This window comes from Telluria sp. ZT3P26 (assembly GCF_059686035.1).
The window spans coordinates 401515-458551 of the sequence record NZ_JCASII010000003.1 but is presented as its reverse complement, the minus strand read 5'-3'; the positions used below and the strand labels follow the sequence as shown (position 1 = coordinate 458551).

51 protein-coding genes (1 of these 51 cut by a window edge) are annotated in these 57037 nt (G+C 64.9%); 19 read left to right on the top strand and 32 right to left on the bottom strand.

The genetic code is table 11. The features are described 5' to 3' along the window. Positions 1 to 802, top strand: partial view of an MFS transporter gene (locus tag AC56LN_RS12780; RefSeq protein ID WP_499572173.1) — the 3' portion only. Its footprint begins 587 nt before the window's first position; 802 of the gene's 1389 nt are visible here — the last part of the coding sequence; its start codon lies off the left edge, out of view; it ends in the stop codon at positions 800 to 802. Between the two features lie 3 nt (positions 803 to 805). Then, positions 806 to 1702: an SMP-30/gluconolactonase/LRE family protein gene (locus tag AC56LN_RS12775; protein ID WP_499572171.1), complete on the top strand. Its 897-nt coding sequence runs from the start codon at positions 806 to 808 to the stop codon at positions 1700 to 1702. Between the two features lie 111 nt (positions 1703 to 1813). Here AC56LN_RS12775 and AC56LN_RS12770 read toward each other — a convergent pair whose 3' ends face one another. The 8 genes from AC56LN_RS12770 to AC56LN_RS12735 all read right to left on the bottom strand — a co-directional run bounded on the left by AC56LN_RS12770 (position 1814) and on the right by AC56LN_RS12735 (position 10151). Further along, positions 1814 to 2992: an acyl-CoA dehydrogenase gene (locus AC56LN_RS12770; RefSeq protein ID WP_499572169.1), complete on the bottom strand. Its 1179-nt coding sequence runs from the start codon at positions 2990 to 2992 to the stop codon at positions 1814 to 1816. A 26-nt stretch (positions 2993 to 3018) separates the two neighbouring features. Next, the gene (locus AC56LN_RS12765; RefSeq protein ID WP_499572167.1) at positions 3019 to 4683 is read right to left on the bottom strand and encodes an electron transfer flavoprotein-ubiquinone oxidoreductase; all 1665 of its coding nucleotides are present in this window, start codon (positions 4681 to 4683) and stop codon (positions 3019 to 3021) included. Further along, complete coding sequence (locus AC56LN_RS12760) at positions 4680 to 5399, bottom strand: ABC transporter ATP-binding protein (RefSeq protein WP_499572166.1); 720 nt, start codon at positions 5397 to 5399, stop codon at positions 4680 to 4682. Before AC56LN_RS12760 ends, AC56LN_RS12765 begins: the two co-directional genes overlap by 4 nt. Next, complete coding sequence (locus tag AC56LN_RS12755; protein ID WP_499572164.1) at positions 5392 to 6111, bottom strand: ABC transporter ATP-binding protein; 720 nt, start codon at positions 6109 to 6111, stop codon at positions 5392 to 5394. The genes AC56LN_RS12760 and AC56LN_RS12755 overlap by 8 nt, the downstream gene beginning before the upstream one ends. After that, positions 6098 to 7051 carry a branched-chain amino acid ABC transporter permease gene (locus AC56LN_RS12750; protein ID WP_482898901.1) on the bottom strand — a complete coding sequence of 318 codons (954 nt, stop codon included), beginning with the start codon at positions 7049 to 7051 and terminating at the stop codon, positions 6098 to 6100. Before AC56LN_RS12750 ends, AC56LN_RS12755 begins: the two co-directional genes overlap by 14 nt. Then, positions 7048 to 7920, bottom strand: coding sequence for a branched-chain amino acid ABC transporter permease (locus AC56LN_RS12745; RefSeq protein WP_482898900.1), 873 nt, complete (start codon positions 7918 to 7920; stop codon positions 7048 to 7050). Before AC56LN_RS12745 ends, AC56LN_RS12750 begins: the two co-directional genes overlap by 4 nt. 68 nt (positions 7921 to 7988) lie before the next feature. Continuing rightward, positions 7989 to 9158, bottom strand: coding sequence for an ABC transporter substrate-binding protein (locus tag AC56LN_RS12740; protein ID WP_499572163.1), 1170 nt, complete (start codon positions 9156 to 9158; stop codon positions 7989 to 7991). A gap of 108 nt (positions 9159 to 9266) precedes the next feature. Then, a complete protein-coding gene (locus AC56LN_RS12735; RefSeq protein WP_499572161.1) occupies positions 9267 to 10151 on the bottom strand; it encodes an IclR family transcriptional regulator in 885 nt (294 codons plus the stop codon). 312 nt (positions 10152 to 10463) lie between these two features. Here AC56LN_RS12735 and AC56LN_RS12730 point away from each other — a divergent pair, with 312 nt between their 5' ends. The 7 genes from AC56LN_RS12730 (at position 10464) to AC56LN_RS12700 (ending at position 19160) form a co-directional block, all read left to right on the top strand. Further along, a complete protein-coding gene (locus AC56LN_RS12730) occupies positions 10464 to 12581 on the top strand; it encodes a 3-hydroxyacyl-CoA dehydrogenase NAD-binding domain-containing protein (RefSeq protein ID WP_499572159.1) in 2118 nt (705 codons plus the stop codon). 34 nt (positions 12582 to 12615) lie between these two features. Next, positions 12616 to 13797, top strand: coding sequence for an acetyl-CoA C-acyltransferase (locus AC56LN_RS12725; RefSeq protein ID WP_499572157.1), 1182 nt, complete (start codon positions 12616 to 12618; stop codon positions 13795 to 13797). 9 nt (positions 13798 to 13806) lie between these two features. Continuing rightward, on the top strand, positions 13807 to 15015 hold the full coding sequence (locus tag AC56LN_RS12720) for an acyl-CoA dehydrogenase family protein (protein ID WP_499572155.1): 1209 nt from the start codon (positions 13807 to 13809) through the stop codon (positions 15013 to 15015). Between the two features lie 11 nt (positions 15016 to 15026). Then, positions 15027 to 16181: an acyl-CoA dehydrogenase family protein gene (locus tag AC56LN_RS12715; protein WP_499572153.1), complete on the top strand. Its 1155-nt coding sequence runs from the start codon at positions 15027 to 15029 to the stop codon at positions 16179 to 16181. Further along, complete coding sequence (locus AC56LN_RS12710) at positions 16178 to 16999, top strand: oxepin-CoA hydrolase, alternative type (RefSeq protein WP_499572151.1); 822 nt, start codon at positions 16178 to 16180, stop codon at positions 16997 to 16999. The genes AC56LN_RS12715 and AC56LN_RS12710 overlap by 4 nt, the downstream gene beginning before the upstream one ends. A gap of 42 nt (positions 17000 to 17041) precedes the next feature. Beyond that, positions 17042 to 18250 (top strand): CaiB/BaiF CoA transferase family protein, encoded by a 1209-nt coding sequence (locus tag AC56LN_RS12705; protein ID WP_499572149.1) that lies wholly within the window; start codon positions 17042 to 17044, stop codon positions 18248 to 18250. Positions 18251 to 18347: 97 nt separating this feature from the next. Continuing rightward, positions 18348 to 19160, top strand: a complete 813-nt coding sequence (locus AC56LN_RS12700; protein ID WP_499572147.1) for an IclR family transcriptional regulator — start codon at positions 18348 to 18350, stop codon at positions 19158 to 19160. Here AC56LN_RS12700 and AC56LN_RS12695 read toward each other — a convergent pair whose 3' ends face one another. The 6 genes from AC56LN_RS12695 to AC56LN_RS12670 form a co-directional block, all read right to left on the bottom strand. Further along, positions 19161 to 19559 (bottom strand): PaaI family thioesterase, encoded by a 399-nt coding sequence (locus AC56LN_RS12695; protein WP_499572145.1) that lies wholly within the window; start codon positions 19557 to 19559, stop codon positions 19161 to 19163. 80 nt (positions 19560 to 19639) lie between these two features. Beyond that, positions 19640 to 20734, bottom strand: coding sequence for a porin (locus tag AC56LN_RS12690; RefSeq protein WP_499572143.1), 1095 nt, complete (start codon positions 20732 to 20734; stop codon positions 19640 to 19642). Positions 20735 to 21092: 358 nt separating this feature from the next. Next, the gene (locus AC56LN_RS12685) at positions 21093 to 21512 is read right to left on the bottom strand and encodes a hypothetical protein (protein WP_183552687.1); all 420 of its coding nucleotides are present in this window, start codon (positions 21510 to 21512) and stop codon (positions 21093 to 21095) included. Positions 21513 to 21648: 136 nt separating this feature from the next. Further along, positions 21649 to 22353, bottom strand: a complete 705-nt coding sequence (locus AC56LN_RS12680; RefSeq protein ID WP_499572141.1) for an MOSC domain-containing protein — start codon at positions 22351 to 22353, stop codon at positions 21649 to 21651. A gap of 13 nt (positions 22354 to 22366) precedes the next feature. Beyond that, positions 22367 to 23827, bottom strand: coding sequence for a M28 family peptidase (locus AC56LN_RS12675; protein WP_499572139.1), 1461 nt, complete (start codon positions 23825 to 23827; stop codon positions 22367 to 22369). Between the two features lie 120 nt (positions 23828 to 23947). Beyond that, positions 23948 to 25081: an alkene reductase gene (locus tag AC56LN_RS12670; protein WP_499572137.1), complete on the bottom strand. Its 1134-nt coding sequence runs from the start codon at positions 25079 to 25081 to the stop codon at positions 23948 to 23950. A 211-nt stretch (positions 25082 to 25292) separates the two neighbouring features. Between AC56LN_RS12670 and AC56LN_RS12665 the strand changes: the two genes are divergently transcribed. The 4 genes from AC56LN_RS12665 to AC56LN_RS12650 all read left to right on the top strand — a co-directional run bounded on the left by AC56LN_RS12665 (position 25293) and on the right by AC56LN_RS12650 (position 30434). Beyond that, entirely contained in the window at positions 25293 to 26384 is a 1092-nt protein-coding gene (locus AC56LN_RS12665) for a sensor histidine kinase (protein WP_499572135.1), read from the top strand. Next, complete coding sequence (locus AC56LN_RS12660; RefSeq protein ID WP_499572133.1) at positions 26381 to 27166, top strand: LytR/AlgR family response regulator transcription factor; 786 nt, start codon at positions 26381 to 26383, stop codon at positions 27164 to 27166. Before AC56LN_RS12665 ends, AC56LN_RS12660 begins: the two co-directional genes overlap by 4 nt. Positions 27167 to 27232: 66 nt before the next feature. Further along, a complete protein-coding gene (locus AC56LN_RS12655; RefSeq protein WP_499572131.1) occupies positions 27233 to 28021 on the top strand; it encodes a ferritin-like domain-containing protein in 789 nt (262 codons plus the stop codon). A 1-nt stretch (position 28022) separates the two neighbouring features. Further along, complete coding sequence (locus AC56LN_RS12650) at positions 28023 to 30434, top strand: DNA polymerase II (protein ID WP_499572129.1); 2412 nt, start codon at positions 28023 to 28025, stop codon at positions 30432 to 30434. A 36-nt stretch (positions 30435 to 30470) separates the two neighbouring features. Here AC56LN_RS12650 and AC56LN_RS12645 read toward each other — a convergent pair whose 3' ends face one another. From AC56LN_RS12645 to AC56LN_RS12625, 5 genes are all read right to left on the bottom strand, one after another. After that, complete coding sequence (locus tag AC56LN_RS12645; protein ID WP_499572127.1) at positions 30471 to 30656, bottom strand: hypothetical protein; 186 nt, start codon at positions 30654 to 30656, stop codon at positions 30471 to 30473. 467 nt (positions 30657 to 31123) lie between these two features. Beyond that, positions 31124 to 31930, bottom strand: coding sequence for a hypothetical protein (locus tag AC56LN_RS12640; RefSeq protein ID WP_482898877.1), 807 nt, complete (start codon positions 31928 to 31930; stop codon positions 31124 to 31126). Between the two features lie 67 nt (positions 31931 to 31997). Then, positions 31998 to 34022, bottom strand: a complete 2025-nt coding sequence (locus AC56LN_RS12635) for a M13 family metallopeptidase (RefSeq protein ID WP_499572125.1) — start codon at positions 34020 to 34022, stop codon at positions 31998 to 32000. A 92-nt stretch (positions 34023 to 34114) separates the two neighbouring features. Next, on the bottom strand, positions 34115 to 34843 hold the full coding sequence (locus AC56LN_RS12630) for a hypothetical protein (RefSeq protein ID WP_499572123.1): 729 nt from the start codon (positions 34841 to 34843) through the stop codon (positions 34115 to 34117). Positions 34844 to 34863: 20 nt separating this feature from the next. Further along, a complete protein-coding gene (locus tag AC56LN_RS12625; RefSeq protein ID WP_499572122.1) occupies positions 34864 to 35172 on the bottom strand; it encodes a hypothetical protein in 309 nt (102 codons plus the stop codon). A 406-nt stretch (positions 35173 to 35578) separates the two neighbouring features. Here AC56LN_RS12625 and AC56LN_RS12620 point away from each other — a divergent pair, with 406 nt between their 5' ends. Beyond that, positions 35579 to 36538: a chemotaxis protein gene (locus AC56LN_RS12620; RefSeq protein WP_482898874.1), complete on the top strand. Its 960-nt coding sequence runs from the start codon at positions 35579 to 35581 to the stop codon at positions 36536 to 36538. Positions 36539 to 36656: 118 nt separating this feature from the next. Here AC56LN_RS12620 and AC56LN_RS12615 read toward each other — a convergent pair whose 3' ends face one another. The 3 genes from AC56LN_RS12615 to AC56LN_RS12605 form a co-directional block, all read right to left on the bottom strand. Beyond that, positions 36657 to 37121, bottom strand: coding sequence for a hypothetical protein (locus AC56LN_RS12615; RefSeq protein ID WP_499572121.1), 465 nt, complete (start codon positions 37119 to 37121; stop codon positions 36657 to 36659). Positions 37122 to 37240: 119 nt separating this feature from the next. Then, a complete protein-coding gene (locus AC56LN_RS12610; RefSeq protein WP_499572119.1) occupies positions 37241 to 37771 on the bottom strand; it encodes a cytochrome b in 531 nt (176 codons plus the stop codon). Further along, on the bottom strand, positions 37768 to 38835 hold the full coding sequence (locus tag AC56LN_RS12605; RefSeq protein ID WP_499572117.1) for a catalase family peroxidase: 1068 nt from the start codon (positions 38833 to 38835) through the stop codon (positions 37768 to 37770). Before AC56LN_RS12605 ends, AC56LN_RS12610 begins: the two co-directional genes overlap by 4 nt. A 285-nt stretch (positions 38836 to 39120) precedes the next feature. Here AC56LN_RS12605 and AC56LN_RS12600 point away from each other — a divergent pair, with 285 nt between their 5' ends. The 3 genes from AC56LN_RS12600 to AC56LN_RS12590 all read left to right on the top strand — a co-directional run bounded on the left by AC56LN_RS12600 (position 39121) and on the right by AC56LN_RS12590 (position 44596). After that, positions 39121 to 41622: a PAS domain-containing hybrid sensor histidine kinase/response regulator family protein gene (locus AC56LN_RS12600; protein WP_499572115.1), complete on the top strand. Its 2502-nt coding sequence runs from the start codon at positions 39121 to 39123 to the stop codon at positions 41620 to 41622. 31 nt (positions 41623 to 41653) lie between these two features. Further along, positions 41654 to 43099 (top strand): NAD-dependent succinate-semialdehyde dehydrogenase, encoded by a 1446-nt coding sequence (locus AC56LN_RS12595; RefSeq protein WP_499572114.1) that lies wholly within the window; start codon positions 41654 to 41656, stop codon positions 43097 to 43099. A 153-nt stretch (positions 43100 to 43252) separates the two neighbouring features. Then, entirely contained in the window at positions 43253 to 44596 is a 1344-nt protein-coding gene (locus AC56LN_RS12590) for an ATP-binding protein (protein WP_499572113.1), read from the top strand. Positions 44597 to 44894: 298 nt separating this feature from the next. On the opposite strand, the gene AC56LN_RS12585 is transcribed toward AC56LN_RS12590, so the two are convergent. The 7 genes from AC56LN_RS12585 to purU form a co-directional block, all read right to left on the bottom strand. Beyond that, the gene (locus tag AC56LN_RS12585) at positions 44895 to 46397 is read right to left on the bottom strand and encodes a tripartite tricarboxylate transporter permease (RefSeq protein WP_499572111.1); all 1503 of its coding nucleotides are present in this window, start codon (positions 46395 to 46397) and stop codon (positions 44895 to 44897) included. A gap of 5 nt (positions 46398 to 46402) precedes the next feature. Then, on the bottom strand, positions 46403 to 46867 hold the full coding sequence (locus tag AC56LN_RS12580) for a tripartite tricarboxylate transporter TctB family protein (protein ID WP_499572109.1): 465 nt from the start codon (positions 46865 to 46867) through the stop codon (positions 46403 to 46405). Positions 46868 to 47044: 177 nt separating this feature from the next. Further along, entirely contained in the window at positions 47045 to 48019 is a 975-nt protein-coding gene (locus AC56LN_RS12575) for a tripartite tricarboxylate transporter substrate binding protein BugD (RefSeq protein WP_482898865.1), read from the bottom strand. A 251-nt stretch (positions 48020 to 48270) separates the two neighbouring features. Further along, a complete protein-coding gene (locus AC56LN_RS12570; protein ID WP_499572108.1) occupies positions 48271 to 50583 on the bottom strand; it encodes a xanthine dehydrogenase family protein molybdopterin-binding subunit in 2313 nt (770 codons plus the stop codon). Next, a complete protein-coding gene (locus AC56LN_RS12565) occupies positions 50580 to 51605 on the bottom strand; it encodes an FAD binding domain-containing protein (protein ID WP_499572106.1) in 1026 nt (341 codons plus the stop codon). The genes AC56LN_RS12570 and AC56LN_RS12565 overlap by 4 nt, the downstream gene beginning before the upstream one ends. Then, positions 51602 to 52126 carry a (2Fe-2S)-binding protein gene (locus AC56LN_RS12560; protein WP_482898862.1) on the bottom strand — a complete coding sequence of 175 codons (525 nt, stop codon included), beginning with the start codon at positions 52124 to 52126 and terminating at the stop codon, positions 51602 to 51604. The genes AC56LN_RS12565 and AC56LN_RS12560 overlap by 4 nt, the downstream gene beginning before the upstream one ends. Before the next feature lie 105 nt (positions 52127 to 52231). Then, complete coding sequence (gene purU / locus AC56LN_RS12555) at positions 52232 to 53125, bottom strand: formyltetrahydrofolate deformylase (RefSeq protein ID WP_499572104.1); 894 nt, start codon at positions 53123 to 53125, stop codon at positions 52232 to 52234. Between the two features lie 111 nt (positions 53126 to 53236). Between purU and AC56LN_RS12550 the strand changes: the two genes are divergently transcribed. Then, complete coding sequence (locus tag AC56LN_RS12550; RefSeq protein WP_499572103.1) at positions 53237 to 53740, top strand: GNAT family N-acetyltransferase; 504 nt, start codon at positions 53237 to 53239, stop codon at positions 53738 to 53740. 3 nt (positions 53741 to 53743) lie between these two features. Here the strand turns inward: AC56LN_RS12550 and AC56LN_RS12545 are convergent, their stop codons facing one another. Further along, the gene (locus AC56LN_RS12545) at positions 53744 to 54202 is read right to left on the bottom strand and encodes a hypothetical protein (RefSeq protein WP_499572101.1); all 459 of its coding nucleotides are present in this window, start codon (positions 54200 to 54202) and stop codon (positions 53744 to 53746) included. Between the two features lie 272 nt (positions 54203 to 54474). Between AC56LN_RS12545 and AC56LN_RS12540 the strand changes: the two genes are divergently transcribed. Next, positions 54475 to 55113, top strand: coding sequence for a PEP-CTERM sorting domain-containing protein (locus AC56LN_RS12540; RefSeq protein WP_499572100.1), 639 nt, complete (start codon positions 54475 to 54477; stop codon positions 55111 to 55113). Positions 55114 to 55129: 16 nt separating this feature from the next. On the opposite strand, the gene AC56LN_RS12535 is transcribed toward AC56LN_RS12540, so the two are convergent. After that, positions 55130 to 55663 carry an ankyrin repeat domain-containing protein gene (locus AC56LN_RS12535; RefSeq protein WP_499572098.1) on the bottom strand — a complete coding sequence of 178 codons (534 nt, stop codon included), beginning with the start codon at positions 55661 to 55663 and terminating at the stop codon, positions 55130 to 55132. A gap of 58 nt (positions 55664 to 55721) precedes the next feature. Continuing rightward, positions 55722 to 56930 carry an MFS transporter gene (locus AC56LN_RS12530; RefSeq protein WP_499572097.1) on the bottom strand — a complete coding sequence of 403 codons (1209 nt, stop codon included), beginning with the start codon at positions 56928 to 56930 and terminating at the stop codon, positions 55722 to 55724. Positions 56931 to 57037 lie beyond the last annotated feature (107 nt).

The following is a 57037-nucleotide window of genomic DNA, read 5'->3' as shown; positions in this document are numbered from 1 at the left end:
GGCCTTCATCGTCATCGGCGGCATCGGCTTTTTGTGGATGGGTCTGTGGATCTGGCTGTACGATGCGCCGGAACAGCAGCCGCGCCTGAAGGCGGCCGAACTGGCGTACATCAACAGCGACGCCGGTGTCACGGTGGCGCCCACCGGCACGCCGGTCAAAGGCTCGTGGTTCAAGCTGCTCGGCTACCGCCAGACCTGGGCCTTCGCCTTCGGCAAATTCATGACCGACGGGGTCTGGTGGTTCTTCCTGTTCTGGCTCCCCAAATACATGTCGGCGCAATACGGTATGTCGGCCACCGACATGATCATCCCGCTCGCGGTGTTGTACAGCATGACGATGGTGGGGAGTATTGGCGGCGGCTGGCTGCCGACCTGGTTCCTGAACCGGGGCGCCGACATCTATCATGGCCGCATGAAGGCCATGCTCGTCATCGCCCTGTGCCCGCTGGTCGTGCTGCTGGCGCAACCGCTCGGCTACCTGGGCTTCTGGGTTCCCGTGATCCTGATCGGCATCGGCGCCTCGGCGCACCAGGCCTGGTCGGCGAACCTGTTCACCACGGTGTCGGACATGTTCCCGAAACACAGCGTCGGTTCGGTGGTCGGCATTGGCGGCATGGCCGGTGGCCTGGGCGGCGTGCTGCTCACCAAGCTCGGTGGCTGGCTGTTTGACCATTACGGCGCGCTGGGTCAGCTGCAGACCGGGTATATGATCATGTTCTCGATCTGCGCCGTGGCCTACCTGGTGGCGTGGACGGTCATGAAAATGCTGGTGCCGCAGCACCGTGAGATCAAGGGGTTGTAATCGATGGTTGCTGACGTTGAACGCATCGCGGGCGTGCACTGCGCCACCGGTGAAAGCCCGTTGTGGCACGCGGGTCAGGCTGCCTGGTACTGGGTCGACATCCCTGCGCGCCGCATCTGGCGCAGGGATCACGCCAGCGGCGTGCTCCAGCACTGGACGGCGCCCGAGATGGTGGCCTGCATCGCCGCGAGCAGCGACGGCAGCCTGATTGCGGGGATGGAAACAGGCGTGTTTCGCCTGGCGCTGGGAGCCGATGGCGCGCTCGACGCATCCCGGCTGGCTGCGCCGGCGGCGGCCGAACTGGGCGAGGGCATGCGTTTCAACGACGGGCGCTGCGACCGGCAGGGCCGGTTCTGGAGCGGCACCATGTTCATGGACATGGGGGCCGCGCGGCCCGTCGGCGGGCTGTATCGCTACAGCGCCGCCGGGGGGCTGCATGGGCCGGTCGTGCGCAACCTGCTGACGCAGAATGGCCTGGCCTGGTCGCCCGATGGGCGCACGATGTACCTGTCGGATTCGCATCCGCAGCGGCGCCTCGTGTGGGCCTACGATTACGATATCGATGCCGGGCTGCCGCACAATGAACGTGTGTTTCTGGACCTGACCGGGCAACCGGGTCGGCCGGACGGCGCGGCAGTCGATGCCGATGGTTGTTACTGGAGCTGTGCCAACGATGGTGGCGTGGTGCAGCGCTTCACGCCCGAAGGCAAGCTGGATCGGGAAATCGTGCTGCCGATGGCCAAGCCGTCGATGTGCGCGTTTGGCGGGCCTGATCTTGATCTGCTGCTCGTGACGTCGATCGATCCGGCGGGGGCGGCCAATGCCGACGGCGACGCCGGGTCAGTCGTCATCCTGCGGCCGGGTGTAAAAGGGATCGCTGAGACACCGTTCGCCGTTTAGCCACAGTAGGGTGGACGGCTATGCCGTCCACGCGTCCAGATGCATTCGATGATCGTTGAACGCGTGGACGGGGTACCCGTCCACCCTACGGTGACGCAATGCTCGCGACGGTCAGAACGCCGCAATGCCGGTCTGTGCGCGGCCAAGGATCAGCGCATGAATGTCATGCGTGCCCTCATAGGTATTCACTACCTCCAGATTGACCATGTGCCGGATGATGCCAAATTCATCCGAAATGCCATTCCCACCCAGCATATCGCGCGCCACGCGGGCGATGTCGAGCGACTTGCCGCACGAGTTGCGCTTCATGATCGACGTGATTTCCGGTGCTGCCGTGCCTTCGTCCTTCATGCGGCCCAGGCGCAGGCAGCCCTGCAGGCCGAGCGTGATTTCGGTCTGCATGTCGGCCAGCTTCTTTTGCACCAGCTGGTTCGCCGCTAGTGGCTTGCCGAACTGCTGGCGGTCCATCGTGTACTGGCGCGCCGTATGCCAGCAGTCTTCCGCCGCGCCCAGCGCGCCCCAGGCGATGCCGTAGCGGGCCGAGTTCAGGCAGGTGAACGGACCCTTCAGGCCGCGCACGTCGGGGAACGCGTTTTCTTCCGGGCAGAACACATTGTCCATGACGATTTCGCCGGTGACCGATGCGCGCAGGCCGAACTTGCCGTGGATCGCCGGGGCCGACAAACCCTTCCAGCCTTTTTCCAGCACGAAGCCGCGGATCGCGCCTTCGTCATCCTTCGCCCAGACAACGAACACGTCGGCCACAGGCGAGTTGGTGATCCACATCTTGGCGCCGGACAGGCTGTAGCCGCCCTCGACCTTGCGGGCGCGGGAAATCATCGAACCGGGATCCGAGCCGTGGTTCGGCTCGGTCAAGCCGAAGCAGCCGATCCATTCGCCGGTGGCCAATTTGGGCAGGTATTTCTGTTTGGTCGTTTCATTGCCGAATTCGAAGATCGGCACCATGACGAGCGACGACTGCACGCTCATCATCGAGCGGTAGCCCGAATCGACACGCTCGACTTCACGCGCGATCAGGCCGTAGGCGACGTAGTTCAGCGCCGGGCCACCGTATTGTTCGGGAATCGTCGGGCCGAGCAGGCCCAGTTCGCCCATCTCGCGGAAGATCGAGACATCCATCGACTCGTTACGGAATGCTTCGAGCACGCGCGGGCGCAGCTTGTCCTGGCAATAGGCAGCGCTGGCGTCGCGCACCATGCGCTCTTCGTCCGTCAGCTGGCTGTTGATCAGCAGTGGGTCATCCCAGTGGAAAGTGGCTTTGGTTGTCATGATGGTCTCGTTGTCTAAAATGGTCGTTACATATTCGGATAATTGGGGCCGCCGCCGCCTTCGGGCGTCACCCAGACGATGTTCTGGGTCGGGTCCTTGATGTCGCAGGTCTTGCAGTGCACGCAGTTCTGGGCATTGATCTGCAGGCGATCGCCGCCGTCTTCGCGCTTGACGTATTCGTACACCCCGGCCGGACAATAGCGCTGCTCGGGCCCGGCATATCTGGCCAGGTTCACTTCCACCGGCACGCTCGGGTCCTTCAGCGTCAGGTGAATCGGCTCGTCTTCGCGGTGGTTGGTGTTCGAGATGAACACCGACGACAGCTTGTCGAAGGTCAGCTTGCCATCCGGCTTCGGATAGACGATCGGCTTGAATTGCGCCGCTGGCTTCAGGCATTCGTGGTCGGCGTGCTTGTGGTGCAGCGTCCACGGCGCCTTGCCGCGGAAGACGATCTGGTCGATGCCCGTCATGATCGTGCCCAGTACCAGGCCCTTGCTCATCCACGGCTTGAAGTTGCGCGCGACGTGCAGCTCTTCGTGCAGCCACGATTGTTCGAACGCCGCCGGGAAACTGGACAGCTCGTCACTCGTGCGGCCTTCGCCCAGCGCGGCAAACGCCGCCTCGGCCGCCAGCATGCCGGTCTTGATCGCGGCGTGGCTGCCCTTGATGCGGCTGGTGTTCAGGAAGCCCGCATCGCAGCCGATCAGCGCGCCGCCCGGGAATACGGTCTTTGGCAAGGATTGCAGGCCGCCGGCCGTGATCGAACGCGCGCCATACGAAATGCGCTTGCCGCCTTCGAAGAAGCCACGGATCGCCGGGTGCGTTTTATAGCGCTGGAATTCTTCATACGGCGACAGATACGGATTCTGGTACGACAGCCCGACCACATAGCCGACTGCGACCTGGTTGTTTTCCAGGTGGTACAGGAACGAGCCGCCGTACGTATCGTTCGGCAGCGGCCAGCCGGCCGTGTGGATCACGAGGCCCGGCTGGTGCTTGGCCGGATCAATTTCCCACAGTTCCTTGATGCCGATACCATAGGTCTGCGGATCCTTGCCCTTGTTCAGCTCGTACCTGGTCATCAACTGGCGGCCAAGATGACCGCGTGAACCTTCGGCGAAGAACGTGTACTTGGCATGCAGTTCCATGCCGAGCTGGAATTCCGGACCCGGCTCGCCATCACGTTTCATGCCCATATTGCCGGTCGCCACGCCCTTGACCGAGCCGTCCTCGTTGTACAGGATTTCGGCGGCCGGGAAGCCGGGGAAGATCTCCACGCCCAGCGCTTCGGCCTGCTGGCCCAGCCAGCGCACCACATTGGCCAGCGAGATCACGTAATTGCCGTGATTCGCCAGTGCTGGCGGAATGGCGAACGCGGGCGTGGCGTACGATTTGGTCTCACTCAGGAACAACACACGGTCTTCGGTGACGGCCGTATTGAGCGGCGCGCCTTTTTCTTTCCAGTCGGGGATCAGCTCGTTGATCGCGCGCGGATCCATCACCGCGCCGGACAGGATATGTGCGCCCAGCTCGCCGCCTTTTTCAAGGACGCAGACCGTGACTTCCTGACCTTTCTCAGCAGCCAGCTGTTTCAGACGGATCGCCGCCGACAGACCGGCCGGGCCGCCGCCAACGACCACGACATCGTATTCCGTCGCTTCGCGCGGGCCGTATTGTTCGATCAGATTCATGCCGTGGCCCCGGTCTCGCGCGCAAAATACAGCCCGTGCAGATGCTCGAGGCTCACTTCGCTCGCTGCCTGCGACAGCACCACTTTACCGCTTTGCATCAGGTAGACGTGGTCGGCCACACCCACCGCGCGGTGCGTGTTCTGCTCGACCAGGATCATCGTGCGGCCATCGTCCTTGAGGCGCTTCAGAATCGCGAACAGTTCATTGACCATCACCGGCGCCAGGCCCAGCGACGGCTCATCGATGATCAGCACCTTCGGATCGCTCATCAGGCCGCGCGCCATGGCCAGCATCTGCGCCTCGCCGCCCGACAGCGAACCGGCCATCTGGCGGCGCCGCTCGCGCAGGCGGGGGAACATCTCGAACGAGCGCTCCAGGTTGCGCGCAGCGTTTGCGCGGTGCTGCGGCGCAAAGGCGCCCATCATCAGGTTTTCCTCGACCGTCATGTCGCGAAATACCATGCGGCCTTCGGGAATCATGGCCATCGAGACCTTGTGCATGTCCCAGGTCGGGGTGCCGTTGAGCGGCTTGCCGTCGAGCGTGATCGTGCCTTGCGACACCGGGATCAGCCCCATCATGGCGCGCAGCAGCGTGGTCTTGCCGGCGCCGTTCTGGCCGATGATCGTGGTCAGCTTGCCCGGTGCGATGCTGAGCGACAAATCCCACAACACATTGATCGCGCCATAACCGGCACGGACGTTCTGGATTTCAAGCATGGTCGACCTCGCCTCCGGTATAGCTCTTGATGACGGCCGGGTTGTTGAAGACCTCGGTCGGCGTGCCTTCAGCGATCATGCCGCCGAAGTTCAGCACCGCCACCCGCTGGCACAGATTGCTGATGGTTTCGATGTCATGCTCGATGATCAGGATGCCGACCGAGAACTTGGCGTGCAGGTCCTTGAGCATGTTCATGAAGTTGCGCTTGCCGCTCGTTTCCAGACCCGCCAGCACTTCGTCGAGCAGCAGCAGTTTCGGGTTGGTCGAGAGGGCCTTGGCCACTTCGAGCGCCTTCAGTTCGGTCAGCGCCAGGCCGCTCGATGCGTCGCGCCCGGCCTTGGCGGCCAGGTTGGTGAAGTCCAGGATCTCGTCGATGCGGCGCTGGTCGACCGAGCCGGTGCCAAAGCGCTGCGCGACTTCCAGATTCTGGCGCACCGTCAGCTCGTGCATCGGCTGCGGGATCTGGAAGGTACGCCCGATGCCCATGCGCGCCCGCTGGTACATGGGCGCCTTCAGCACATCCGCGCCATTGAACAGGATGCGGCCCGTGGTCGGGCGCACCAGCCCCGAAATGGCATTGAACAGCGTGGTCTTGCCGGCGCCATTGGCGCCGACCAGGCCCACCAGGTCGCCAGTGCCGACCGCCAGCGTGACATCGTTGACCGCCGTGAGGCCGCCGAAGCGGACGGTGACGTTTTCAAGTTGCAGCATGTTTTTTCCTTAGCGCCCTGCGGATCATGCCCAGCAGGCCATCCGGGCTGGCAATGATCATCACGACCAGCACCACACCAAGAACCAGCTGGTGTCCGGTGGGCATGAAGTTCTTGATGAATAACTGATCGACCAGATACACCACGACGGCGCCGATCAGTGGACCCGCGATGGTGCGGTAGCCGCCGAAGATCGCCGCGACGATCGGGATCGTCACCCACAGCGCGCTGAAGGCGTAATCCGGTTCGAGGAAGTTGATGTAGTGGGCATTGAACGCACCCACGGCGCCGCACATGAAGGCGGACACCAGCAGCATCAGGCCCTTGAGCAGCGTGTTGTTCACGCCCACCACGCGCGTTGCATCCTCGCTGTCGTGCATGGCGCGCAGGGCCAGGCCGTGCGGGCTGCGGCGGATGGCGTCGTAGGCCCAGGCGAACAGCAATACCATCGTCAGGATCACCAGGTAATTGCCGGTACGGCTGCTGAACTCGTAGCCGAACACGGTCGGCAGCGACGGGATGCTGGCGATGCCGCCGGCGCCGTTCGTGACCGACGTCCATTCGGTGGCGACGATGCGGAAGATGTGCGCATACGCCAGGATCGCCAGCGCAAAGTACGGACCGCGCAGGCGCAGCACGGGCAGCATCAGCACCGCCGACAGCACCGCACCGACGCCGCCCAGCACCAGGCCGAGGAAGACCGGCACGTTGTACTGCATCGTCAGCACGGCCGACGTGTAGGCGCCGACGCCAAAGAACGCTGCATGGCCGAAGCTGACCATGCCGCCCAGGTTACCCAGCAGCGCCCACGACAGTGCGATGCCGCCGATGATCAGCGAGGCGATCACCAGGCTCATCACATAGCTGTTGCCGCCCAGCGCGAATGGCACCACGAGATACGTCGCCACCAGCGTGGCGATCAGGAGTTTATTGAGTTTCATCCGCGCCTCCGTGCCACACCGAACAGGCCGTTAGGCATCACGAACAGCACCAGCAGGAACAGGCCCATGCCGGCCAGCTCCTGCAGCGCCGAACTAGCCAGCGTGATTGTCAGCGATTCGGCCACGCCCAGCAGGATTGCGCCGATCAGCACGCCGGGGATCGAGCCGAGGCCCGCCAGCACGGTGATGATGAAGGCTTTCACGGTCAGGACGCTGCCGTAGCCCGGCGTGACGACGCCATAGCTGAACAGGGCGACACCGGCGAAGGCGGCCAGGATGCCGGCCACGATGAACGACACCAGCTCCGTGCGGCCAGGATTGATCCCCATCAGCTTGGCTGCGTCGCGGTTGCTCGACACGGCGCGCACGGCGCGGCCATACCAGCTGCGCGACAACCACCACCACAGCGCCACGATCAGCACGAGGCTCACGCCGAAGAACAGCACTTCGCTGCGCATGCTGTAGAGCTCGCCGACGATGAAGGCTTCCTGCATCCAGGTCGAGCTCGTGGTGCGCACATCGGCGCTCCAGATCATCAGGACCAGGTTGGTGAGAATCACGCCGACGCCGAAGGTCAGCGTCAGTGAATTGATTTCGCGGTGCACCGTCACCCGGCTGACCAGGAAGTACAGCAGGCTCGAGGTGATGGTCACGATGATCACAGCGGCGGGAATCGCGGCCAGCGGATTCCAGCCGAGTTGCGATTCGACCGTGTAGGCGATGTAGGCCGCCAGCAATACCAGTTCACCGTGCGCCAGGTTGATCACGTTCATGGCGCCGAACACGAGCGCCAGTCCCAGTGCAATCAGGGCGTAGGAGCCGCCCTGCAACAACCCGGAATACACGGCTTGTAGAATCAAGTCCGTCATTTCTGCATCCAATCGATTATTCACGCGGGCAGGGGGATCCTGCCCGTCTCGCTCATGTGCTTACAGCCTTACCAGGGCAGGCCCGGGTACACCGGCTTGGCGGTAGCCGATTCTTTCGGCCACACCAGTTCCACCTTCTTGCCCTGGTGCTGGCCCATGCGCTGCGTGAAGTTCGGGTTGTCGCCCCTGGCATCGAACTGCACCCGGCCGATCAGGGTCTGGCGATCGGTCTTGCGCATTTCTTCGATCACGCCGCCTTTTTTCAGCGTGCCCTTGTCGGCGGCGCGTGCAATTGCTTCGAACAGCAGCATCGACTGGACGTAGCCGAACTGGCCCAGGTAATCCGGGTCCTTGTTCAGCAGCGCCTTGTAGCCGTCGGCAAAGCGCTTGCCTTCTTCGGTCGAGAACTGCACCGGGAACGGCAGCACGGCAGTGCCGTACACGTTCGGCATCAGGTCAGGAAAATCGGCCGCCATCTTCGGCGTTGCCAATGACCACACGCCGGCCACGCCCTTGATGCTTGGCTTGAGCACCCGCGCGGCGCGCAGGATGCCGACGTAGTCGTTTTCGTAGCCGACCATGACAATGAATTCGGAGCGGTCGCGCAGTTTCACCTTGTTGATGATCGGCTTGAAGTCGGTGATCAACGGGTCGAACGCGTGCGTGACGACTTTGACGCCCTTGGCGGCCAGCGTTTTCTCGACGTCCGCGGCCAGGCCGTGGGTCGCATCCTTGGTCGAATAGATGATCGACACCGACTTGACGCTCAGGTCGGTGAGCAGGCCGACCAGGGCCTTCTGGTAACCCTGCGTGTTATTGATGCGGAAGAAATTCTTGCGCCCGGCATTGACCAGGCCATCGTCAACGCCGCCCGACGTCACATAGGCCAGGCCCAGTTTGCCGGCAGCGTCCGCGGCAGGCGAGATATTGTTGGACGCGTAGCCGCCCGTGATGGCGACCACGTTCTGGCTGGCCAGCTTTTCGACTGCGGCCACGGCCTTGGCCGGCGCCGATTCGTCGTCGACGGTGATCAGTTTGATCGTGTGCTTGCCGTTGGTCTTGTTGAAGACCTCGGCCGCAACGCGGATACCTTCCTGGGTGCCCAGGCCGACGCGAGCCAGTGGTCCGGTCAGCGGAATCTGCACACCGACCAGAAACTCTTCGGCACTTGCCAGGTTGATGCTGCCGACGGTGCCCAGTGCCAGGATGGCGAGGACGATCTTGTTTGCCTTCATCATGTCTCCGTTATTTTTTAGTGAATGTAGGAATAGTAAAAAACGACGGCAAGCCGGGGGCCTCACCACGCGCAGTGGCGTCGCTCCTTGATTGCCGGTACCACGGCACCGCTAGCCGATATGCCGGCCCATGCTGATTTCCACGTTGCGCACCAGTTGCACCAGGCGCGGACCAAGGTCCTCGACCAGTTTTTCGTAGGGCAGCAAAAACGCCGGGCCGCCGCAGTTGAATGCCATCGTCCGGGCGATGTCCGGGTCGAGCAGCGGCACGCCCACTGCGCTGATGTTGGCGTCCCACAGCCCCGAGGACAGGACGAAGCCGCGGTCCTGGTAATCCTTGAAGCCCTGTTCGATGTCGGTCTTGATCTTTGGCCAGTTGGTGTCGGCCGTCAGGCGGATATGGTCCATCAGGAAGTCACGGTCGGTTTGCGGCAGGCCGCACAGGTAGGCCTTGCCCATAGCGGTGGTGGCAAGCGGGATGCGCGAACCGGCATCGCGCCGCAGCGTCACTGCAGCGCTGCCACGGCAGGCTTCGACATACACCATGTGCAGGCGGTCGCGGATCCCGATCGCCACGCTGCACTGGGCGTATTCGGCCAGTTCCTGCATCGCCGGCCGGGCCAGTTTGCGCACGTCGAGGTTGGCGAGCAGGGTGTAGCCGAGCGCCAGCACCGGGGCGCCGAGCTGGTAACGGCCCTGGTCGGCCGAATAGGTCAGGTAGCCGAGTTTGGTCAGCGTGTAGGTCAGGCGTGAAATCGTCGGCTTGGGCATGCCGGTGCGTTTGGCCATCTCGCTGTTGGTGAGATATGCCTCGCCGGGGCGGAAGCAGCGCAGGATTTCCAGGCCTCGCGCCAGGGCCGTGACGAACTGGCGGTCCTTGCCGTTGTCTTCGTCGGCCGCGTCGTCTTGCGGCGCTTGTGGTAACCCTTGCTGCAGCCCTTGCAGGGTGGCGGGTGCCGCCAGCAAAGGATCTTCCAGTGACTGGATCGAGTCCATTCTTGTCTCCTATGCCCGGCATCTCCGGCTGGGCTTGAGTCGGATATTCACATACCGAAAACGGGGGTGTCAACAGTTTTTGTGAAATGGTCGTTCGCAGAGCGAAACACCTGCTACGGGTAATTACGGGAATTCGGTGCATTCCGCACAGCGAATCACTGAATCTTCCGGTTTTTCCCGCAAAAACCGCACCGTGAAGTCGTTTACATTTTCCAGAAAAATCGGTTATCGTTGATCGCAACAAGAAATGCAAAACGCGGTTTCGCACAGCGAACCGACGTAGCATCCAGTATAAAACCAAGGAGACAACTCATGCATACCGGCGCAACTGGTTCGGTCGCTCGTGCCATGCACGGCGACATTCTCGTCGTCACTATCGACAATCCTCCCGTCAATGCGCTTGGCGTCGACGTCCGGCGCGGCCTGGCTGCGGCGATCGACGCCGCCGGGGCTGACGCCGCGGTCAAGGCCGTGCTGATCGTCGGCAGCGGCAAGACCTTCATTGGCGGCGCTGACATCCGCGAGTTCGGCAAGCCGCCAATGGCGCCGTTCCTGCCCGACGTCTGCAACGGTATCGAAGCCTGCAGCAAGCCAGTGGTTGCCGTCATCCACGGCGCTGCACTTGGCGGCGGGCTGGAGATCGCGCTGGCGGCCCACTACCGCCTGGCGCTGCCGGCTGCGAAACTGGGCCTGCCTGAAGTGGCGCTTGGCCTGCTGCCGGGCGCTGGCGGCACCCAGCGCACGCCGCGCCTGATCGGCGCCGCCGCAGCGCTCGACCTGATGCTGAGCGGGCGCCACGTTGGCGCTGCCGAAGCGGCAACACTGGGCCTGGTCGACCGGGTGGTGGATGGCGTCGACCCGCTCGCAGCAGGCCTGGCGTATGCACAGGAGCTGGTGCAGGGCGGGGCGCCGGTGCGGCGCACCCGTGACGCCGCGCAGCTCGCCGATACGGCAGCCCAGCACGCCGCGATCGACAGCGCACGCGCCGAGACAGCAAAAAAATCACGCGGCCTGTTCTCGCCGCTGAAAATCGTGGACGCGGTGCAGGGCGCGCTGGAACTGCCGTTCGACGAAGGTCAGGCGCTCGAGCGCAAGCTGTTCCTCGAATGTCTCGACAGCCCGCAGCGCGCCGGGCTGGTGCATGCCTTCTTCGCCGAGCGCGAAACGGCCAGGGCGCCGGAGACGCGCAGCGCGAAGCCACGCCCGATCAATAGCATTGGCGTCATCGGCGGCGGCACCATGGGTGCCGGCATCGCCGTTGCTGTCCTCGATGCCGGCTTGCCGGTCACGATGATCGAGCGCGACGACGAGGCGCTGGCGCGTGGCCGCAAGCATGTCGACAAGGTGTACGACGGCCTGATCGCCAAGGGCCGCATCACGCAGGACGCCAAAAACGCCACCATGGCGCGCTTGAACGGCAGCACGTCGTACGACGCGCTGGCCCAGGCCGACCTGGTCATCGAAGCGGTGTTCGAAGACATGGCCGTGAAACACGCCGTGTTTGCCGAACTCGATCGCGTCTGCAAACCCGGCGCGGTGCTGGCCACCAATACGTCCTACCTCGACATCGACGACATCGCGGCGGCCATCTCGCGTCCGCAGGACGTGGTCGGCCTGCATTTCTTCTCGCCGGCGAACATCATGAAGCTGCTCGAGATCGTGGTGCCGTCGAAGGTGGCCGACGACGTGGTCGCCACCGCGTTCGACCTGGCAAAGAAGCTGCGCAAGGTGCCGGTGCGCGCCGGCGTGTGCGACGGTTTCATCGGCAACCGCATCCTCGCCGTGTATGGCCAGGCCGCGCACGCGATGATGGAAGACGGTGCCTCGCCCTACCAGATCGACAAGGCGCTGCGCGACTTCGGCTATCCGATGGGCCCGTTCCAGGTCTCCGACCTGGCTGGTGGCGACATCGGCTGGGCCACGCGCAAGCGGCGCGCCGCCACGCGCGATCCGCGCGCGCGCTATGTGCAGATCGCCGACCGCCTGTGCGAACGGGGCTGGTTCGGCCAGAAGACCGGGCGCGGCTACTACCTGTATCCGGACGGCGCCCGTATCGGCACGCCGGACCCGGAAGTCGAGGCCATCATCGATGGGGAACGGGCACGCGCAGGGAAAACACCGCGCAGCTTCAGCGACGCCGAGATCGTGCGCCGCTACCTGGCCGCGATGATCAACGAAGGCGCCAATGTCGTGCACCAGAAGATCGCCCTGCGGCCACTCGATGTGGACGTGACGTTCGTGCACGGTTACGGCTTCCCGCGCTACCGCGGCGGCCCGATGCACTATGCCGACACCGTCGGCCTGCCGACGATCCTGGCCGACATCCGCGAGTTTGCCAGGGAAGATCCGGTGTTCTGGCAGCCGTCGCCGCTGCTGGTCGAGCTGGTCGACAAGGGCGCCAATTTCGCCAGCCTGAATCAATCCGCGTAGATTTCACCGTCCTCATTCAGTCAGGAGACTCGCCATGCGCGAAGCTGTCATCGTTTCAACCGCCCGCACCCCGCTGACCAAGGCGCACCGCGGCGAATTCAATATCACCCCCGGCGCCCAGCTGGCTGCGTTTGCCGTGCGCGCCGCCGTCGAGCGGGCCGGCATCGATCCGGCCATGATCGAGGATGCGATTCTCGGCTGCGGCTACCCGGAAGGCACGACCGGGCGCAATATCGCGCGCCAGAGCGTGATCCGCGCCGGCCTGCCGATCACCATTGCCGGCACCACCGTCAACCGCTTCTGCGCCTCGGGCCTGCAGGCGATCGCCATCGGCGCCGGCCGCATCATCGTCGACGGCGCGCCGGCCATCATCGCCGGCGGCGTGGAAAGCATCTCGCACATCCGCAGCCGCGACAGCGGCGACAGCGGGATCGACCCGTGGATCCTGGAACACAAGCCGGACCTGTATCTGCCGATGATCGACACTGCCGACATCGTTGCCGCGCGCTACAACATCAGCCGCGAAGCGCAGGACCGCTTCTCGTTCGAATCCCAGCGCAAGACCGAGGCGGCGCAGCTGGCCGGCCGCTACAGCGAAGAAATCGTGGCCTGCACGACTACCATGGCCGTCATCGACAAGGAAACGAAGGAAGTCAGCCAGCGTGAAGTCACGATCGCCGAAGACACCTGCAACCGGCGCGGCACCACCTATGAAGGCCTGGCCAAGCTGGCGCCGGTCATGGGCGACGGCAAATTCGTCACTGCCGGCAATGCGTCGCAGCTGTCCGATGGTGCGTCGGCCTGCGTGATGATGGAAGCCAAAGAAGCCGAGCGCCTCGGCTTGACGCCGCTCGGCGCCTTCCGTGGGATGGCGGTGGCCGGCTGCGAGCCGGATGAAATGGGCATCGGCCCCGTGTTCGCGGTACCCAAACTCTTGAAGCGCTTCGGCCTGACGGTGGACGACATCGACCTGTGGGAACTGAATGAAGCGTTTGCCTCGCAGGCGATCTACTGCCAGCAGCAACTCGGCATCCCCGACGAGCGCCTGAACGTCGACGGTGGCGCGATTTCCATCGGCCATCCGTTCGGGATGACGGGCGCGCGCCTGGCCGGTCACATTCTGATCGAAGGCCGGCGCCGCGGCGCGAAGTACGCCGTGGTCACGATGTGCATCGCTGGCGGCATGGGCGCTGCGGGCCTGTTCGAGATTTTCTAAAGGATCATCATGGATTTACATTTCACCCCTGAGCAAGAGCGCTTTCGCGACGAGGTACGGGCATTCCTGGCCGAGAAGCTGCCGCAGGACCTCTCAAGCAAGGTCGCCAATGGCAAGCACCTGTCGAAGGCCGACATGGAGCGCTGGCACGCGATCCTGAATGAGCGCGGCTGGCTGGCAAATCACTGGCCGGAAGCATACGGCGGCCCGGGCTGGGACGCCATCGAAAAATTCATCTTCGAGACCGAGTGCGCGCTGGCCAATACGCCGCGCATCGTGCCGTTCGGCGTGAACATGCTGGGCCCGGTCCTGATCAAGTACGGCAACCAGGCGCAGAAGGATTACTGGCTGCCGCGCATCCTGGATGGCTCGGACTGGTGGTGCCAGGGGTATTCGGAGCCGGGCGCCGGCTCTGACCTCGCGGCGGTCAAGTGCAGCGCCGTGCGCGGTGTGGACGCGGACGGCGAGCATTACATCGTCAATGGCCAGAAGACCTGGACCACGCTTGGCCAGCACGCCAACATGATCTTCTGCCTGGTGCGCACCGATGCGGGCGCCAAGAAGCAGGAGGGCATCAGCTTCCTGCTGATCGACATGCAGTCACCGGGCGTCGATGTGCGCCCGATCACGCTGCTCGATGGCGAGCGCGAAGTCAACGAAGTGTTCTTCACCGATGTGCGGGTGCCGGCGCAGAACCTGGTCGGCGAAGAGCATCGCGGCTGGACCTGCGCCAAATATCTGCTCACCTACGAGCGCACGAACATCGCCGGTGTCGGCTTCTCGATGGCGGCGCTGGCGCGCCTGAAGCGCATCGCGCAGGAGCAGACGCGCGGCGGCAAGCCGCTGGCCGATGATCCGGGCTTTGCGCGCCGCCTGGCGCTTGTCGAGATCGACCTCGAAAACATGAAGACCACCAATCTGCGCGTGATCGCGGCGGTGGCCGGCGGGGGCGCGCCGGGTGCGGAGAGCTCGATGCTCAAGATTCGCGGCACCGAGATCCGCCAGGAGATCAATGCGCTGACGCGGCGTGCGATGGGCGTGTATGCGCGCCCGTTCACGCAGGACATGCTCGATGCGGCCCATGACGGCCCGGACTTCGGGCCCGACTTCGCAGCGGCCGCCTCGGCGCAATACTTCAATAACCGCAAGCTGTCGATCTTCGGCGGCTCCAACGAGATCCAGAAAAACATCATCTCCAAGATGATCCTCGGACTGTAAGGGCAAGCGACATGAACTTCGAACATACAGAAGAACGGCGCATGCTGGCCAATAGCCTGAACCGCTTCATCGCCCAGCAATATCACATCGACGCGCGGCACAGGATCGCCGCCTCGCCAGAAGGCTTTTCCAACGCCATGTGGCAGCAGTTCGCCGAACTGGGTGTGGTGGGCATGCTGCTGCGCGAAGAAGACGGCGGCTTTGGCGGGGCCGGTTTTGACATCGCGGTGGTGTTCGAGGCGCTGGGCCGTGGCCTGGTGCTCGAGCCGCTGCTGGGCAGCGCCGTGCTGGCGGCCGAGGCCATTGCGGCAGCCGGCAGCGCCGCGCAGAAAGAAGTGTTGGCCAGCATCGCCGATGCATCCGTGATCGCCGCGTTTGCCCATGACGAACCGGGTGCGCATTATGAACTGGCGCGGGTTGCGACCACTGCACGCCGCGATGACGATGGCTGGGTGATCGACGGCGCCAAGGCCGTGGTGGCCAACGCCGACCACGCGCAGTGGATCGTCGTGTCGGCGCGCACGTCGGGCGCGGTCGATGACGAAGCTGGCATCTCGCTGTTCCTGGTCCCTGGCGATGCAGCCGGCCTGTCGATGGTGGGCTCGCCGACAATGGACGGTGGCCGCGTGGCCGAGCTGACCTTCAGCGGCGTTCGGGTCGGTGCCGACGCGCTGCTTGGTGAACCAGGGCACGGTTTTGCGGCGCTCGAGCGCGCTGTCGGGCGCGGCGTGCTGGCCCTGTGCGCCGAAGCGCTGGGCGCGATGGAAGCGGCCAAGGAAGCGACCCTCGACTACCTGCGCACGCGCAAGCAGTTCGGCGTCGTGATCGGCAGCTTCCAGGCGCTGCAGCACCGTATGGCCGACCTGCTGCTCGAGATCGAGCAGGCCCGCTCGGCAGTGATCAATGCCGCATCTGCGCTGGATGCCGACCGCATCACGCGTGAGCGCAGCCTGTCGGCCGCCAAGGCCAGCATCGGCCGTATCGGCACGCTGGTCGCGGAAGAATGTATCCAGCTGCACGGCGGGATCGGCATGACGTGGGAGCTGCCGCTGGCGCACTACGCCAAGCGCCTGGTGATGATCGACCATCAGCTGGGCGACGAAGACCACCACCTGGCGCGCTATATCGCCCTTGGGCGCGAGACCAGCGAGGCCACCCCGGCATGAACGCCCCCGGCCTCATGATGCGCACCGACGGCGCGGTGCGCATTCTCGTCAACAGCAACCCGGCGGCGAAGAATGCGATCACGCCGGCACTGTACGACGCGCTGCCGGCCGCGCTCGAACAGGCGGTGCAGGATCCGGCCATCGGCGCCATCGTGCTGGTCGGCGACGGCGACTTCTTCTGCGCCGGTGGCGATTTGCGCCAGCTGGCCACGCGCCGCGCGCTGGCGCCGGACGAACGACGCGCCAAGGTCGAACGCCTGCACGACCTGGTGCGCGCGCTGCGCGCCTGCCCGAAGCCGGTGATTGCCGCGGTCGAGGGCGGGGCGGCCGGCGCTGGCCTGTCGCTGGCGCTGGCCTGCGACATGGTGGTGGCGGCCGAGGATGCGTTCTTTTCGATGGCGTATGTCAAGGTCGGCCTGAGTCCGGATGGCGGCGCGACGGCGTTCCTGGCGCGTTGCATGTCGCGCCAGTTGCTGACCGAGCTCTGCCTGCTGGGCGAGCGCTTGCCGGCCTCGCGCCTCTATGCGCTGGGCGCGGTCAACCGCCTGGCGGCGCCGGGCCAGGCATTGGCCGAGGCGCTGGCACTGGCGGCGCGCGTGGCCGCCGGGCCAGTCAATGCCAACGGGCGGATCAAGGTGCTGTGCGAGAATGCCGGGGCCGCAAGCCTGGCCGGGCAGCTCGACCTGGAAGCCGCGCTGATGGTGCAGTCGAAGGGCGACGACGAAGCGCAGGAAGGCATTGCGGCCTTCTTCGACAAACGCGCGCCCGCGTTCGCGGCGCTGCGCAGCGCCGCAGCCACGGGTCGGCCACGAGAATGACGTTTGCCGGCTCCTTATAAGAAGCCGGGTATCTGGAGTGTTATGTTGACTGACAAATCTGCTTTGCCCCTGTCCGGCGTGCGCGTGCTGGATTTCTCGCGCGTGCTGGCCGGGCCGTGGTGCGCGATGGTGCTGGGCGACCTGGGCGCCGAAGTAATCAAGGTGGAACATCCCGAACGCGGCGACGACACGCGCGACTGGGGCGTGCGCATCGGTACCACCGAAACTGCGTACTTCAATAGCGTCAACCGCAACAAGCGTTCGGTGTGCCTTGACCTGAAAACACCCGAAGGCCAGACCATCGCGCGGGATCTTATCCGCAAGAGCGACATCGTGATCCAGAACTTCAAGTTCGGCGACATCGAGCGGCTCGGCCTGGGTTACGACGCGCTGAAGGACGAGCAGCCCGGCCTGATCTACTGCTCGATCACCGGTTACGACCGCACCGGCCCGGAAGCTGCGCGGCCCGGCTACGACCTGGTGATCCAGGGCGAATCGGGCCTGATGGCCCTCAACGGCGAACCGACCCAGCCGCCCCTGAAATTCGGCGTCGCCGCGGTCGACATGATGACCGGGATGTACGCGGCGCAGGGCGTGCTCGCCGCGCTGTACGAGCGCGAGAAGACGGGCAAGGGCCGCCACGTCGGCATGGCATTGTTCGACTGCGGCCTGATGATCACCGCGTACTACGGCCTGGAAGCGCTGCTGCGCGGGAATGACCCGCCACGTTACGGCAATGCGCATCCATCGATCATGCCGTATGGCGTGTATGAGGCAAAGGATGGTCCACTGGTCGTTGCGGTGGGCAATAACAGCCAGTTCGTGCGCTTTTGCGATGACGTGATCGAACGTCCCGACATTGCACTGGATGAGCGTTTCAAGACCAATCTGGCGCGCACGCAGCATCGGGACGAGCTCATGCCCGAGATCAAGCGCGAACTGGCGCTGCGCACGCGCAGCGATCTACTGGCGTGCATGAGCCGGGTCGGTATTCCGTGCGGCGAGGTCGCGGGACTTCATGAGGCCTTGACGTCGACCCGCGCGCAGCAGGGCGGCCTGGTCAGGCAGATGCCGCACCCCGAAGTTGGCAGCGTGCCGGTGCTTGTCTCGCCTTATCGCTTCGACGGCGAACGCCTGCCGGTGCGGAGCAGCCCGCCATGCCTGGGCGAGGGGACGGACGACGTGCTGCACGAGCTGCTCGGCCTGTCGGCAGAGACGCTGGCGGGCTTACGGGAGCGCGGTGTCGTTTAATAACGTCAATACGCTGCGTGTTGTCAGTCGGTTTTGCATGGCGAAATGAACTGGATTAGAATGGAATTTGACCTCCATTCTTTTTCAGGGTTTTCCCATGCCAGTAAGCGACACCCTTCCTGATGATGTCCACGCACCTGAGGCGGTCGATGCGCCGCGGGGTGCCGAAGAACGCTACTTCATCACGGCACTTGCGCGCGGCCTCGAGGTCCTTGCCTGTTTTCGTTCCGCTGACAAGGGGCTGAGCAATCAGCAGATCGCCGAGCGCTGCGGCTTGCCCAAGTCCACCGTCACCCGTATTACCTACACGCTGACCACGCTCGGCTACCTGGCACAGGAACCCGGCGGGCGTTACCTGCTCGGCAGCGCCACGCTGGGCCTGGGCAGCGCGATGCTGGCCCGGCTCGACATCCGCCAGCTGGCGCGCCCGATGATGCAGGAACTGGCGGAATTTTCCGGTACCACCGTGTCGATCGCGATGCGGGACCGGCTGTCGATGATCTATGTGGAAGTCTGCCGCAGCAGTGCGGCGTTGGCGCTGGCGCTGCAGGTCGGCTCGCGCATGCCGCTGGCGACATCGGCGATCGGCCGCGCCTACCTCGCTCGGGCCGCCGAACATGAACGCAGGGATATCCTGAGCCGGTCGCTGGAGCTGGACGAAACCGCGTTCGAAGCCATGCGCACGGGTCTCGCCAAGGGATTGAGCGACTACGAGACCTATGGCTGCACGACCTCGTTCGGCGACTGGCAGAAGGACGTCAACGGGATCGCGGTCGGCTTCATGCCGATCGGCGGCAGCCAGATCATGTCGATCAATTGCGGCGGTCCCTCGTCCAGCGTGTCGACCGCCTTCCTGCTCGATGAAGTGCGCCCGCGCCTGATGGAGGTCGCCCGGCGCCTAGAGTCGTAATCAGGCTGCGCCCTGGTACCCGGCCGCCAGCTGGTCGGGGTTCAACGCGTTCATCACGGCAAACACACCGCTGGCACGCAGGATGCGACGCGCGCCGATCTGCAGGAAGCAGTTGGCGAACGCCATCCGCTTGCCCATTTTCTGCACCTCGACATGCGCTTCGACCCAGTCGCCGGGCCTGGCCGCGTCGATGAAATCGGTGCTCAGATTCACGGTCACGAATGACTGGCGCCCTTCGCAATACAGCGTCAGGCCGAGACCCAGCGCGGAATCGGCCAGACTGGCCAACATGCCGCCATGCGCGATGCCGCGCATATTGGTGTGCTTGTCCTCGATGCGCATCGCGAACACGATCTCGCCTTCGCCCTGGCGGCAATACAGCTCGCCCAGATTGGCCATATATGGCCCTCCGCGGTTGAGGCGTTCGAAGCCGGGTGGGGCGGAGGGTGGTAAGGAATGCGCGTCGTCGGGTGTCGTCATCAGAACATGTGCATGATGCCCATCGTGAACCGGTTGGCCGAGTCGCTGCCGACGGCCACGAAGTTCTGGGCCAGGTTGATCTGGTCCGTCCTGACGATGCTGTCGGTCGCGGCGTGGCCCACCGAGACGTAGCCGGTCGTGCGCTTGCTCATCAGGTAGCGGCCGATCAGGATGAATTGCTGGGAATCGTCCTTCAGGTCGCCCGAACGCTTGACCTGGTAGGCCGCGGCCGTGACGAGGAAGGCCGGCGCCACCGGCACATCCGCACCAACGCCGAGCACGGCGATCTTGCGGCCAGTGCTGCGCAGTTCATTCCACGAATAGGTCGACTTGAGCGTGAACGCCGGGAACGCGTACTTGATGCCATACGCGTGCGACGTGAGCAGGTCGGTGTCGGTGATGTTCTTCATGCGCGCATAGGCGCCGGCAACGGCCAGCTTGCCGGTGTTGTACAGCAGCGCGCCGCCCTGGTAAGAACTTTTCTGCGCGTTGCCCGCCTGCTCGCCGAAGGCGCGCATCAGGGCGAAACTCAGGCCCTTGAACACGGGCGACGTGTACTTGACCGAGTTGTTCTGGCGCAGGGCCGTGCCGCCATTGTTGGCGCCATACGGCGCATACACGGCGGCGTTGTTCATCGCCGAGAACAGCACGTTCGGGCTGCTCGATGCAAAGCCCAGGCCCAACGGATCGGCCATGCCCACCGACATGATGCCGACGATATTCTGGCGGCCGATGTCGATGGCGCCGTAGTTGGTGACGATGCCGACCGTGGCTTCGCGGTCGAACAGGCTGGTACTGGATGGGGTGCCGAAAGGTACGCCGGCGCCGCCGGTATCATTGAGCAGCGTGCCTTCCAGCCCGAAGCGCGCCTTCATGCCGCCGCCCAGGTCTTCCTGGCCCTTGATGCCCCAGCGCGACACCTGCATCTGGCCGGTATCGACCTTGGTCTGGTCGCCTTGCGGGCCATCGTTGGTCAGGCGGGTCAGGCCGGCATCGATGATGCCGTACAGGGTGATGGCCGATTGCGCGGACGCGGTCGGTGCGACGGTAACGCAGACGCATAGCGCTGCCATTGCGATGATGTGTTTCTTCACTCGGTCTGTCTCCATTATTGTGATGGTGCCGGGTCGTGGCCGGCCATGACGATGGCCGATGTCCGATCCATGAAGAGGTTTCTCTTTGCGGAACCAGGTCTTCAATAATGAAACTGTAGGTTTTTAGGTTTGACAGTGTCAACAGGTATTCGCGCTATGGCGAAGTCTTGCTTCACTCAGGTGAGAAACGTGTCGAAACAGGTACAGAAGGTTTTGAGAGGCGAACCAACCAGTTTGCTTGGCGGAACAGAGGCACTTGCCGCGTTGACGGGCGCCCAATGCAAACAAGCCGCGACACCGGTTTCCCGGGTCGCGGCTTGCGTACTACAGAACGGCTGGTGGAACTAATTCGTGAGAATTACTTCGACGCGTCCTGCATTTTTTCGCCAGCGCGCTCGACGCTACGGCCAGCAGCAGCGGTTGCGTTGCTGGTAGCTTCTTTAGCGGCAGCAGCTGCTTCGCGGCTTTCCTGACGCACTTCTGCGCCAGCAGCGTCGATACGTGCTCCGGCACGGTCGGTCGCTGCATCGATACGCTGACCAGCAGCGTCCATATTGGCTTCAGCCTTGTCAGCAGCAACTTCCATCTTGTCGCCAGCGCGTTCAGCAGCAGCATCGACCGAAGCAGCGGCTTCTTTCGACTCTTCGGCAACCTTGGCGCCTGCGTTGTCGACGGCAGCGCCGGCTTCTTGTGCAGGACCCATATTGTCGTTCTTGTTGCAACCGGCCAGCATCGCGACGCTCAGCATCAGGGCGGAAATGGTAATCGTGGTTTTCATGGGGTGCTCCTTAAAATTAAATGTTGTCATTCAGCTTACACCAGCTGCCAATTTTTTGACTCACGCCCCGACCGCAATCGTGCGCGACAGAAGCATTAAAACATTTCCAAAACACATCGGCTGTGCGGTAGATAACTTAACAACAATCGAGTTTGAAGTCGGGCGCTGACGCTGTGGCGGGGAGCCCCTCGTCGAACAGGCCACTGCCATCCCAGCGGGGCAGCGGCGAGACGGTCCGCGCCGCGATCGCCCGGCTGGCATAGGCCAGTCCAAGCGACGCAAGCAGGCGTGGAAAGGCCCGGCAATAGGTCGACTGGATGCCGGCCAGGCGCGCCAGCATTGCATACTCGACGACGTATCCCGACGGCATCGCCTCGATCACCTGCGCGACGCGTTCATGCCAGTCGTCTGACCAGGCAGGCAGCAAGGGTCCCAGATCGCGTACCGTATCGCCAACACGGATGGCGCCGCCTTGCACGACGCGCCCCAGCACGCCGCGCCGGGCGCCGATGCGAGCGGCGACCTGCGCCCCGTGCAGATCGAGCCGGCCGCACGCTTCACACGCGAACATCAAACGCACCTGCGCCCGGTCACCGATCTGCAGCACGGTGCCAGACGGCAGGGCGTCGATGGGGGTGTCGAGCAGCAGGTTGTCGCGCAGCGTGTGAGGTGGCAGAGAAAAATCCGCATAGGTTGCGCTGCTTGCCAGCAGCAGCTGGCGGGGCGATGCCGGATCGCGGTGGCGATCACCGTCGATTCCCGCGCCGGCAATCAGCATCAGCTGATCGACCGGCTGCGGTGCGGCGCTGCCCGGCGGGCGGCGCGACAGGCCGACCAGCATCACCGGTTCACCCTTACTTCGATTGCAGCGCGGCCGCCGCGGCGCGGTACTTGGCCGCGTTGGGCACGGACGTCCACGCCGGCTTGACCGGGTCGTTGGCGATGTCCTGCAACGCCACGGCGATCATGCGGTTCACGCTGGCCAGGTTGTCGTAGTCGACCTTGTCCCAGGTGTCGTCCTTGCCGTGGTAATCGGGGAAGCCGAACGCCACGCACAACGTGTGGGCCGGCACGCCGGCATCGGCCAGCGCCTGGTTGTCGCTGCGCGCAAAATAGCGGTCGCTGTTGGTCGGGTGCTTCCAGAAGCGGATGCCGGTCTGCTCGCCCGCGCGTTGCAGCGTCGTGCCCACGGTCGAATAGTCAAAGCCGGTCATCGTGGCCGAGCGCAGTTGCGGGCCTTCGCTGTCGTCGGTGCGGCCAAGCTGCTCGAGGTTCAGGTTCATCACGGTGTCCTTCAGCGGGAATACGGGATGCTTTGCGTAGTAGCGCGAGCCGAGCAGGCCCAGTTCTTCGCCGAACAGCGCGACGAACACGATGCTGCGGCGCGGCCGGTCCTTTTGCGCCGCCATGCTGGCGGCGATCTCGATCACCGACACGGTGCCGCTGCCATCGTCATTGGCGCCGTTGAACACCTCGCCATCGCGGATGCCCAGGTGGTCGTAGTGCGCGCTGAGCATCACGTAGGTGCTTTTCAGGGCCGGGTCAGATCCGCGCAGCACGCCGATCACGTTGCGCAGTTTGGTCGGCGCGATCTCGGGCGCGACGATCTTCGCGGCGACGGTGGCGCCACCCTGTTCGAGCGCGGTCGCGGCATCGGCTTCATGCACCAGCACGACCGGTGCGCCGCCTTTGGCCACCGCCACGCTCGGGTCGATCAGCCAGCCGCCCTGCGTGCGGGCCTGGCGCCGTTCGCGGTCAATCAGCACGATCAGCGCCGGCTTGCTTTTCAGTTTGGCTTGCAGTGCGGCGCCTGCACCAGGGATCGCGGCGGCCGGCACCACCAGCACCTTGCCGTTGGCCTTGTCCGGATCGTCCAGCGCCGCCTGCCAGCTCATGAAGACGGCCGGAGTGCGCGCCAGCGTGACCGGATCGACGAAGTTGGCCGATGCCCCCGTGCCGGTCAGTGTCATGGTCTTGCCGCCCGCCGTCACGGTCAAGGCGATGTCCTGCGGGCTGCGCTTCGCGTACTGCCAGTTCGCGGTCTGGAAGTAGCCATCGTCGCCAGCCGCCTCGAGCCCCGCGCGGCGGAATTGCGCCGCGATGTATTCGGCCGCCAGGTCGACACCGCGCGACGGCGTGCCGCGCCCTTCGAGCAGGTCGGACGACAGGAACGACAGGTGGCCGCGCAGCGAGTCGGCCGAAATGCGCGACGTCAGCGTATCGTGCGCCGCCGTCTGCGGCCCCTGCGCCGATGTGGCGCACCCGGTCAGGGCGAGGGCGATGGAAATGGACAGCGCGGAGGCAAGATGACGCATGCGAGGACTTCCGTGGATTGATGAGGATGGCAATATGACATGGTGGGGTGAAGCGGGTCAACCGGGATGTGTGCATCCCTCTCAGGCCCACCGGCCAGTGACTGCCGTCCTGTCAGGCGATCAGGCCTGCGCAGCGTACGGCGGGTAATCGATGTATCCGCTGGCGTCGCCCCCGTAGTAAGTGCTGCGGTCCGGCTCGGCCAGTGGCCAACCATTGCGCAGGCGCGCGACCAGGTCGGGGTTCGAGATGAACAGTTGGCCGAATGCCGCCAGGTCGATCACGCCATCCGCGATCAGCTGATCGGCGCGTTCGCGCGTCATGCCGCCGGCCAGGATCAGTGCCGTTTCGGGCAGCGTGGTGCGGAAGGCGCGCAGCAGGTCCTGGATCTTGTCGGACACGGTCGGTCCTGCCGCCTTGTCGTTCATGCCGTAGCCGGATTGGTCCATGATGTGGACATACGCGATGCGGCGTTCGCCCAGCGCGGCGACCAGCGCCGTGTAGGTCGCGGCGATGTCGTCGTACAGCGGCATGTCGAACAGGCGGCCGTAGGGCGACAGGCGGATGCCCACGCGCTCGCGGCCGATGCGGGCGACGACGGCATCGACGACGGCCAGGGCGAAGCGCAGGCGGTTGTCCATCGTGGTCGCGCCGTACTCGTCGTCGCGGTCGTTGACCAGCGGGTTGAGGAACTGCTCCAGCAGATAACCGTTGGCGCCGTGGATCTCGACGCCATCAAAGCCGGCCTCGATGGCATTGGCGGCGGCGTTGGCGAAATCCTGCACCACGCGCGCGACCTCGTCGGTGGCAAGCTGGCGTGGTTGGGTCGTTGCCACCATGCCCGGCGTGCCGTCGTCCTTGAGGCCATAGGCCATGGCGCCCTGCGCGGTTTTTGAGCTGGCGCTGACCGGATCGATGCCATCGGTCTGGATGCTCGGGTGCGACACGCGGCCCACGTGCCAGAGTTGTGCGAACATCTTTGCGCCGACGGCGTGCACGGATTGGGTCGTCAGGCGCCAGCCGGCGATCTGCGCCGGCGTGTAGATGCCGGGATTGAACAGGTAACCCTGGCCTTCGCGCGAAATGGGCGTGCCTTCGCTGACGATCAGGCCAGCAGTGGCGCGCTGGGTGTAGTACAGCGCGACGGTTTCGGTGGCGACATCGTCCGGCGCGCGGGCCCGGGTCAGCGGTGCCATCACGATGCGGTTGGTCAGGGGCAGGGAAGCGAGTTTGAATGGCGAAAACAGCGGGTGCATGGCGTCCTTGTAGCGAAATGTGGATTGGTGCGGCCAGCATAAATGAATGCGCCGGATCGGGCGCTGTGCAAGCGAATCGCGCCGTCGCGCTGTGCGGGGCCGGATTCACTCCCGGCGTTCTTCACTTCGTCGCACCAACCCTTGCCGCTGGCGCGCCTGCTGGGCACAATGGATTGTCCTTGTCACCGTTATTATCTTGAAGCGAGTCCGCATGGCCAGCATTTCTCCACCGGTTCACCAGCAACGACGCGCGCGCCTGCGACGCGTGCTGACCGATTTGCCGCTGTCGATCGGCATCAGCATACTGCTGGCGTGTTTCATCAGCCTGGTGACGGGGCGCTTCCTCGAAAACATGCTGGTGTCGGTCCTGATCGGCATCGTGGCCTTCACGATCGTGTACGGCGGGCGCCTGCTGTTCATCAAGCGGCCGGTCTGGCGCAAGCGCGAATGGGCGATGTTCGCTGCGCTGGCGGTGCTGGCGGCGCCGGTTGCCCATTTCACGGGTCTGTACACGGCCGGGCTGTTGCTCGGCATTCGTACGCCCACGCTCGCCGAATACCCGTCCGCCGACCGCATCAGCATGATCGTCTTCACGTTCCTGGGCACGACCCTGATGGTGGTGCTGATCAGGAACCGCGAACGCATGCGGCGCGCCCAGGAAGAGCAGGCCGCCGCGCACCTGCGCGCGCAGATCATCGAGCGCCAGGCCTTGCAGGCGCAACTGCGCCTGCTGCAGGCCCAGATCGAACCGCACATGCTGTTCAATACGCTGGCCAATCTGCAGGGGCTGATCGCGCTCGATCCGGTACGCGCCAGCGACATGCTCGACCAGCTGATCCAGTATCTGCGCGCCACGCTCAGCGTATCGCGCAGCGAGACCACGACGCTGGAGCAGGAATTTGCCGCCATGGGCGCGTATCTGGGCCTGATGGGCGTGCGCATGGGTGAACGGCTGCGCTACCGGTTCGACCTGCCACCGACGCTGCGCACCGCGCGCCTGCCCACGATGTTGCTGCAGCCGCTGGTCGAAAACGCGATCGTGCACGGCGTGGAGCCGAAGGTCGATGGCGGCGAGATCACGATCAGCGCGCAGATCGACGGCGATACCGTGGCGATCGAGGTGCGCGATACCGGTCTGGGTCTCGACCACGCCCATGCACGGCACGGCGGCGGCATCGGCATGACCACATCGCGTGAGCGACTCGTCGCCCTGTATGGCGAGCGCGCCACGCTCACCCTCAACCCGGCGCAGCCACAAGGTACGCTGGCCCGACTGACCCTGCCTCTGGAGTTCGACCGATGACCCGCGCACTGATTGCCGAAGACGAACCGATCCTTGCCGCCACGCTGGCCAGGACACTGCAAACGCTCTGGCCCGACCTGGACATCGTCGCCACCGCGCCCAACGGCCTGGTCGCCCTCGAGCAGGCGCTAGCGCTGCGACCGGACGTGCTGTTCCTGGATATCCGCATGCCGGGCCAGACTGGCCTGGAAGTGGCCGAAGAACTGGCCGAGCGATGGGAGGGGCCGGCACCGTTTCCGCACATCGTGTTCGTCACCGCGTTTGATGACTACGCGGTGCAGGCATTCGAGCATGCGGCCTTCGACTATGTCCTCAAGCCGGTCAGCAGCGCGCGGCTGGGCAAGACGGTCGAACGCCTGCGTGGGGCGCTGGAGACGCGCACCGCGCTGGCACCGGATGCGCTGGGCCAGCTGCTCGGGCAGTTGCAGGCGCTGGCGCCACGCGCCGCACCAAGCGAGCGCTTGACGACGATCCGGGCGGCAGTTGGCAATGCTGTGCGCATGATTCCGGTGCCGGACGTCGTGTACTTTCAGGCGATCGACAAGTATGTCAATGTGGTTACCGCAGACGCCGAAGCGCTGATCCGGGTGCCGCTGAAGGAACTGCTGCCACAGCTCGACAGCGCGCAGTTTCGTCAGGTGAGCCGCAGCACGGTGGTCAATATGGGATGCGTGACCAGTGCGGTGCGGGATGATATGGGCAAGGTGCTGCTGACGCTGCGTGGACGGCCGGAAAAGCCGCGTGTCAGTCCGGTGTATGCGCATTTGTTCAGGCAGATGTAGTGCATGCACCGAAGCACAGCCGGCAGATTGGGTAAAATGCCCGCTTTCGTCAGATTAGCGAACACCATGGAACTCCGCGCCGCCGCGCTGCACGCACTGCTCGACGCCGACCCCGCCGCCAAAGCCAGGGCGGTCGCCGCGCTGTCTGCTGCGTGCAAGGCCGGTCAGGTCGCCATCGACAGCCAGGCCGTCATGACGGCGCCGCCCGGCATCCCTGGCCGTCCGGCGCGCCCGGAACTGGTGCCGCCGCTGCAGGTCGGGCGCCGCTCGATGGGTACGCCGGAAGGGCGCGCGATGCTGGTCCACGCGCTCGCGCATATCGAATTCAATGCCGTCAATCTGGCGCTGGACGCCCTGTGGCGTTTCGAGGGCATGCCCGAGCAGTACTATCTGGACTGGTTGCTGGTGGCCGATGAAGAAGCGCTGCACTTCACGATGTTGAGCGACCATCTGGGTACGCTCGGTTACGCCTACGGCGATTTTCCTGGCCACGACAGCCTGTGGGAGATGGTCGCCAAGACCAGCGACGACGTGCTGGCGCGCATGGCGCTGGTGCCGCGCACGCTCGAAGCGCGGGGCCTGGACGCGATCCCGCCGCTGCGCAAGAAGATCGCCCAGGCGGGCGACCTGGCGGCGGCGCTGATCCTCGACCGCCTGCTGGTCGACGAAGTGGGGCACGTCGAAATCGGCAACCGCTGGTATCTCGAGCTGTGCGTGGCGCGCGGTCTCGAACCGATCGCCACCTACGACGAACTCACGGTGCGCTACAAGGCGCCGGTGCTGAAAGGGCCATTCAATATCGAGGGGCGCCGCGCGGCCGGCTTTTCCGAGGCCGAACTGGCACGCTATCGCTGACATGGACGATGCGGCGTCCGACAGCACCGGCTTTCTGCTGACGCGCCACTGGCGCGACACGCCTGCCGGTTGCGAAGTCGAGTTCTGGCTCGCCACCGACGCCGGCCCGCGCTGCGTGCGCATCCCGGTGCAGACCCCGGTCGCCTTCATTCCCGAGGCGCAGCGCGGTACCGTCGAGCAGCTGCTGCATGATGAACGGGGCTGGGAACTACGGCCGCTCGACCTGCTGGACTTCCAGCACCGGCCGGTGGCTGGCCTGTACTGCCGCAAATACCGGCAGCTGATGCAGATCGAAAAGCGCCTGCGCCAGCATGGCCTCGACATCTTCGAGGCCGACGTGCGTCCGCCCGAGCGCTACCTGATGGAGCGTTTCATCACCGCACCCGTCGTGTTTGCGGGACAGCCGGTAGAGGGCAATCCGCAGCTGCTGGTCGACGGCGTGATGAAGCCCGCGCCTGGCTACCGGCCGACCATCCGTACCGTGTCGCTCGATATCGAGACCACGTTCCAGGGCGAATTGCGCTCGATCGCGCTCGAAGGCTGCGGGCAGCGCCAGGTGTACATGCTTGGCCCGCCGAATGGCGTCGATGGCCCGCGCGATTACGAACTGGACTACTGCACCACACGGCGCGAGCTGCTCAACCGCATGGAAGCGTGGTTCGTCCAGCATGACCCGGATGCGATCATCGGCTGGAACGTGATCCAGTTCGACATGCGCGTGCTGCAACGGCATGCCGAGGCCATGAAGCGCCCGCTGCGCCTGGGGCGCGACGGCAGCGCGATCGAGTGGCGCGAAGCCGGGGGCAAAGGCGGTGGCAGAGGCAGCGGCCAGGAACACTACTTCATCTGCATCGCCGGACGCCTCGTCATCGATGGCATCGACGCGCTGCATTCGGCCACCTGGACCTTCCCGTCGTTCAGTCTCGAAAACGTCTCGCGCACGCTGCTGGGCGTTGGCAAGGCGATCGACAATCCCCATGACCGCATGGCCGAAATCGACCGCATGTTCAACGAGGACAAGCCGGCGCTGGCCTACTACAACGTCATGGATTGCGAGCTGGTCACCCGCATCTTCGACAAGACCCGGCTGCTGGACTTCCTGCTCGAGCGGGCCAGCGTGACGGGGCTGGCGGCCGATCGCAGCGGCGGGTCGGTGGCCGCGTTCGAGCACCTGTACATGCCGCTGCTGCACCGCCAGGGCCGGGTGGCGCCGAATATCGGGGACGTCGAAGGCGCTGACAGCCCGGGCGGCTTCGTGATGGATTCGCGCTCGGGCCTGTACGACTCGGTGCTGGTGCTGGACTACAAAAGCCTGTATCCGTCGATCATCCGCACCTTCCTGATCGACCCGCTGGGCCTGATCGAAGGCCTGCGCGAGCCCGAGGACACCACCATACCCGGCTACCGGGGGGGACGGTTTTCGCGCACCCGCCACTGCCTGCCGGACATCGTCACGCAGGTGTGGGCGGGCAGGGAGGCTGCCAAGAAAGCGCAGAATGCGCCGCTGTCGCAGGCGCTCAAGATCATCATGAATGCCTTCTACGGCGTGCTGGGCACGACCGGCTGCCGCTTTTTCGACCCGCGCCTGGCCTCGTCGATCACGATGCGTGGCCACGACATCATGCACCGCACGCGCGCGCTGATCGAAGAGCAGGGCTACCAGGTCATCTACGGCGACACCGATTCGACCTTCGTCTGGCTGGGCGGCCCACATGCGGAGGATGATGCTCGCCGCATCGGGAACACATTGGTCAATCATGTGAACGGCTGGTGGAAGGCACATCTGGCAGATGAACTGGGGATCGAAAGTGCGCTCGAACTGGAATACGACGTGCACTTCCGGCGTTTTCTGATGCCGACCGTGCGCGGCTCGGACGAGGGCAGCAAGAAGCGCTACGCGGGGCTGGCCACCACGCCTGACGGCGGTGACGAGATGGTCTACAAGGGTCTGGAGACGGTGCGCAGCGACTGGACGCCGCTGGCGCAGCAGTTCCAGCAAGGCCTGTACGAACGGATCTTCAAGGGCGAGCCGTACGCAGACTTCGTGCGCGAGCTGGTGGCGAGGATGCTACGCGGCGAGTGCGACGACGATCTTGTGTACCGCAAGCGCCTGCGCCGGGCACTGGACGACTACGAGCGCAATGTGCCACCGCACGTGCGCGCGGCGCGCATGGCCGACGAACACCACCTGCGCAACGGCCGCCACGCGCTGTACCGCAAGGGCGGCTGGATCCGCTACGTGATGACGCTGGCTGGTCCGGAACCGATGGAGCTGCGCCGCACGCCGATCGACTACGAGCATTACCTGACGCGCCAGCTCGAACCCATCGCCGACGCGATCCTGCCGTTTTTGGGCGACAGTTTCGCGAGCCTCACCCGTCATCTGACCAGTCCGCAAGGCGCGTTGTTCTAGGCGCTGGCGCTGTTCATCGAGGATGCGGCTGGCACGTCAGTCGGTCGTCACGCAGTGAATGACCGTTGCATCCGGCAGTTCGAACGTGATGGCGTGCCCATCGGGACGGGCGATGACCGCGGGCTTCCACGCCGAGCCGTGCACAGGCGGCGTTGCGATGGCGAACGCACGGCCAGCGTCGGTCACGCGCATCGCGCCCGTGGCAGCGATGGCGACGCGCATGTCCCGGCCTGCCCAGGCGTCACGGCACACAATTTTCCGCTCAAGCGATGACGGGCCTGTCAAGGTGGACAAGACAAGCAGACGATCGCGATAGGCGTCGACGAGACACGCACGGTGGCTGTTGTCGAAGGCGCACCGGGCGCGGCGGCGGAACCAGTCCGCAGGCGACTCGATGTGACCGGCGTTGCCCGGCGCCGCCGCGTCGCTCTGTGCCGATCGCTGCGCAGTGAGGGCGTCCAGTGCGCGTAGCAGACGGTCGCTGCAGACGAGCTGGTCGGACGCATAGACGGGCCGGGCACAGTCCGCGCCGATCTGTTCCGGGGGCGGGGGCACCGGTTGCGCAATGGCCGGTGGACCGGCGATGACGATCCACCAGGTCGCCAGGATCGACGCCCTGCGCAGTACAGCGGGCCACGAACAACCGCGGACGTGGCTTCCACCGGGCCCATATCGCTCCAACGGCGATCTCAACGACAACGCCGGTGGCTACCGATGTCGGACAAGCTGTCAATCCGGCCATCCACGGTGATGGCCTGAAGGCATTGTCGGGTACGGCTATTCCACCAGATCGTGCCCTTGCCGTCACCGCCCGACTGGAAACCATCGACGCGCGTGAAGCCGCGCGATTCCAGGCTGTTTTCGGCGCCCGATGCGCGCGCGCCGGTCAGGTCGGACACATTTACCGACGGCGCATAACCGCCGCCCCAGCGGTGATCGTCCCGGTAGGCTGTGTTCTGGCCACGTTGCCGGACGCCGCTTTCGTAGCCGGCGCTGTAGGCATCCCTGCGTGAATAATTGTGGTACGGCTGGTTGTACATGCCATCGTTGTAACCGCGTTCGTAGTCGGCCTCCTGCTCCCGGTCGGCGTAGTGTTTGCCATCGTCGTGGTGTCCCGACTTGTGCGATGCCAGCGCCGCGATCAGCGCGATGGCGCCGACGGCGCCGATTGCGATGGCCGCATCGTTGTTGTCACTTTTCTGGTTGCAGTCACCCTTGCCCACGTCAGAGATCGCCGCGAACCGGCCATCGCTGGTCCTGACCATCACGCAATTCTTGCGTGAGGCATTCCACCAGTAGGTGTACGAAGCGTTGCCGGAATGGTGGCCGGTAATCGACACCCAGCCCCTGGATTCGAGTGTGTTCTCGCCACCAGCGGCGCGGGCGCCCACCAGGTCGCGCAGGTCGTCAGCGCTGGCGGCAATGGATACTGTCGGGGTCAGGGCCGTGGCCAGTGCCGTGCATGCCACGACAAACTGCCGCATCGTTTTCTTCATGTGCGATCTCCTTTTCATTATTTGCAAAACAACCCCGGCGTGTCAGGTCCTGTACGGCGCACCTGGTCTACCAGATTTTCACCCGTTTTTCGGGGGGCAGGTACAGCTTGTCGGTCGGTTTGACATCGAATGCCTTGTACCAGGCGTCGACATTGCGCACGACGCCATTGACGCGAAACTCGCCGGGACTGTGCGGATCGGCGAGCGTGCGGCGGCGTGTTTCGCCCTCGCTCGTGATGTTGCGCCAGAGCTGTGCCCAGGCGAGGAAGAAGCGCTGGTCGCCGCTATAGCCATCGAGAACCGGCGCATTCCCGCCCTGTTTTTCCTGCACGAAGCTGCGGTAGGCCGCATAGGCGACCGACAGGCCGCCCAGGTCGCCGATGTTTTCGCCGAGATTCTGGCGGCCATTGATGTGCAGGCCGGGGAGTGGCTCGTACCCGTCAAATTGCACGACGAGGCCTTGCGTGCGTTGTTCGAATTCGCGGCGCGAGGCCTTGGACCACCATTCACGCAGCTTGCCGTCGCCGTCGGCGCGGCTGCCCTGGTCGTCGAAGCCATGGCCGAATTCGTGGCCGATGACTGCTGCGATGGCGCCGAAGTTCACCGCAGCGTCGGCGTTGGGGTCGAAGAAGGGCGGCTGGAGTATCCCGGCAGGAAACGTGATCGAATTGGCCGATGGCGAATAACCCGCATTGATTTCTTGCGGGCTGTAGGGGAACTCCCATTGTCGCGTGGGCTCCTTCAACTTTTGCAGATCGTCGGCGCGCATCCAGTCGAGCAGGCGGCGATAGTTTCCAACCAGGTCGTCGGCTGCGATGCGGACCGTCGACCGGTCATGCCAGCGTTCGGGATAACCGATGTAGCGCGTGACCTTGTCGAGTTTCTTCAGCGCCTCGGCGCGGGTTGGCGCATCCATCCAGTCGAGCTTGCTGATACGGTCACGGTAGGTGGCGCGCAGATAATTCACCATCTCTTCGACCTGCGCGCGTTCCGTGGCCCCGAAGTACCGGGCGACATAGATGCGGCCGATCTCTTCGCCCAGCACCGAACTTACTGCCATGATGCTTTCGAGTTCGGGCGGCCGTCGTTGCGGCGTATCCTGCAGGCGCTTGCCATGGAAATCGAAGTGCGCCTGGACCCACGGCTCGGACAGCGAATCGGCCCATGCGTCCAGCGTCTTGAAGACGAGGAAGGTCTGCAGGTCGGCGGCCGGGGTGGTGGCAAACAGCCGCGCCAGGTCGCGCACCGCCGTGTCGGTCGTGACCTTGAACTTCGGCTGCTTGTCGAACTTCAGTTCTGTCATGAACGCATCCCAGGGGAAGCCGGGTGCATACTTCTTCAGTTCGCCCGGGGTCATGACGTGGTTCATCCGCACCACGTCACGGCGCTGTGCGACGCTCCAGTGGCGCCTGGCGATCGCGGTTTCCAGCGCCAGCACCTTGCTGGCGCGCGCATCGGCATCGGCGAACCCGGCGCGGCGAAAGCTCGCTGCGATGTAATCCAGCAGTGCCTTGCGGTGGCCGATGTAGGGTTCGGCGTCGGTGAGATAGTAGTCGCGCGACGGCATTGTCAGGCCACCGACACCGAGCGCTGCAATCTGTCGGGTCGGGACGGCCGCATCACTCATCGTACCGGTGGGGAAAAAGCCTTCGATCCAGGGATAGGCCATGATCCTGGCCAGTTCGCGTTTGTCGGTGGTGCCTGCAATGATCGCGAGCGTGCTGGCAATCGGCGTGATGCCCAGCGCGTTGCGGCGCTCGCGGTTCGCATGCGAGCGGTAGAAGTCGCTGATCATCTGCTCCGGACTGCCCGGCGCACCGGCTGTTTCGCCGGCCTGCGCGACAATCCCGGCGACCCGCTTTTCGGTCGACAAATACACTTCGACGAACGAATCGATGGCCGGCAGGCCCGGCGGCGCCGCGGCGGTCTTGAGCCACCCGGCATTGACGTAGCGGTAGAAATCATCGCCTGGCCGGATCGTTGTCGACAGGCCGGCCGTATCGACGCCCCATCGACCGATGGCGGCACTGCCAGGCGCGGCTTGCGCCCCTGGCGCCAGGCACAACGTCAGCGTCAGCGTCAAAGCAGACATGGTTCGAAGCAGCGCGTTCATCATTTTCTCCCCCAGCTGTTTTCAGTTATTCGCAATGGCCCCGCGCAAGCACAATCCGATGGCCGGCGCGCTTACCCGCCGACGATGAAGGCGTCCGGGACCCGGTAGACTTCGATGGCGCCAATCCGGATGATCTGCAGATCGTCCTGACGTTGCACCTCCAGGCTGGCCCCGGCATCGCTGCCCGTTGCCTGACCGTTCGTGAAGAAGATGCGGCGGTGGCCCCCGTCGGGCGTGGCGAGCTCGATCGTCGCGGCACCGCCCGCACGGCGGATGACACCTGCCTTGCAGGGGCCGGACTTCCCGCCGTCCGATGTCGTGCAGACGATGTCTGCCGTCGCGTGGTAGTGGGTGCCGGGAACCAGCGCGTCGCCAGCGTGACGCGCCGTCGTGGCCGGCGCGTCGCGCAGATCGATGCGCAGCGTGTAACGGGCGACTTCGTTGCGGCGCGCGGCGTTGCGCATCAGATAGACCAGCACGCGATACGACCCGTCGGCCGGCACCGGGCCGGCAAAGTGGTTGCCGCTTGATGAACCCACGAACATTGCTTCGCCGCTGCTGTCCGGGGCAATGATGTTGACATACGCCGATGCATTGGTCGGCTTGAAATCCACTGTCAGCATCTGCCCTGCGCGCGCATCGACCAGATAGCCGTGGTCGGCATTGCCCTTGATCTGGCCGGTCAGTGTGACGCTGTGACGGTCAGGGGGGAACACGACATTGGTCTGTTGCTGGGCCGCAGCGGGTGCTGCCAGCAGCAGGGTGATGGTGTACAGCGCAGCGAAAAGAGCATGGCGCATGGGGCCTCCGTACAGATTCGTCATGGGTGCAGTGGTACTGATATCAGCGTGATGCCGTCGACCGTGGCGAGCAGCTTTCCGCCAAGCTGCATGGCGTCAGCCGGTGTGGGGCACCCGACAAGGATCGCGGTGTGGTCAAGGAAGTCGATGGTGGCGGCGCTTTCGCCGATGCGCCGGCAGCGTGCGCCGGATACCGGAAACCCGTCACCGACAGGCGCCAGCGAAGGGGGCCACGTCACGGGACCAATGGCAAGGGCCGGCGCAGGACCGGCTGATACCGTGGCAGGCGCGCATGAGGACAGCGAGATCGTCGCGGCAAGTGCTGCCACCAATAATCTGCCATATAGATACATGCTGTTTCCCCTTCCACTAACAGGTTCGCCAATGGCAAGCGACAGCTGCAATCTGTGCCGCGTTCAAATCATACTGATCCAGTTGTAGAACTCTTGTCAATACTGCACGCTCCGGTGCGCAGCGTGTGATCGATGTTCTCGTGCAGGTCATCGAGGGCGCGATGCCAGGTGACGCATGCGCACAGGTTCGGGTGTATTCTTGGCCGGATGGCCGCCGGACGGCGCACGACTGTATGGCAGTCCGGATCAGCCGGTGTGACATTTCGTGGTTTTTTTGCACCCGCCGACGCTAAATCTGCGACGCTTTCGGTCCGTAATGACTCAAGAGCGTGCAGCCCGTCTACAATGATTTCCGGACAGCATTATATTGACAGGATCAGCCATGAAATCGGTACAACAAGAAGTCGATGAGCGCAGCAACCTGACGGGGACAAACAAGTTCGAACTGCTGCTGTTCCGCCTCGGCGGCGATGCAGAAGGCAATCATAACGAGCTGTTCGGCATCAACGTCTTCAAGATCCGCGAGATCGTCGCGATGCCCGAAATTACCGCCGTGGCCGGCGCGCCGCAGCACGTGCTGGGTGTGGTCAACCTGCGTGGCCACATCATCCAGGTGCTCGACTTGCCGGGCATTACCGGCGTCACGCCCAAGACGGGTCTGAACATCATGCTGGTGACCGAATTTGCCCGCACCACGCAGGCGTTTGCCGTCGAGAGCGTCGAAGAGATCGTGCGTCTCGACTGGAGCCAGGTCATGACCGCCGAGAACACCGCCGGCACCGGCATGGTCACGAGCATCGCCCGCCTGCCGGAGGCCGAAGGCCAGCCGGCGCGCCTGGCCCAGGTGCTCGACGTGGAAACCATCCTGCGTCGCCTGAATCCCGAACAGGATCGCCAGGACCTGTCGCAGGTCGTGGGCAACAAGATCAAGATCAAGCCGGGCACCATCATCCTGGCGGCCGACGATTCGGTAGTCGCACGTGCATTGATCGAGCAGGGCCTGGACGCGATGGGCCTGCCGTACATCATGACCAAGAGCGGCAAGGAAGCCTGGGACCAGCTGGGTACGATCGCTGCTGCGGCCGAAGCCGAAGGTGGCAGCATCTACGACCGCGTCGCAATGGTGCTGACTGACCTCGAGATGCCGGAAATGGATGGCTTCACGCTGACCCGCAACATCAAGTCGAGCCAGCGCTTCGGCAACCTGCCGGTGGTGATCCACTCGTCGCTGTCGGGTACCACCAATGAGGAACACGTCAAGAACGTGCGCGCCGATGCGTATGTCGCCAAGTTCTCGGCCGAAGACCTGTCACGGACGTTGCGCAAGGTACTGGGCAATTAAGCCGGCGCCAGTGGATTACTGCCGCGCACCGAGACGCGGCAGTGATTCACGGCTTGTACTGATCACTGCATGACCGACGCCCGCGCGCAGCCTGCGCCGCGACCGTTCGGCCATCGCATCAGCCGCGACGGCGCGGGCCGGTCAGACGATCGGCCAGCACGGCGGTGACCACGGCTTGCAGCACGTGGATTGCCCAGCGCTCGCCCGCCTTGCGCGGGCCGGCCTTGACTTCACCCTCGGTGATGCCAAGCACGGGCGCGATGGCACCGATATTTACCGCATACAACGCCGTACCGTACAGCGTGCCGATGGCGGCCGGCGACAGGCCTGGCGCCAGTTCGCGCAGCTTGGGCACGGCGGCGGCAAACGCGGCCGATGCGCCCAGGTGGTTGACGAACTCTACGGCGCTGGTGCCGGCGTCGCCGATGACAGCGCGGGAACCCGTCACGTCATCGATCCAGTCGACCGCATCCCGGTCAAGTGTTTTGGTCAGCACGCCGGACTTGCGGCCTGCGACCATGACGGCCGTCGTGACCACGCCTGCGATCAAGCCACCCACGATGGCTGCTGTGTATTTTTGCATGTACGTCTCGCTTGAAAAGTGAATCCGCAGCGGGGCGCCCGTGCGCTCGCTGCAGATGGAGTCAATACGATACGTGGCTGGATGGGCGGACTCGGTGCGGTGCTGCACCGATGAGTGACTCAGTCGCCCTTGGCCATCTGCCCGAACACCTCGTCACGCCGGACCCACGCGTGGTACAGCGCCGCGCCCAAGTGCGCCAGGATCGTGAAGAACAGCACATATGCGAGCACGCCATGCAGCGGACGCAGGAAGCCGTACATCGCCGGGCTGTGCGGCAGGATGGCCGGCAGGTTCACGCCGTCGAACAGCACGACCGGATAGCCGCCTGCCGACAGCATGGCCCAGCCGATCAGCGGCATCGCGAGCATCAGCGCGTACAGCGCCCAGTGCGACGCCGTGGCGGCCCACACCTGGATGCGCGGCAGATCGGCCGGCAGCGGCGGCGGCGTATGCAGCAGGCGGTTCACGAGACGCACGATCGCGAGCAGCAGGATCGCCAGACCGAGAGGCCGGTGCAGGTCGAGCAGGAAATCGCGGTGGCGCAGCGACACGACCATGGCGGCGCCGACGAACAGCATCCCCAGGATGGCAACGGCCATCGACCAGTGCAGCACGCGGGCCAGCAGATTGAAGTGGCGTGGCTGATTCATCGTACGCTCCCGGTGTGGGTGTTGCCCGAGCTGATTTCACGTTCGCGGCGGTTGAACGAGACCGAGTACACCGACGAGCGCGCGTGCAGGACAGGATCGTCCGTGCCGGCGATGCCCTTCGGCAGGATCAGGGGATCGAAGTTGAGGTTCAGGCATGGGCCGGCGACCTGCGGCTCGGCGCGCACCAGCGTCAGCGTGCCGGCGATGGTTTCGGGCCGGGTGTCAGGCCAGGCCTTCGAAGGATCTTCGATCGGGTCGCCCGGTGCTGCGAACTGCATCACCATGTCCCATTTCAGCGGCCCGGCTGCAAGGCGGCGATCCAGATCGGCCGCCAGGAAGTCGCGGTCGGCCGTTTTCAGCTGTTCGGGGTCGGCGGCCACGAATGGCGTGTGCGGGCGCATCGACCAGCGTACGGCGCGCGTCGTGCCGGCGGCATTGGTCAGGCGAAACGCGTTGACGCCATTGAAGCGCGTATTGGCCAGGCTATCGGGCGTCGGCGCGCTTTTCGACCACGCCATGAAGTTCTTGATCTCGGGATGGGCGGCAAGGACTGCCTCCATCTTGGCTGGATCCGGCTTGCCGGTGGCCGGATCGGGCAGGCGGGCGGCGTTCAGCGCCTGGAAGGCTTCCGGGGTGGATGCGGCAAAGAACGGGAAGCTGTTCATCGCCATGCGCCATTCCTGGCCATCATCGGTTTTCAGTTGCAGCGCCATGCCGCGCACGGCGGCCTTGTTGTCGGGCGAGTGCGGATCGTTGCCGGGGCTGGAAAAGCGGCCGAGGACCGGCGTCGACGGCTGCGAAAACACGCGCGCGGCAGACAGTTGCGCGGCGGCAGGCGTGGGCACGAAGGTGCCGACGATGCAGATGCCCTTGGCATGCGCACGGCGGACACCCGGTTGCTGCGTGCCGGAGGCTTCGGCGGTGTTGACCATCGTTTGCGGCGTGACGTTTTTGTTGCCGAGCCAGCCGCCGATCCAGGCAAACAGGACGGCCAGCACAAGGATGATCAGCGCGATCGGGAGCAATAACAACGGGGAGCCGTGGCGTGGCTTGGGGGGGGACATATAGGGAACTCTCTTGAAAGGATCGTGGTATGTACAGCCGGAAATTACCGTGGCGGATTGTCGCATGATTAACAATTTGGTGCGTGCCGTCACCCGTAGCGCCGTTGCGCCGGCGGTACGCGTCGCGCATGACCATCCGGCGAGATCAGTGAATATGTGCAAGAATCTCGTGGTCCATTGATGTCGTCTCACACTATATATTTACATGCACCAACGCCAAACCGTGTTCGTCCGCCGCTTTCCTGCGTCTGCCCCATGCCCTGATCATTGCACCGGGACAGGGTTGTGAACGCGGCGCACGCCGGCATCGCGGCATTCGACTGGAGCGCCACCCCGCTGGGGGCGCGTGCGGCGTGGCCCGCACCGCTCGAAGCGGTGTTCGGCATGATGCTGGCAACGCCGGTGGCCATGTGTGCGACCTGGGGCCCCGACAGGACGCTGCTCTACAACGCGGCCTACGCGCCGTTTCTGGCCAAACGCCATCCCGCTGCACTGGGGCAGCCATTGCACGAAGTCTGGGCCGACGTCTGGGCCGATATCGGCCCGCTGGTGGCGCGCGTGATGGCCGGCGAAGCAGTCAGTTTTGCCGACATGCCGCTGGTGATGACGCGCAGTGGCCACGAAGAAGAAACCTGGTGGTCGTTCGCCTACAGCCCGCTGCGCAATGACGGCCACATCACCGGCTTTCTCAATATTGCGACTGAAACAACGGCTGGCGTTGTCGCCGCGCGGGAGCGCGATGCGGCGCAGGCCCAGCTCATCAAGCGCAATATCGCGCTGGAGCAGGAAATCGTTGCGCGCAGGGAAGCCGCCAGCCGGCTCGCCGCCGTGATCGAGCACCTTCCGGTTGGCATTTGCCTGTTTGACATGGATGGGCAGGCCATCCTGAGCAATCCCGTGTTCCGGACCTTTGTCCCGGACTTTTCGCCCACGGATACCGTGCAGCGCGCGTGGGAAGACTGGTGCGGCTACGATGTGCAGGGACGCCTGCTGGCACCGGAGAATTATCCGAGCGCACGCGCGTTGCGGGGCGAACTCGTGGCGCCCGGCGAAGAATTCCTTCGACGCGCGCCCGATGGCACGCACACCTGGGTTGCCATCAGCGCCGTGCCGCTGATCGACAGCGCCGGCGAGCAGGCCGGCATCATCCTCGTATTCGACGACATCGACCAGCGCAAGCGCATCCTGCTCGATCTGGAGCGCCAGGTCGCGGAGCGGGCGCAGGATCGCAATGCGCTGTGGATGCTGTCGTCGGACATCATGTTGCGCTGCACGTTCGATGGCACGATTACGGCCACCAATCCGGCGTGGTCGGCCGTGCTGGGCTGGCGCGAGCATGAACTGGTCGGTGCGAACCTGTTCGACCTGATTCATCCGGACGACATGGCGCACACCATCGCCGGCGCGCAGGAGTTGTCGCATGGGATCGGCCATCAGCGGTTCGACAACCGCTACCGCCATCGCGACGGCAGCTACCGCTGGATCTCGTGGTCGACGCGCGCGCACGAAGACCTGATCAATGCCGTGGGCCGGGACATCACGCGCGACCAGGAGCAGCTGGCCGAACTCGAGGCGATGCAGAATGCCTTGCGCCAGAGCCAGAAAATGGAAGCGGTGGGTCAGCTGACCGGCGGCCTGGCGCACGATTTCAACAATCTGCTGGCCGGTATCTCCGGCGCCCTGCAACTGATGCAGATGCGCATGCAGCAGGGGCGCTTCAGCGACTTCGACCGGTATATCGCAACGGCGCTGGGCGCGTCCAAGCGGGCGGCGGCGCTGACGCATCGCCTGCTGGCCTTCTCGCGCCAGCAGACCCTGACGCCCAAGCCGACCAATGTGAACCGGCTGGTCGTGGACATGCAGGAGCTGGTCCAGCGCACGGTAGGCCCGGCGGTGCGGATCGAGGTGGTCTGCGTCGCCGATGCCTGGCCGGCACTGGTCGATGCGTCGCAGCTTGAAAACGCGCTGCTGAACCTGTGCATCAATGCGCGTGACGCGATGCCCGATGGTGGCAACATCACTGTCGAGACCGCCAACAAATGGATCGACGAGCGCGTCGCTCGCCAGCAGAACATGGCGCAGGGCCAGTATCTGGCGCTGTCGGTCAGCGACACGGGCGTGGGCATGGCGCCGGACGTCGTCGCCCGCGCGTTCGAACCGTTCTTCACGACCAAGCCGATCGGCCAGGGGACGGGACTCGGGCTGTCGATGATCTATGGCTTCGCCCAGCAGTCCGGTGGCCAGGTGCGCATCTACTCCGAGGTGGGCCAGGGCACGACGGTGAGCATCTACCTGCCGCGGCATTACGGCGCCGGCGCTACCGAGCTGGAGGCCGACGTCGCGGCGCCGACGGCGCTGACGCAGTCCGGGCAGGTGGGCACGGTCCTGATCGTCGATGACGAACCCACGGTGCGCATGCTGGTCATCGACATCCTGCAGGATCTGGGCTTCGGCTGGATCGAGGCGGCCGACAGCGCGGCGGGTCTCAAGATACTGCAATCGGATGCGCGGATTGACCTGCTGGTGACGGATGTCGGGCTGCCCGGTGGCATGAACGGGCGCCAGATGGCCGATGCGGGGCGCGCGGCCCGGCCCGGGATGCAGGTCCTGTTCATCACCGGCTACGCCGAGAATGCCGTACTGAATAATGGCTACCTCGACCCGGGGATGGCGGTGCTGACCAAGCCGTTCTCGATGGACGCGATGGCCGCGCGCATCCGGTCGATGGCCGAGGCGGGCGCCGCCGAAGCGGCGGGGTCCTCTGCAGCAAGTCGCCATCCACGGTAAGATTGTCGTCCTTACCACAGGACCACTTACCATGACGACTTCCAGCTACCCCGATACCCGTCTCCTCATCGCCAACGAATGGCACGACGCCAGCGGCGGCAAGACTATCCCCGTGATCAACCCGGCCACCGGCCAGCCGATCGGCAAGGTCGCCCACGCCAGCATCGCCGACCTCGATCGCGCGCTGGCTGCCGCACAGACCGGTTTCGAGACCTGGCGCGCCGTTCCTGCTGCCGAACGTGCTGCGATCATGCGCCGCGCCGCGACGCTGCTGCGCGAGCGCGCCGGCGACATCGCGCGCCTGCTGACGCAGGAGCAGGGCAAGCCGCTGGCCGAAGCGAAGGGCGAGGCCATGGCCGGCGCCGAGATCATCGACTGGTTCGCCGCCGAGGGCATGCGCGTGTATGGCCGCATCGTCCCGTCGCGCAACCCGGCTGCGCAGCAGCTCGTGCTGAAGGAGCCGGTCGGCCCGGTCGCCGCGTTCACGCCATGGAACTTCCCGATCAACCAGATCGTGCGCAAGCTCGCTGCAGCCTTGACCACCGGCTGCTCGTTCCTGTGCAAGGCGCCTGAAGAAACCCCGGCCTCGCCCGCAGCGCTGTTGCAGTGCTTCGTCGATGCCGGCCTGCCACCGGGCGTCGTCGGTCTGGTGTTCGGTGATCCGGCCGAAATTTCGGGTTACCTGATTCCGAGCCCGATCATCCGCAAGGTGACGTTCACCGGCTCGACGCCGGTGGGCAAGCAGCTGGCGGCGCTGGCCGGCGCGCACATGAAGCGCGCGACGATGGAGCTGGGCGGCCATGCGCCGGTCATCATCGCCGAGGATGCCGACGTGGCGCTGGCCGTCAAGGCGGCGGGCGCGGCCAAGTTCCGCAACGCGGGCCAGGTGTGCATCTCGCCGACCCGTTTCCTCGTGCATAACGCCGTCAAGGCCGAGTTCACGCGCGCGCTGGTGCAGCACGCCGAAAGCCTCAAGCTGGGCGACGGCATGGCCGATGGCACGACGCTCGGTCCGCTGGCCAATGCGCGCCGCCTGGACGCGATGGCCAAGGTGGTCGACGATGCGCGCGCCCGTGGCGCCACGGTGGCAACGGGTGGTGAACGCGTGGGCACCAGCGGCAACTTCTTCGCGCCGACGATCCTGGCCGATGTGCCGCTGGACGCCAGCATGTTCAACGACGAGCCGTTCGGCCCGATCGCGGGCATCCGCGGCTTCGACAGCCTGGAGGACATGATCGCCGAAGCGAACCGCCTGCCGTATGGCCTGGCTGGTTACGCGTTCACGCGCTCGATCAAGAACGCGCAGTTGCTGATGAACCGTGTCGAAGTGGGCATGCTGTGGATCAACCAGCCGGCCACGCCAAGTGCGGAGCTGCCATTTGGCGGCATCAAGGATTCCGGTTACGGTTCGGAAGGCGGGCCGGAGGCGCTGGAATCGTACCTGAACACGAAGGCCGTCTCGATGGTCGGCGTGTAAGGGGCGGTGACGCACTGGAGCAGGATCGGCTGTCACAATTTGTAGGAGAATGCCTTGTGGTGGCGGGTTATAATTCGGCCCGCCACCGGTTTCTGCGCTCTTCAGATGCCACTTTTCCCTGTAGAGTGACACCATGATCTTCTCCCAGCCCGCATGACGCAGGCCATCCTGACGCTCAATGTGGGCACCGAATTTGATGTGATCGCGGCGCGCCAGCGTGCGCGCCAGATCGCGGGCGCATGCGGATTCGGTTCGGTCGACCAGGCGCGTATTGGCACGGTCGTGTCCGAACTGGCGCGCAATATCTTCAATTATGCCGGCGCCGGCCTGGTGTCCTTCTCGGCCGAAGGCGCGGTCGCACCCCAATCCCTGTGCATCACGTTCGAAGACCGCGGGCCCGGGATCGCCGATGTCGCGCACGTGCTGTCCGGTACGTACCGGTCGCCGTCGGGGATGGGCATCGGCATCCTGTCGGCGCGGCGGCTGATGGACCAGTTCGAGATTGCCAGTGGCCCCCTGGGCACCTGCATCACGGTCGGCAAGCGCTTTCCCGCGCAGACGGGTTTCATCAGCGCCGACGGCTTCGCCCCGCTGGTGGCGCAGTTCGAAACGCTGCCCAACCACGCAGCGCTGTCCGAAGCACGACACCAGAACCGTGAACTGGCCGACGCCCTCGGCGCGCTGCAGGCGCGGCAGGAAGAGCTGCAGCTCGTCTCCACCCGGCTGGAAGAGCGCAACCGCAATATCGAAGCACTCAACGACCTGCTGGACGACAAAGCCGCGGCGCTGCAGAAAGCCGACCGCAGCAAGGACGAGTTCCTCGCCACCCTCAGCCACGAGCTGCGCGGGCCGCTGTCGGCGGCCGGCATGGCCGCGAGCATGCTGCTGCCCGAGGGCGTCTCGTCCCAGCGCGCCAATCAGATGGGGGAATTGATCCGGCGCCAGGTGACGCACATGAGCCGCCTGGTCGAGGATCTGCTGGACGTCTCGCGCGTGAGCCGCGGCCTCGTGCAGCTGGAAAAAACGCCGGTCGAGCTGGCCGATGTGGTCGCCGCTGCGCTCGAACAGGTGCAGTCGGCGGCAAACCAGAAGCGGCATCGCATCGACCTGGCATCGGGCGCATCCAGCCTGCTGGTGCTGGGCGACCGCACGCGGCTGATCCAGGTGGTGAGCAATCTGCTGACCAACGCGATCCGCTACACGGACGATGGCGGCATGCTTCACATCGCCCTCGAAAAACGGGGCCGCATGGCAGCGCTGCGCGTCACCGACAACGGCATGGGCATCGCGCCCGACCTGATGCCGCGCCTGTTCGACCTCTACGTCCAGGCCGAACGCTCGGCCGATCGCACCGGCGGCGGCCTCGGCCTGGGCCTCGCCCTCGTCAAGAACCTGGTCGAAGCCCACGACGGCACCGTCACCGCCCACAGCCCCGGCGACGGCCACGGCAGCACCTTCACCGTCCTCCTGCCCCTGCACACCGACCGCCGCGAATAGCCCCGCCACTCTTCGACGACCGCAATGAGGGTCAGAGTCGAATTGTTGAGCAATAACCCTGAAAACAGTTACGCCCTGCAATGCCGCCAGGCAGCTTTCCGCGCGGCCCTTGCTTTCCAATTGGGGTCGGAGTCAGATTGTTTGACAACTTTGAGGAATTGCCCAATAAGTCTACTCTGACCCTAATTGTTCAGGATCTGGATGGTGGGGGGGCGGGTAGTGTGGGTGTAAACGGCCGCCGCCCGGGCCGGCTTTGGGGCCGGCGCCGGGCGGCGCGGGGTGATGCGGGTTTAGTGCATCAATCTTCCTGGAAGGCTTCTTCGCGTTTCTTTCGCAGTGAAGGCAGCAGGACGACGATCATGGCTGCGGCGGCCAGGCCCAGCATGACGCCCGAGATCGGACGCTCGATGAACACCATCGGGTCGGCGCGCGAGAGCAGCAGGGCGCGGCGCAGGTATTCTTCCATCATCGGGCCGATGATGAAGCCGAGCAGCATGGGTGCGGGCTCCAGTTCGAGCTTGGCGCACAGGTAGCCGAGCAGGCCGAACAAGGCCATCAGGTAGACGTCGAAAGTGCTGTTGTTCAGGCTGAAGACACCGATCGCGCAGAACATCAGGATCGCCGGATACAGCATCTGGTACGGCACCATGATCATGCGCACCCAGATACCGATCATCGGCAGGTTCAGCACGACGAGGAACAGGTTACCGACCCACATCGAGACGATCAGGCCCCAGAACAGGCCAGGCTGCTCGGTCATGACGGCAGGACCAGGCTGGATGCCCTGGATGATCATCGCGCCGATCATCAGCGCCATCACCGGATTCGATGGAATGCCCAGCGTCAGCATCGGGATGAACGAGGTCTGCGCACCCGCGTTGTTGGCCGCTTCCGGCGCCGCAACGCCTTCGATGGCGCCCTTGCCGAAGTTGGCTGCGTTCTTCGACACTTTCTTTTCGAGCGAGTACGACGCGAATGAGGCCAGCATCGCGCCGCCGCCCGGCAGGATGCCCAGCAGCGAGCCCAGGCCCGTGCCGCGGATGACCGGCCACATGATGCGCTTGAAGTCTTCCTTGTTGAGCATCAGCCCGGTGACTTTCTTCATCACCAGGTTGCGGTCTTCGTTGTGCTCAAGATTGCGGATGATTTCGCCGATACCGAACATGCCCATTGCGACGATGACGAAGTTGATGCCGTCAGCCAGCTCAGGCATGTCGAAGGTGTAGCGCGCCGAACCCGAGTTGACGTCGGTACCGACCACACCCAGCAGCAGGCCCAGCAGCACCATGCCGATCGCCTTGAGCAGCGAGCCGCTGGCCAGGACAACCGACGCCACCAGACCCAGCACCATCAGCGAAAAGTACTCGGCAGGGCCGAATTCAAGCGCCAGGTCGGCCAGTGGCGGTGCCGCCAGGGCCAGAAGGACCGTGGCAACGGTACCGGCGAAGAACGACGAGATCGCCGCGGTAGCCAGCGCCTTGCCGGCCTGGCCGTTGCGGGCCATCTGGTAGCCGTCCAGCGCCGTCACGACTGACGATGATTCGCCCGGCAGGTTGACCAGAATCGCGGTGGTCGAGCCACCGTATTGCGCGCCGTAGTAGATACCAGCCAGCATGATCAGCGCGGACTCCGGCGGCAGGCCGAACGTGGCCGGCAGCAGCATCGCGATGGTAGCGATCGGGCCCAGGCCCGGCAGCACGCCCACTGCGGTGCCGACGAACACGCCGACCAGACAGTAGAACAGGTTTTGCATGGACAGGGCCGTTTCGAGGCCCAGTGCGAGGTTACTGAAAATTTCCATATGATTTAATTCCCACCGAGCCAAGGGCCAATGATCGGCATCGGCAAGCCAAGCAGCTTGACGAACAGACCGATTGCAAACAACGTCATGCCCACGGCCAGCGCGAGTGACTTCTTCAATTCAAATTTGTCGCTGGCGTACGAGCTGATCAGGATCAGCAGGAAGCCAGCAGGCGCCAGGCCGGCATTGCGCACCAGGAAGCCGAACAGCAGCACCGCAACCAGCACGATCGTCAGTTCGCGATAATAAATGCGGCCGATCGCCTCGCCCGGACGGAAGAACGAGCGCACGAACGACGCCACGCCGATCAGCGAAAGCAGGGCGCCCAGCACGATCGGGAAGTAGGCCGGGCCCATGCGGCCGGCACTGCCAATTTCGTAGTCCTGACCGATGTAGACGGCGCTCAGACCGAAAAATAGAAAGACAATGCCGCTCCAAAAGTCCTTCGGATGGCGGATAAATGCTGGCACGGTAGTGGTCCCCTTTATTGTGTTGCAGATGCGGTGATGCAGATGCAGATGCAGTGGTTCGAAAAGCGTGAATGCAGATCACTGATGCAGCCGGCTCGCGTACGGCGGCGAGGCAGATGCGACGACGCCGCACCGCAGCCGGACAGGCCGGCGCGGCGCGACGTCGTCAATGCGGCATCAGTCGGCGAAGGCGCCGGCTTTCTTGATGATCGGGCCCCACAGGTCGATCTGCTGTTTCAGGTGCGTGCGCAGGGCTTCCGGCGTGGCCTGATTGGCAGGGACCGGCTCGGTGCCAAGGTCGGCGAAGCGCTTGACCACGTTCGGATCGCGCAGCGCGGCGCGCAGGGCGTTCGACAGCGCGTCGACGGTTGGCTTCGGCGTGCCTTTTGGCGCGTACAGGCCGTGCCAGACGCCGACTTCGAAGCCTGGCAGGCCAGCCTTGTCCAGCGTCGGCAGGTTCGGCAGCGACGCGACCGGGGTCTTGGTCGTCACGCCGTAGGCCTTGATCTTGCCGCCCTTGATCTGGCTGGTGGTGTTGGTGGTCTGGTCGCACATGAAGTCCACCTGGCCGCCCAGCAGGTCGTTCATCGCCGGACCGGTGCCCTTGTACGGCACGGTGGTCAGCTCGACGCCCATCGCGGTCTGCAGCAGCATGCCGCACAGGTGCGATGCCGAACCCAGGCCTGCGTGCGCGTAGGTGACCTTGTCCTTGTTGGCTTTCACGTACGTGATCAGCTCTTTCATGTCCTTGGCCGGGAAGTTCGCCTTGGCGACGACGGTCATCGGCACGTCGGTGATCAGGCCGATCGGCTCGAAGCTGGTGATGGCGTCATACGGCAGCTTGCGGTACAGGGCTGGCGCGGTCGATTGACCGATGTGGTGCAGGAACAGCGTGTAGCCATCCGGTGCGGACTTGGCGGCGCGCGCGGCGCCGATGGTGCCGCCGGCACCGCCGACGTTCTCGACGATGATCTGCTGCTTGAGCGTGGTGCCCATCGATTGTGCGACGAGGCGTGCCACGGTGTCGGTCGGGCCGCCGGCTGCAAACGGCACGATCATGGTGATGGTCTTGGTCGGGTAAGCCTGGGCATGGGCCAGGCCCGTGCCGAAAGCGGTCAGGCAGGCAGCTGCGCACAGCATCTTGAGCTTCATGGTGTCGTCCTCGTATCTCGTTCTTGGTGTGGTTTTGCAGCCGGCACTATTTCTGTGCCGTGCTGTCGTGCGGCGTTGTCTTACGCACCAGATGTTGTACCAGTAAACATATTGTTGTGCAACTACGTGGAAATACGTATGTGGTGTGCATGACGCTTTTTCCGGTAAAAATGAAACCGGGGAAAACGCTGTGTCGGACGTAAAAAACGCCATCCGAAGATGGCGTTCATGGTCTCTGCAGCGCCGTATTGTCAGACCGGCGGCTGGACCGGGAGTTCCTCGTCGCCCATCAGCAGTTTTGCCGGCGTCATCGGCGTCGTGCGCAGCCGCGTGCCGGTGGCATGGAAGATCGCGTTCGAGATCGCGGCCGCCACACCCACGATGCCGATCTCGCCCACGCCTTTGGCGCCCAGCTGCTTGCTCACGATGCGGTCGTCTTCTTCCACGAAGATCACGTCGATGTCGTGGATGTCGGCGTTGACCGCCACGTGGTACTCGGCGAAGTTGTGGTTCATGAAGCGCCCGTACTTGTGATCGGTATGGGTTTCTTCATGCAGGGCCTGGCTGATGCCCCAGACGACCGCGCCGCTGATCTGGCTGGCTGCGGTCTTGGCGCTGATGATGCGCCCGGCGGCAATCGCACTGACCACGCGCGTCACGCGCACCATGCCCAGCTTTTCGTTCACGCGCACTTCGCAGAACACGGCCGAGTGCACGGCGCGCGCATACTTGCGCTGCTTGAGCATCTGCGGCGTCATGAAGTATTTCTCTTCAACCTGATCGACGCCCGCATTGGCCAGCACCTGCGTCAGTTCCACGCGGCGCGATGGATCGTCTTTCAGGAACACGGCGCCGTCGCCGAATTCCACGTCGCGCAGGCGCGCCTTGGCCAGCGGCGAATTGTCCATCTTCGTTGCCAGCTTCAGCAGCGACTTCTTGAGCTTTTCGCAGGCGCCATGCACGCCCGAGCCCACGGTGGTCACGTGCGACGAGCCACCCTCGATCGGCGCCATCGGCAGCGTCGAGTCACCCAGCTGGAACGTCACCAGTTCCATCGGCAGGCCCATGGCTTCGGCGGCAATCATCGACATCACGGTGTAGGTGCCGGTGCCGATATCGGTGGCCGCGCTGCTCACGACCAGGCGGCCGTTGCTGTGCATGACGGCGCTGACGCGCGCCACCATCACCATCGCATCCCAGATGCCGGTCGCCATGCCCCAGCCCACCAGCTCGTCGCCGTCGGGCATCGAGCGCGGCTCGATCGGGCGCTTGTCCCAGCCGAAGCGTTCGGCGCCCTGGCGGTAGCATTCGCGCAGTTCCTTGCTCGAGAACGGCTTGTCCTCGATCGGCGACGTGTCGGTGTAGTTCTTCAGGCGCAGCGCCAGCGGGTCCATCTTGAGCTTGTAGGCCAGTTCGTCCATCGCCACTTCCATGGCGTGCACGCCGTGGGCGGCGCCCGGGGCGCGCATGTCCAGCGGCGTGAAACGGTCGTTGGCGACCACCTGGTAACCGAGCTTGATATCGGTGCACGCATACAGCTGCCCCGACCAGTTGACGATCACTTCGACGTAGTCTTCGAGACGCGAGGTTTCCTGGATCGCTTCGTGCCAGATGGCCTTGAGCGTGCCGTCCGGCGCTGCGCCCAGGCGGATGCGGTGCCAGGTTTCCGGCCGGTGGCCAAAGCTGAACATCTGCTGGCGCGTGAGCACGACGCGCACCGAGCGCTCCAGTTGCAGCGCGCCCATCACGGCGAGCGGCAGCTGGTATTGCGGGCGCAGGCCCGAACCGAAGGCGCCGCCCACGTACGGGTTGCGCACCGTGACGTCGTCGCTCGACAGGCCAAAGCCGTGCGAGACATACCAGCGGCTGTTCTGCGAACTTTGCGTCTTGTCGTAGACGGTCAGGTGGCCGTTTTCAGCGCGAATCACGGTCGAGGCGAACATCTCCATCGGGTTGTGGTGCTCGACACCGTTGTAGTACTGCGAGTCGACCCGCACCTCGGCCGCATCGAACGCCTTTTCGCCGTCGCCGATCGAGCTTGGCGGCACGAAGCCGGCCTTCATCTTGCGTGGCTCGTAGGCCTGATCCAGGCTTTTCAGCAGGTTCGTCTCGTGCGCATCGACATCGTAATGCACGCGCACGAGCGAGCTGGCGTAGCGCGCCGCTTCGAAGGTTTCAGCCAGCACCAGTGCCACTGGCTGGCCACTGTAGAAGATTTCGTCCGAGAACAGGGGCCGGAACGGCGAGCCGGCCGGCGCCGTCATGTCTTTCCATGCCAGGTCGAACGAGCGCATCTTGGGGCGGTTCTCGTGCGTCATGACCGAAATCACGCCCGGTACGGCCAGTGCTTCAGTCGCGTCGATGCTGGTGATGCGGCCCTTGGCCACGGTGCCGCTGACGACCACGCCATAGGCCAGGTCGGGGGCAAAGTATTCGGCGGCGTACTGCGCCTCGCCGGTGACCTTGGCGCGGCCATCGATGCGCGAGACCGGCATGCCGCTTTTCACGCGGCCGGTGCCGGCCGGCGCGCTTGGTGCGCGCAATTCTGGAATCAGGTCGGTCATGCTTGTTCTCCTTGTGCATCGAGTCCGCGGGCGTGGTCGGTGCCACGCGCGGCGGTGGTCAAGGCTTGCACGATGGCGTTGCGCGCCAACGGCAGCTTGAAGTCGTTTTGGCCGAAGCCCTGTGCGCCTTGCAGGATGGTCTCGGCAGCCTGCAGGAACGCTGCTTCGCCGACCGCCTTGCCGACGAGCGCTTCTTCAGCGGCTTCGACACGCCACGGCTTGTGGGCCACGCCACCGAGTGCGATGCGCGCGGCGCGGATCGTGCCGTCGGCATCGAGGTCCAGCGCGGCGGCGACCGACACCAGCGCGAACGCGTACGACAGGCGGTCGCGCACCTTGATGTAGGCGCTGTGATCGATGAAGCGGTCGGCTTCCGGCACCGTGATATGGGTGATCATCTCGCCTGGCTGCAGCGTGTTGTCGATCTCGGGCTTGTCGCCCGGCAGGCGGTGGAACTCGGCGAAGGGAATCTCGCGCGCGCCGCTCATCGAGCGCACGTGGACGGTGGCATCGAGCGCGCGCAAGGCCACGCACATGTCCGACGGGTGGGTGGCGATGCAGCTTTCGCTGGTGCCGAGGATCGCCAGCTGGCGGTTCAGGCCATCGCGCGCCGGGCAGCCGGTGCCGGGTTCACGCTTGTTGCAGGCGGTGCCGACGTCGTAGAAGTAGACGCAGCGCGTGCGCTGCATCAGGTTGCCGCCGTTGGAGGCCATATTGCGCAGTTGCGGCGAGGCGCCGGCCAGGATGGCCGTCGACAGCAGCGGGTAACGCTCGCGCACCAGCGGGTTGTAGGCGGTATCCGCGTTGCGGGCCAGGGCGCCGAGCAGCAGGCCGCCGTCTTTTTCTTCGACCTGGTCGAGGCCCAGGTTGTTGATGTCGACCACGCGTGACGGCTTCATCACGCTTTCCTTCATCAGGTCGAGCAGATTGGTGCCGCCGGCGATCGGGCGGGTGTCAGGATCGAGCAGGGCGGCCAGCGCCGCGTCGATATCGGTGGGTTGGGTAAAGGCGAACGGGTTCATGACAGCACCGCCCCGGTCGTGAAGCCTTCGGTGGTCTTCTTGGTGTCGCGCATGTCGAGCATCTTGACGACGGCGTCGGCGATCTGCGGGTAAGCCCCGCAGCGGCACAGGTTGCCGCTCATGAGTTCACGCACGTCGTCGCGCGTGGTGGCTTGTCCTTCGTTCAAGAGGCCCACTGCCGAACACAGCTGCCCCGGCGTACAGTACCCGCACTGGAACGCGTCGCAATCGATGAACGCCTGCTGCAGCGGATGCAGGTCGTCGCCGGTGGCCAGGCCCTCGACGGTGGTGATCTCGCGACCGTCCTGCATGACGGCCAGCGTCAGGCACGAGTTGATGCGCTTGCCGTCCACCAGCACGGTGCAGGCGCCGCACTGGCCCTGGTCGCAGCCCTTCTTGGTGCCGGTCATGCCTGCGCGCTCGCGCAGCAGGTCGAGCAGCGTTACCCAGGATTCGACGTTGAATTCGCGGTCCTGGCCATTGATGCGCAGGCGCACGGGATGCTGCTGTTGATGTTCCATGATCTTCCCCTCTGTGAGAAGGTACGAACATAACGTCCTGTTACATTTGCGACGGTTAGATGACGCACCTACATTAAGTATAAGTCAACGTTGTTCAAGGTGTCATTACGGCCCGCGGAACACGACGGTCTTGTTCCCGTCCACGAACACGCGGCGCTCGATGTGAAACTTAACCGCCGTGGCCAGCGCCAGGCATTCATTGTCGCGCCCCACGCGGGTGAGCTGGTCGACCCGGTAGTTGTGGTCCACGCGCGTGAGCACCTGTTCGATGATCGGGCCTTCGTCCAGGTCGGGCGTGGCGTAGTGGGCCGTCGCGCCAATCAGCTTGACGCCCCGGTCGAACGCCTGCTGGTAGGGCTTGGCGCCCTTGAAGCCGGGCAGGAACGAGTGGTGGATATTGATGCACTTGCCGGCCAGGCGGCGCGCCAGGCCATCGGACAGGATCTGCATGTAGCGCGCCAGGATCACGAGTTCGGAGTCGGTTTCATCGACGATTTCCAGCAGGCGCGCCTCTTGCTGCGCCTTGTTGTCCCTGGTGACAGGCAGGAAGATGAAGCGGATGCCTTCGCGCTCGACCATCGGGCGCAGGTCGAGGTGGTTCGACACCACGGCCGTGATCGACAGATTGAGTTCGCCCGTGCGGCGGCGGTACAGCAGGTCGTCGAGGCAGTGATCGGTCTTCGAGACCATGATCACCGTGCGCACCGGGTCTTGCGGATCGAAGATTTTCCAGCCCATGTCCAGGCGCGTGGCGACCGTACTGTCGAATTCTGCGCGGATGGCGTCGATCGCCGGTGATTTGTCTTGCTGGCGGAACACGGCGCGCATGAAGAAGCGTGCGGTGGAATCGTCGTCGAACTGTTCGAGTGCGCAGATGTAGCAGTCGCGTTCGGCCAGGAAGGTCGCGACGGCTGCGACGATGCCGATGCCGGCCGGGCAGCTGGCGTGGAGGATGTATTCGGGGCGGTTGGGCGTCGTGACGTCGCTGGCGCTGGGCATGCTGGTTCCTGTCGTTGATGAGGCGATGTTGTCAAGACAGCTAGAATGCGCGATGCCATGGCAGGCGTCAAGCGCATGCTACGATGCGCGTTTTTTTGCCCGTCCATGCTCATGTCTACGTTTTCGCACCAGCTACTGCGCCCGATGCTGCCCGCCGATCTCGCCGCCGTGCTGGACATCCAGGCCGCCTGTTATCCGGCGGCGATGCAGGAGCCGGCCGCGGTGGTCGCATCCCGGATAGCAGTGGCGGGCAGCACCTGCCTGGTCGGCATGCAGGACGGCGTCGTGCGCGGCTACCTGTTCGCCTATCCGTCGCGCCTGGGGCTGGTGACCGACCTGAACGCACCATTCAAGGTAGCGCACGAGCCGGACACGCTGTACCTGCACGACCTGGCGATCGCGCCGTGCGCACTGGGGCGCGGCCTGGCGCGCGCGCTGGTTGACGACGCAGTGCGCCTGGCACGCACGCTGGGATTGCCGCACGCGGCGCTGGTATCGGTGCAGGACAGCGCGCGCTTCTGGGAGGCGCTGGGCTGGCGCGAAGCGTCGACGCAGTGCGCTGGCCTGCAGACGTATCCGGACGGTGCGCTGTACATGGTGCGCACCCCGACCTAGGCGTTACTTGACCCGGCGGACCTTGGCCGAACTGTTGCCGCCATCGACCTTCAGGAACAGCGTGCCGAACAGGTTGCGCTCGATCGTCACCGCGGCATCCTTCTTGCGCGGCAGGACGGCGTCGCTGCCGTCGATGATGCGCCAGACCTGGCCATTGGCCAGGCGGATCTGCGAGCCGGGCCCCCAGCCGTCGAAGTCGCCCACGACCGTGCTGCGGATCGAGGCCGGCTGCGCTTCACGCTGCTTGACCGCTTCCATGCCGAAGTTCTGTTCCGGTGTGCGCGCCGGTACAGCCGCAGCGACCGGACCGGCAACGCCGACAGGAATTGCGTCGTAGCAGGCCACGCGCGTGGCAGTATCAGGCAGGGCGCGGCATTTGAGCAGCGCGGCATCGTCGGCGCGTGCAGTGCTGCTGGCAAGCAGCAGGGCAGCCATGAGGACGGGCAGGGGCAGGGCTTTCATCGGGGTCCTTCGGGTAAGTGGAGTCGCGCCCCGTAGCAGGGCGCTCACGATTATAGGGGATGTGCAGGGTGGTGGGGCCAGCATGCAGGGCGCCCGTCTTCACGGTGACGGCCATGGTGAATGTGACATGTTTTGTCGGAGAATCTGACACGTTGTCTGCGCGGTCTTCGCAGTCATCATAAATGTTGTTTAGAATCAACGGGATGCTGGCATCACATTCATGGGCGCGATTCTTGCTGAGGTAGGGTAGGAACTTTCCGAGGAGATCATCCATGAGACGCATTACCCCCATCGTCGCACTGCTGGCTGCCACCCTGACGCTGCCGGTCCAGGCGGCGGTCACGTACAGCTGGCAGCAAGTGAGCGCATCCAGCGCGATGCCGACCGGCCTCAACCTGGAACTGGCGTTCTCCGACGAAGCCGTCGCCGCCGGCGCGCTGTCCGTGAATATCCGCAACGAATGCGACATCGGGCCGCCGTGCCTCGATCCACAGTCGAGCTTACTGTCGCTGCGCTACTGGTTCGATCACCCGACGGTCAGCGGGCAGCACAATCTGATCGACTATGGCTACCTGACCCCGCCGCGCAATTATTACGACCGGATCGTCATGGACCTGACGTTCCTGCCCGGTGGCCTGCTCGGGGGCAGCATCTTCGCGTCGGATGGCAATTCGGATTTCCGGATGGCGAGCCAGGGTGCGCTGTTTTACGTGATCGACGCCAACAGCGACGAACCGTTCGGCTGCGGTCTGCAATACCCGAACTGCAGCGGCGCCAGCGGCATGCTGGTCGCTGCTGCACGGGAAACGATCGCCGTGCCGGAGCCGGCCACGGGCGCGATCGTCGGGCTCGGGCTGGTTGCGGCCTGGTGTGCGCGCCGGCGCCGCCGTCCGGTGCGCAGCAACGCCTGACGAAACGGCTTTCAGGTCAGTTCGCCGGGGCCAGCAAGGCAGCCGTGTCGGGGGCGCCCATCTTGAGCGCCGCATCGTAGGCGCTCACGCCGGCTACATCGCGCGCTGCCGGGTCGGCGCCGCGCGCCATCAGCAGCTCGGCAATCGCGACCCGGTTGAACATCGCGGCGAACATCAGCGCGGTCCGGCCCGATGGACCGGTGAAGTCGGGCAGGGCGCCGTTGTCGAGCAACAGCGTCGTCATGGGCAAATCGCCCTTGAACGCCGCGCCGTGCAACGGCATTTGCCCCGCATCGTTGATGAGGTGCGGATCGGCGCCGTGCCCGAGCAGGACGCGCGCTGCGTCCAGGTGGCCGTGGTAGCTGGCCAGCATCAGCAGGCTGTCGCCTTTTTCGTTGCGCAGGTTCGGCGGCAGGCCGCGCGACAGGAACGCGGCGAGATGGTCGGCGTCGCCAGTCCGCGCATACTGGAACATATTGCGCGCCATGTTCAGCGCAGCCTCGTCCAGCTCGGCTTTTGTCGGCGTCGCCGCCTGGTCGTTCGTGTGCATTGCATGCTCCGGATCGAAATAAAGGTTGATTAAAACATATCTGAATCCGGCGCGTGGTCTACACGCTCTGGCGTGCGGCCGCATGCCCGACTGCTTCACGGAGCCAGACCGGCAGCGCCAGTGCCGGCAGCAGCATGCCGACCAGCAGCGCCGCATGCCAGCCATACGCCGCATACACCCAGCCGCCCAGTGCGGAACCGAGCGCGCCGCCAGCAAAAAACAGCGCGAAGTACAGGCCATTGAGGCGACTGCGCATGTCGGCGCCCAGCGCGAACAGCGCGCGCTGGCCCAGCACCAGGTTGGCGGCCACCGCAGCGTCCAGGGCAATGGCGGCCACGGCCAGCAAGCCGAGCGCGACCGGCCTGGACGACGGCGCGAACAAGGGCAGCAGGAAGCTCAGCGCACCCACCACGAGGGCGACGGCGGTGGCTTTCATCGTGTGGCCGGCATCGGCCAGGCGGCCGGCAACAGGAGAGGCCACGGCGCCGGCCATGCCGACCAGCGCAAACAGCGCGATGCCGTTCTGCGTGAGGCCGAACGCCGGGCCGGCCAGCGCCTGTGGCGCCACCGTCCAGAACAGGCTGAAGGCGCCGAACAGGCCGGCGTGATACAGCGCGCGCCGACGCAGCACCACGGTCGTGGTCAACAGCGGCCATAGCGAGCCGATCAGGCGACGATAGGGTTGTGTCGCCGTCGGCTGGCGCAGCGGCAACTTGATATGCAGCAGCACGGCCAGCAGGGCGACCAGCGCAGCGGCGATGCCGAACACGGTCTGCCAGCCACCCAGGCCGGCCAGCACGCTTGCCACCGGCCGCGCCACCATGATGCCGAGCAGCAGGCCGCTGACGACCTTGCCGACCACCTGGCCGCGTGTGGCGTCCGGCGCCAGATGGGCAGCGAATGGCACCAGCACCTGCGCCACGACGGCGCCCAGTCCGATGGCCAGCGCGGCCAGCAGGAATGCCCACGCGGTGGTGGCAGTGGCCGCAACCACCAGCGCGCCGCTGGTGACGAGCAGGCCGGTGACGATCAGGCGCCGGTTTTCCAGCAGGTCGCCAAGCGGGACGATGAACAGCAGGCCCAGCGTGTAGCCGATCTGGGTCAGCGTGACGATCAGGCCGGCCGCCGCGGGCGGCAGCCCCAGCGCAGCGCCGATCGGGCCGACGAGGGGCTGCGCATAATACAGGTTGGCGACAATGATGCCGGCGGCCGCTGCCAGCAGCATGACCATGCCGGACGAGAGCGAGGATGACCTGGGGGCGTTCATGGCGAACTCCATGGAATGGGTGAGGGAATGTGGCCATGCTACGCAGGTCGCGCACAAAGATAATCAGGGCATAATGCGCTTATACCATTCACTTTATATGAACAATC

What these genes read in the sequence shown, in the direction of transcription:
- AC56LN_RS12775 (WP_499572171.1), top strand. Translation starts at nt 806, where the DNA reads ATGGTTGCTGACGTTGAACGCATCGCGGGCGTGCACTGCGCCACCGGT.
- AC56LN_RS12770 (WP_499572169.1), bottom strand. Translation starts at nt 2,992, where the DNA reads ATGACAACCAAAGCCACTTTCCACTGGGATGACCCACTGCTGATCAAC.
- AC56LN_RS12765 (WP_499572167.1), bottom strand. Translation starts at nt 4,683, where the DNA reads ATGAATCTGATCGAACAATACGGCCCGCGCGAAGCGACGGAATACGAT.
- AC56LN_RS12760 (WP_499572166.1), bottom strand. Translation starts at nt 5,399, where the DNA reads ATGCTTGAAATCCAGAACGTCCGTGCCGGTTATGGCGCGATCAATGTG.
- AC56LN_RS12755 (WP_499572164.1), bottom strand. Translation starts at nt 6,111, where the DNA reads ATGCTGCAACTTGAAAACGTCACCGTCCGCTTCGGCGGCCTCACGGCG.
- AC56LN_RS12750 (WP_482898901.1), bottom strand. Translation starts at nt 7,051, where the DNA reads ATGAAACTCAATAAACTCCTGATCGCCACGCTGGTGGCGACGTATCTC.
- AC56LN_RS12745 (WP_482898900.1), bottom strand. Translation starts at nt 7,920, where the DNA reads ATGACGGACTTGATTCTACAAGCCGTGTATTCCGGGTTGTTGCAGGGC.
- AC56LN_RS12740 (WP_499572163.1), bottom strand. Translation starts at nt 9,158, where the DNA reads ATGATGAAGGCAAACAAGATCGTCCTCGCCATCCTGGCACTGGGCACC.
- AC56LN_RS12735 (WP_499572161.1), bottom strand. Translation starts at nt 10,151, where the DNA reads ATGGACTCGATCCAGTCACTGGAAGATCCTTTGCTGGCGGCACCCGCC.
- AC56LN_RS12730 (WP_499572159.1), top strand. Translation starts at nt 10,464, where the DNA reads ATGCATACCGGCGCAACTGGTTCGGTCGCTCGTGCCATGCACGGCGAC.
- AC56LN_RS12725 (WP_499572157.1), top strand. Translation starts at nt 12,616, where the DNA reads ATGCGCGAAGCTGTCATCGTTTCAACCGCCCGCACCCCGCTGACCAAG.
- AC56LN_RS12720 (WP_499572155.1), top strand. Translation starts at nt 13,807, where the DNA reads ATGGATTTACATTTCACCCCTGAGCAAGAGCGCTTTCGCGACGAGGTA.
- AC56LN_RS12715 (WP_499572153.1), top strand. Translation starts at nt 15,027, where the DNA reads ATGAACTTCGAACATACAGAAGAACGGCGCATGCTGGCCAATAGCCTG.
- AC56LN_RS12710 (WP_499572151.1), top strand. Translation starts at nt 16,178, where the DNA reads ATGAACGCCCCCGGCCTCATGATGCGCACCGACGGCGCGGTGCGCATT.
- AC56LN_RS12705 (WP_499572149.1), top strand. Translation starts at nt 17,042, where the DNA reads ATGTTGACTGACAAATCTGCTTTGCCCCTGTCCGGCGTGCGCGTGCTG.
- AC56LN_RS12700 (WP_499572147.1), top strand. Translation starts at nt 18,348, where the DNA reads ATGCCAGTAAGCGACACCCTTCCTGATGATGTCCACGCACCTGAGGCG.
- AC56LN_RS12695 (WP_499572145.1), bottom strand. Translation starts at nt 19,559, where the DNA reads ATGGCCAATCTGGGCGAGCTGTATTGCCGCCAGGGCGAAGGCGAGATC.
- AC56LN_RS12685 (WP_183552687.1), bottom strand. Translation starts at nt 21,512, where the DNA reads ATGAAAACCACGATTACCATTTCCGCCCTGATGCTGAGCGTCGCGATG.
- AC56LN_RS12680 (WP_499572141.1), bottom strand. Translation starts at nt 22,353, where the DNA reads ATGCTGGTCGGCCTGTCGCGCCGCCCGCCGGGCAGCGCCGCACCGCAG.
- AC56LN_RS12675 (WP_499572139.1), bottom strand. Translation starts at nt 23,827, where the DNA reads ATGCGTCATCTTGCCTCCGCGCTGTCCATTTCCATCGCCCTCGCCCTG.
- AC56LN_RS12670 (WP_499572137.1), bottom strand. Translation starts at nt 25,081, where the DNA reads ATGCACCCGCTGTTTTCGCCATTCAAACTCGCTTCCCTGCCCCTGACC.
- AC56LN_RS12665 (WP_499572135.1), top strand. Translation starts at nt 25,293, where the DNA reads ATGGCCAGCATTTCTCCACCGGTTCACCAGCAACGACGCGCGCGCCTG.
- AC56LN_RS12660 (WP_499572133.1), top strand. Translation starts at nt 26,381, where the DNA reads ATGACCCGCGCACTGATTGCCGAAGACGAACCGATCCTTGCCGCCACG.
- AC56LN_RS12655 (WP_499572131.1), top strand. Translation starts at nt 27,233, where the DNA reads ATGGAACTCCGCGCCGCCGCGCTGCACGCACTGCTCGACGCCGACCCC.
- AC56LN_RS12650 (WP_499572129.1), top strand. Translation starts at nt 28,023, where the DNA reads ATGGACGATGCGGCGTCCGACAGCACCGGCTTTCTGCTGACGCGCCAC.
- AC56LN_RS12645 (WP_499572127.1), bottom strand. Translation starts at nt 30,656, where the DNA reads ATGCGCGTCGCCATCGCTGCCACGGGCGCGATGCGCGTGACCGACGCT.
- AC56LN_RS12640 (WP_482898877.1), bottom strand. Translation starts at nt 31,930, where the DNA reads ATGAAGAAAACGATGCGGCAGTTTGTCGTGGCATGCACGGCACTGGCC.
- AC56LN_RS12635 (WP_499572125.1), bottom strand. Translation starts at nt 34,022, where the DNA reads ATGTCTGCTTTGACGCTGACGCTGACGTTGTGCCTGGCGCCAGGGGCG.
- AC56LN_RS12630 (WP_499572123.1), bottom strand. Translation starts at nt 34,843, where the DNA reads ATGCGCCATGCTCTTTTCGCTGCGCTGTACACCATCACCCTGCTGCTG.
- AC56LN_RS12620 (WP_482898874.1), top strand. Translation starts at nt 35,579, where the DNA reads ATGAAATCGGTACAACAAGAAGTCGATGAGCGCAGCAACCTGACGGGG.
- AC56LN_RS12615 (WP_499572121.1), bottom strand. Translation starts at nt 37,121, where the DNA reads ATGCAAAAATACACAGCAGCCATCGTGGGTGGCTTGATCGCAGGCGTG.
- AC56LN_RS12610 (WP_499572119.1), bottom strand. Translation starts at nt 37,771, where the DNA reads ATGAATCAGCCACGCCACTTCAATCTGCTGGCCCGCGTGCTGCACTGG.
- AC56LN_RS12605 (WP_499572117.1), bottom strand. Translation starts at nt 38,835, where the DNA reads ATGTCCCCCCCCAAGCCACGCCACGGCTCCCCGTTGTTATTGCTCCCG.
- AC56LN_RS12595 (WP_499572114.1), top strand. Translation starts at nt 41,654, where the DNA reads ATGACGACTTCCAGCTACCCCGATACCCGTCTCCTCATCGCCAACGAA.
- AC56LN_RS12590 (WP_499572113.1), top strand. Translation starts at nt 43,253, where the DNA reads ATGACGCAGGCCATCCTGACGCTCAATGTGGGCACCGAATTTGATGTG.
- AC56LN_RS12585 (WP_499572111.1), bottom strand. Translation starts at nt 46,397, where the DNA reads ATGGAAATTTTCAGTAACCTCGCACTGGGCCTCGAAACGGCCCTGTCC.
- AC56LN_RS12575 (WP_482898865.1), bottom strand. Translation starts at nt 48,019, where the DNA reads ATGAAGCTCAAGATGCTGTGCGCAGCTGCCTGCCTGACCGCTTTCGGC.
- AC56LN_RS12570 (WP_499572108.1), bottom strand. Translation starts at nt 50,583, where the DNA reads ATGACCGACCTGATTCCAGAATTGCGCGCACCAAGCGCGCCGGCCGGC.
- AC56LN_RS12565 (WP_499572106.1), bottom strand. Translation starts at nt 51,605, where the DNA reads ATGAACCCGTTCGCCTTTACCCAACCCACCGATATCGACGCGGCGCTG.
- AC56LN_RS12560 (WP_482898862.1), bottom strand. Translation starts at nt 52,126, where the DNA reads ATGGAACATCAACAGCAGCATCCCGTGCGCCTGCGCATCAATGGCCAG.
- purU (WP_499572104.1), bottom strand. Translation starts at nt 53,125, where the DNA reads ATGCCCAGCGCCAGCGACGTCACGACGCCCAACCGCCCCGAATACATC.
- AC56LN_RS12550 (WP_499572103.1), top strand. Translation starts at nt 53,237, where the DNA reads ATGTCTACGTTTTCGCACCAGCTACTGCGCCCGATGCTGCCCGCCGAT.
- AC56LN_RS12545 (WP_499572101.1), bottom strand. Translation starts at nt 54,202, where the DNA reads ATGAAAGCCCTGCCCCTGCCCGTCCTCATGGCTGCCCTGCTGCTTGCC.
- AC56LN_RS12540 (WP_499572100.1), top strand. Translation starts at nt 54,475, where the DNA reads ATGAGACGCATTACCCCCATCGTCGCACTGCTGGCTGCCACCCTGACG.
- AC56LN_RS12535 (WP_499572098.1), bottom strand. Translation starts at nt 55,663, where the DNA reads ATGCACACGAACGACCAGGCGGCGACGCCGACAAAAGCCGAGCTGGAC.
- AC56LN_RS12530 (WP_499572097.1), bottom strand. Translation starts at nt 56,930, where the DNA reads ATGAACGCCCCCAGGTCATCCTCGCTCTCGTCCGGCATGGTCATGCTG.